Annotated in this window: 46 protein-coding genes, 4 tRNA genes and 1 riboswitch (1 of these 51 running past the window's edge); of the genes, 34 read left to right on the top strand and 16 right to left on the bottom strand. The window is 46.7% G+C overall.

The genetic code is table 11. The features are described from left to right. Positions 1 to 79: 79 nt before the first annotated feature. Positions 80 to 820 (top strand): DUF2461 domain-containing protein, encoded by a 741-nt coding sequence (locus PCO85_21715; protein WJV56171.1) that lies wholly within the window; start codon positions 80 to 82, stop codon positions 818 to 820. 105 nt (positions 821 to 925) lie between these two features. Here the strand turns inward: PCO85_21715 and ilvY are convergent, their stop codons facing one another. Next, positions 926 to 1,813 carry an HTH-type transcriptional activator IlvY gene (gene ilvY, locus PCO85_21710; GenBank protein WJV53718.1) on the bottom strand — a complete coding sequence of 296 codons (888 nt, stop codon included), beginning with the start codon at positions 1,811 to 1,813 and terminating at the stop codon, positions 926 to 928. A gap of 167 nt (positions 1,814 to 1,980) precedes the next feature. Between ilvY and ilvC the strand changes: the two genes are divergently transcribed. Next, a complete protein-coding gene (gene ilvC, locus PCO85_21705) occupies positions 1,981 to 3,459 on the top strand; it encodes a ketol-acid reductoisomerase (GenBank protein ID WJV53717.1) in 1,479 nt (492 codons plus the stop codon). A 74-nt stretch (positions 3,460 to 3,533) separates the two neighbouring features. On the opposite strand, the gene putP is transcribed toward ilvC, so the two are convergent. Continuing rightward, a complete protein-coding gene (putP, locus tag PCO85_21700) occupies positions 3,534 to 5,018 on the bottom strand; it encodes a sodium/proline symporter PutP (GenBank protein ID WJV53716.1) in 1,485 nt (494 codons plus the stop codon). 463 nt (positions 5,019 to 5,481) lie between these two features. Between putP and putA the strand changes: the two genes are divergently transcribed. Continuing rightward, positions 5,482 to 9,456 carry a trifunctional transcriptional regulator/proline dehydrogenase/L-glutamate gamma-semialdehyde dehydrogenase gene (gene putA / locus PCO85_21695; protein WJV56170.1) on the top strand — a complete coding sequence of 1,325 codons (3,975 nt, stop codon included), beginning with the start codon at positions 5,482 to 5,484 and terminating at the stop codon, positions 9,454 to 9,456. Between the two features lie 55 nt (positions 9,457 to 9,511). Here putA and ppiC read toward each other — a convergent pair whose 3' ends face one another. Beyond that, on the bottom strand, positions 9,512 to 9,793 hold the full coding sequence (gene ppiC / locus PCO85_21690; GenBank protein WJV53715.1) for a peptidylprolyl isomerase PpiC: 282 nt from the start codon (positions 9,791 to 9,793) through the stop codon (positions 9,512 to 9,514). Positions 9,794 to 9,951: 158 nt separating this feature from the next. Between ppiC and rep the strand changes: the two genes are divergently transcribed. Next, the gene (rep, locus tag PCO85_21685) at positions 9,952 to 11,976 is read left to right on the top strand and encodes a DNA helicase Rep (protein WJV53714.1); all 2,025 of its coding nucleotides are present in this window, start codon (positions 9,952 to 9,954) and stop codon (positions 11,974 to 11,976) included. Positions 11,977 to 12,071: 95 nt separating this feature from the next. On the opposite strand, the gene PCO85_21680 is transcribed toward rep, so the two are convergent. The 3 genes from PCO85_21680 to rhlB form a co-directional block, all read right to left on the bottom strand. Further along, a complete protein-coding gene (locus tag PCO85_21680; GenBank protein ID WJV53713.1) occupies positions 12,072 to 13,832 on the bottom strand; it encodes a glycoside hydrolase family 28 protein in 1,761 nt (586 codons plus the stop codon). 537 nt (positions 13,833 to 14,369) lie between these two features. Next, on the bottom strand, positions 14,370 to 15,866 hold the full coding sequence (gppA, locus tag PCO85_21675; GenBank protein WJV53712.1) for a guanosine-5'-triphosphate,3'-diphosphate diphosphatase: 1,497 nt from the start codon (positions 15,864 to 15,866) through the stop codon (positions 14,370 to 14,372). A 7-nt stretch (positions 15,867 to 15,873) separates the two neighbouring features. Further along, a complete protein-coding gene (rhlB, locus tag PCO85_21670) occupies positions 15,874 to 17,166 on the bottom strand; it encodes an ATP-dependent RNA helicase RhlB (protein ID WJV53711.1) in 1,293 nt (430 codons plus the stop codon). A gap of 119 nt (positions 17,167 to 17,285) precedes the next feature. Between rhlB and trxA the strand changes: the two genes are divergently transcribed. The 20 genes from trxA (at position 17,286) to PCO85_21570 (ending at position 35,708) form a co-directional block, all read left to right on the top strand. Beyond that, positions 17,286 to 17,612, top strand: coding sequence for a thioredoxin TrxA (trxA, locus tag PCO85_21665; protein ID WJV53710.1), 327 nt, complete (start codon positions 17,286 to 17,288; stop codon positions 17,610 to 17,612). A gap of 422 nt (positions 17,613 to 18,034) precedes the next feature. After that, positions 18,035 to 19,294 carry a transcription termination factor Rho gene (gene rho / locus PCO85_21660; GenBank protein ID WJV53709.1) on the top strand — a complete coding sequence of 420 codons (1,260 nt, stop codon included), beginning with the start codon at positions 18,035 to 18,037 and terminating at the stop codon, positions 19,292 to 19,294. A 239-nt stretch (positions 19,295 to 19,533) separates the two neighbouring features. After that, positions 19,534 to 20,625, top strand: a complete 1,092-nt coding sequence (gene wecA, locus PCO85_21655) for a UDP-N-acetylglucosamine--undecaprenyl-phosphate N-acetylglucosaminephosphotransferase (protein ID WJV53708.1) — start codon at positions 19,534 to 19,536, stop codon at positions 20,623 to 20,625. A 21-nt stretch (positions 20,626 to 20,646) separates the two neighbouring features. After that, positions 20,647 to 21,693, top strand: a complete 1,047-nt coding sequence (gene wzzE, locus PCO85_21650; protein ID WJV53707.1) for an ECA polysaccharide chain length modulation protein — start codon at positions 20,647 to 20,649, stop codon at positions 21,691 to 21,693. 70 nt (positions 21,694 to 21,763) lie between these two features. Beyond that, positions 21,764 to 22,894, top strand: coding sequence for a UDP-N-acetylglucosamine 2-epimerase (non-hydrolyzing) (gene wecB, locus PCO85_21645; GenBank protein ID WJV53706.1), 1,131 nt, complete (start codon positions 21,764 to 21,766; stop codon positions 22,892 to 22,894). Continuing rightward, a complete protein-coding gene (wecC, locus tag PCO85_21640) occupies positions 22,891 to 24,153 on the top strand; it encodes a UDP-N-acetyl-D-mannosamine dehydrogenase (protein ID WJV53705.1) in 1,263 nt (420 codons plus the stop codon). The genes wecB and wecC overlap by 4 nt, the downstream gene beginning before the upstream one ends. A 65-nt stretch (positions 24,154 to 24,218) precedes the next feature. Further along, complete coding sequence (gene rffC / locus PCO85_21635; GenBank protein ID WJV53704.1) at positions 24,219 to 24,920, top strand: dTDP-4-amino-4,6-dideoxy-D-galactose acyltransferase; 702 nt, start codon at positions 24,219 to 24,221, stop codon at positions 24,918 to 24,920. A gap of 4 nt (positions 24,921 to 24,924) precedes the next feature. Further along, the gene (rffA, locus tag PCO85_21630) at positions 24,925 to 26,055 is read left to right on the top strand and encodes a dTDP-4-amino-4,6-dideoxygalactose transaminase (protein ID WJV53703.1); all 1,131 of its coding nucleotides are present in this window, start codon (positions 24,925 to 24,927) and stop codon (positions 26,053 to 26,055) included. 1 nt (position 26,056) lies between these two features. Next, the gene (gene wzxE / locus PCO85_21625) at positions 26,057 to 27,307 is read left to right on the top strand and encodes a lipid III flippase WzxE (GenBank protein WJV53702.1); all 1,251 of its coding nucleotides are present in this window, start codon (positions 26,057 to 26,059) and stop codon (positions 27,305 to 27,307) included. Then, positions 27,304 to 28,389, top strand: a complete 1,086-nt coding sequence (locus PCO85_21620; protein WJV53701.1) for a TDP-N-acetylfucosamine:lipid II N-acetylfucosaminyltransferase — start codon at positions 27,304 to 27,306, stop codon at positions 28,387 to 28,389. The genes wzxE and PCO85_21620 overlap by 4 nt, the downstream gene beginning before the upstream one ends. Then, a complete protein-coding gene (gene wzyE, locus PCO85_21615; GenBank protein WJV53700.1) occupies positions 28,386 to 29,759 on the top strand; it encodes an ECA oligosaccharide polymerase in 1,374 nt (457 codons plus the stop codon). The genes PCO85_21620 and wzyE overlap by 4 nt, the downstream gene beginning before the upstream one ends. After that, positions 29,756 to 30,508, top strand: coding sequence for a lipopolysaccharide N-acetylmannosaminouronosyltransferase (wecG, locus tag PCO85_21610; GenBank protein WJV53699.1), 753 nt, complete (start codon positions 29,756 to 29,758; stop codon positions 30,506 to 30,508). The genes wzyE and wecG overlap by 4 nt, the downstream gene beginning before the upstream one ends. Before the next feature lie 166 nt (positions 30,509 to 30,674). Next, positions 30,675 to 30,751, top strand: a tRNA-Arg gene (locus PCO85_21605). 81 nt (positions 30,752 to 30,832) lie between these two features. Then, a tRNA-His gene (locus tag PCO85_21600) sits at positions 30,833 to 30,908 on the top strand. Between the two features lie 21 nt (positions 30,909 to 30,929). Further along, a tRNA-Leu gene (locus tag PCO85_21595) sits at positions 30,930 to 31,016 on the top strand. A 41-nt stretch (positions 31,017 to 31,057) separates the two neighbouring features. Continuing rightward, positions 31,058 to 31,134, top strand: a tRNA-Pro gene (locus PCO85_21590). A 468-nt stretch (positions 31,135 to 31,602) separates the two neighbouring features. Further along, entirely contained in the window at positions 31,603 to 32,931 is a 1,329-nt protein-coding gene (locus tag PCO85_21585; GenBank protein ID WJV53698.1) for an amidohydrolase, read from the top strand. A 239-nt stretch (positions 32,932 to 33,170) separates the two neighbouring features. Continuing rightward, the gene (locus PCO85_21580) at positions 33,171 to 33,950 is read left to right on the top strand and encodes an ABC transporter ATP-binding protein (GenBank protein WJV53697.1); all 780 of its coding nucleotides are present in this window, start codon (positions 33,171 to 33,173) and stop codon (positions 33,948 to 33,950) included. Continuing rightward, complete coding sequence (locus tag PCO85_21575) at positions 33,947 to 34,750, top strand: ABC transporter permease (protein WJV53696.1); 804 nt, start codon at positions 33,947 to 33,949, stop codon at positions 34,748 to 34,750. Before PCO85_21580 ends, PCO85_21575 begins: the two co-directional genes overlap by 4 nt. Before the next feature lie 19 nt (positions 34,751 to 34,769). Beyond that, positions 34,770 to 35,708, top strand: a complete 939-nt coding sequence (locus PCO85_21570) for an ABC transporter substrate-binding protein (protein WJV53695.1) — start codon at positions 34,770 to 34,772, stop codon at positions 35,706 to 35,708. Positions 35,709 to 35,915: 207 nt separating this feature from the next. Here the strand turns inward: PCO85_21570 and PCO85_21565 are convergent, their stop codons facing one another. The 5 genes from PCO85_21565 to PCO85_21545 all read right to left on the bottom strand — a co-directional run bounded on the left by PCO85_21565 (position 35,916) and on the right by PCO85_21545 (position 39,830). Continuing rightward, positions 35,916 to 36,797, bottom strand: coding sequence for an EamA family transporter (locus tag PCO85_21565; GenBank protein WJV53694.1), 882 nt, complete (start codon positions 36,795 to 36,797; stop codon positions 35,916 to 35,918). 323 nt (positions 36,798 to 37,120) lie between these two features. Continuing rightward, entirely contained in the window at positions 37,121 to 37,858 is a 738-nt protein-coding gene (locus PCO85_21560; GenBank protein WJV53693.1) for a class I SAM-dependent methyltransferase, read from the bottom strand. 19 nt (positions 37,859 to 37,877) lie between these two features. Beyond that, positions 37,878 to 38,861 carry a thymidylate synthase gene (locus PCO85_21555; GenBank protein ID WJV53692.1) on the bottom strand — a complete coding sequence of 328 codons (984 nt, stop codon included), beginning with the start codon at positions 38,859 to 38,861 and terminating at the stop codon, positions 37,878 to 37,880. Between the two features lie 2 nt (positions 38,862 to 38,863). Then, positions 38,864 to 39,319, bottom strand: a complete 456-nt coding sequence (locus PCO85_21550) for a nucleoside 2-deoxyribosyltransferase (GenBank protein ID WJV53691.1) — start codon at positions 39,317 to 39,319, stop codon at positions 38,864 to 38,866. After that, positions 39,288 to 39,830 carry an NUDIX hydrolase gene (locus PCO85_21545; protein ID WJV53690.1) on the bottom strand — a complete coding sequence of 181 codons (543 nt, stop codon included), beginning with the start codon at positions 39,828 to 39,830 and terminating at the stop codon, positions 39,288 to 39,290. The genes PCO85_21550 and PCO85_21545 overlap by 32 nt, the downstream gene beginning before the upstream one ends. A 90-nt stretch (positions 39,831 to 39,920) precedes the next feature. Further along, a riboswitch (TPP riboswitch) is annotated at positions 39,921 to 40,025 on the bottom strand. 643 nt (positions 40,026 to 40,668) lie between these two features. Between PCO85_21545 and PCO85_21540 the strand changes: the two genes are divergently transcribed. Continuing rightward, positions 40,669 to 41,820, top strand: a complete 1,152-nt coding sequence (locus tag PCO85_21540) for an MFS transporter (GenBank protein WJV56169.1) — start codon at positions 40,669 to 40,671, stop codon at positions 41,818 to 41,820. Positions 41,821 to 41,836: 16 nt separating this feature from the next. Beyond that, positions 41,837 to 42,121: a hypothetical protein gene (locus PCO85_21535; GenBank protein ID WJV53689.1), complete on the top strand. Its 285-nt coding sequence runs from the start codon at positions 41,837 to 41,839 to the stop codon at positions 42,119 to 42,121. A gap of 51 nt (positions 42,122 to 42,172) precedes the next feature. Here PCO85_21535 and otsA read toward each other — a convergent pair whose 3' ends face one another. Beyond that, a complete protein-coding gene (otsA, locus tag PCO85_21530) occupies positions 42,173 to 43,597 on the bottom strand; it encodes an alpha,alpha-trehalose-phosphate synthase (GenBank protein WJV53688.1) in 1,425 nt (474 codons plus the stop codon). After that, the gene (otsB, locus tag PCO85_21525) at positions 43,594 to 44,364 is read right to left on the bottom strand and encodes a trehalose-phosphatase (protein WJV53687.1); all 771 of its coding nucleotides are present in this window, start codon (positions 44,362 to 44,364) and stop codon (positions 43,594 to 43,596) included. Before otsB ends, otsA begins: the two co-directional genes overlap by 4 nt. Before the next feature lie 1,003 nt (positions 44,365 to 45,367). Here otsB and PCO85_21520 point away from each other — a divergent pair. Together PCO85_21520 and rdgB are read left to right on the top strand one after the other, a co-directional pair. Continuing rightward, positions 45,368 to 47,281: an HAD-IIB family hydrolase gene (locus PCO85_21520; protein ID WJV53686.1), complete on the top strand. Its 1,914-nt coding sequence runs from the start codon at positions 45,368 to 45,370 to the stop codon at positions 47,279 to 47,281. Beyond that, complete coding sequence (gene rdgB, locus PCO85_21515; protein WJV53685.1) at positions 47,274 to 47,876, top strand: RdgB/HAM1 family non-canonical purine NTP pyrophosphatase; 603 nt, start codon at positions 47,274 to 47,276, stop codon at positions 47,874 to 47,876. The genes PCO85_21520 and rdgB overlap by 8 nt, the downstream gene beginning before the upstream one ends. Before the next feature lie 468 nt (positions 47,877 to 48,344). Here the strand turns inward: rdgB and PCO85_21510 are convergent, their stop codons facing one another. Beyond that, complete coding sequence (locus PCO85_21510) at positions 48,345 to 49,094, bottom strand: zinc-binding dehydrogenase (protein WJV53684.1); 750 nt, start codon at positions 49,092 to 49,094, stop codon at positions 48,345 to 48,347. 276 nt (positions 49,095 to 49,370) lie between these two features. Further along, complete coding sequence (locus tag PCO85_21505) at positions 49,371 to 50,048, bottom strand: type 1 glutamine amidotransferase domain-containing protein (GenBank protein ID WJV53683.1); 678 nt, start codon at positions 50,046 to 50,048, stop codon at positions 49,371 to 49,373. Positions 50,049 to 50,740: 692 nt separating this feature from the next. Here PCO85_21505 and idnD point away from each other — a divergent pair. The 6 genes from idnD to edd all read left to right on the top strand — a co-directional run bounded on the left by idnD (position 50,741) and on the right by edd (position 57,417). Continuing rightward, positions 50,741 to 51,772, top strand: coding sequence for an L-idonate 5-dehydrogenase (gene idnD, locus PCO85_21500; GenBank protein ID WJV53682.1), 1,032 nt, complete (start codon positions 50,741 to 50,743; stop codon positions 51,770 to 51,772). Positions 51,773 to 51,789: 17 nt separating this feature from the next. Next, the gene (idnO, locus tag PCO85_21495) at positions 51,790 to 52,554 is read left to right on the top strand and encodes a gluconate 5-dehydrogenase (GenBank protein WJV53681.1); all 765 of its coding nucleotides are present in this window, start codon (positions 51,790 to 51,792) and stop codon (positions 52,552 to 52,554) included. A gap of 75 nt (positions 52,555 to 52,629) precedes the next feature. Continuing rightward, positions 52,630 to 53,952 carry a gluconate:H+ symporter gene (locus PCO85_21490; protein WJV53680.1) on the top strand — a complete coding sequence of 441 codons (1,323 nt, stop codon included), beginning with the start codon at positions 52,630 to 52,632 and terminating at the stop codon, positions 53,950 to 53,952. Positions 53,953 to 54,008: 56 nt separating this feature from the next. Then, positions 54,009 to 55,007, top strand: a complete 999-nt coding sequence (locus PCO85_21485) for a substrate-binding domain-containing protein (protein WJV53679.1) — start codon at positions 54,009 to 54,011, stop codon at positions 55,005 to 55,007. A gap of 65 nt (positions 55,008 to 55,072) precedes the next feature. Continuing rightward, complete coding sequence (locus tag PCO85_21480; protein WJV53678.1) at positions 55,073 to 55,600, top strand: gluconokinase; 528 nt, start codon at positions 55,073 to 55,075, stop codon at positions 55,598 to 55,600. Between the two features lie 20 nt (positions 55,601 to 55,620). Next, positions 55,621 to 57,417 carry a phosphogluconate dehydratase gene (edd, locus tag PCO85_21475; protein WJV53677.1) on the top strand — a complete coding sequence of 599 codons (1,797 nt, stop codon included), beginning with the start codon at positions 55,621 to 55,623 and terminating at the stop codon, positions 57,415 to 57,417. Between the two features lie 178 nt (positions 57,418 to 57,595). Here the strand turns inward: edd and hemY are convergent, their stop codons facing one another. Continuing rightward, positions 57,596 to 57,671: the 3' end of a protoheme IX biogenesis protein HemY gene (hemY, locus tag PCO85_21470; GenBank protein WJV53676.1), read on the bottom strand. 1,118 nt of this gene lie beyond the right edge of the window; the window shows 76 of its 1,194 coding nt (coding positions 1,119-1,194); its start codon lies beyond the right edge, outside the window; its stop codon occupies positions 57,596 to 57,598.

Raw genomic sequence — 57,671 nt, 5'->3', positions numbered from 1 at the left:
GTCCGGTGGAGTTTATCCGCCGGGCGCGCTATCGTTTAGCGTGTTCTTTTACTCCTCCCGGTTTATGGATGATGACATCATGACGATACGCTTTGGCGGTTTTTCTCCGCAGGGGTTGATCTTTCTGCAACAGGTACGGCAGAAAAACAGCAAGGAATGGTTTGAGGAATATCGTTCGCTCTATGAGGAGACGCTGCTGACGCCGTTCCGTGCGCTGGTGGAATCACTGAGCATTACCATGCTACAGATTGACGATCATTTTGAAACTCGCCCGACGATAGGTAAAACCCTGTCCCGTATTCATCGCGATACCCGTTTTTCTCATGATAAATCCCGTTATCGAGACCGGATGTGGCTGACCTTTAAGCGTACCCAGAAAGACTGGACGGATGCGCCGGTCTATTTCTTTGAGATCACGCCGGACAGTTGGCGCTATGGTTTGGGTTACTACAGCGCCAGCCGTACCACCATGGAGTTGTTTCGCCAGACATTACGGGATAATCCGCAGGGATTTTTGGATATAGCGGCCTGTTTGGGTGATGAGTTTGTGCTGGAAGGGGAAAGCTATAAACGCCCGTTGATTAAAGATCAGCCCGCTGAGCTGGCCTGCTGGTATAACCGTAAGTCGTTTGCCGCCATGGTAACACGACAGGATATGGAGCCTCTTTTTGACGGAGAGCTGGCATCGGTGCTGGCAAGAGAATTTACCCGGCTGGAGCCGCTGTATCATTATCTGATGAAGATTGAAATCATGAAGAAGGCGGCTGAACCAGCAAATGTCAGCCCCGCCTTTCTGGATGACAAATGGTTCAGTCGTTGAGATTACTTGGTTTTAGCCATCAGATAATTAAATAGATAACTTTCGCTTTAGCTGACGGCCTAAAAATGGCCAACGGCAAAAGTAGCATGATAAGCGATAGTCCCATTATTTTTTCTGTAAGGTTTCCCAGAAGGCGGCAATAAGTGGTTCGCTCAGCCGTTTTTTCTGTACGCAAACGCCTAGTTCAAACGGTTCCATCGCCTGTCCTGGTAATACTGACACTCGATTACGTACCGGCTCCGGACTATTTTCAAGTACGACATCAGGGATTAGCGCAATACCGCACCCTAATGCGACCATCGACACCATTGCCTCATGGCCTGATACTGTGGCATAGATTGGTGGATTGGCAATATGCTGACGGCGAAACCAGACATCGATCCGTTTTCTCACTGGCCCATGCTCTGGCAGGATAAACGGAATCTGTGACCAGTCTGGTTCAGGTTGGCGTGCCTGCGTCTGTACCGCGCAAGGTAGTGCCGGAATAATCAATACCAGCGGGATCTTGCCGATAGGCATGAATTCTACGCTGGCAGGCAGCGTTTCCGGATGACCGGCAATACCGAGGTCGGCTTCGTTTGACTGTACTTTTTCCACTGCATCGGCAGCATCACCGGTGGTGAGTTTTATTTCCACCAGTGGATGTGCGGCTCGAAAATGGTCAAGAATGGGCGGTAGATGGCTGTAGGCGGCGGTTACTGAACAAAACAGCCGCAGTTCACCGCTCAGTGACTGGCCGCGTTGGCCCAGCACCAACTGTAATTGTTGATACTGTAACAGTGTTTGCTGAGCGAAGGTTTTCAGGTGTTCACCGGCATCGGTGAGCTGAACGGTACGGTTATCCCGCAGAAACAGCGACTGACCGATGTCCTCTTCCAATCGCTGAATTTGCCGCGATAATGTCGATGGGCTGATGTGCATCGCCTTGGCGGTACGACCAAAATGGCGACTTTCCACCAAATGCAGAAACAATTTGAGATCTCGTAAGTCCATGCGATGCCAGCCTCATTTTTACGTTGCATATCTTGCAATATCACGTTGTTAATATATCAATTTAAGCAACACGTTTCCTGTCATATGATGGAGACATCCTAGGCGCTGTGAAAACGGCTAACCTTACTGAACATTAGCAAATAACACACGATATGGAGCACCACCACATGGCTAATTATTTCAACACATTAAACCTGCGTCAGCAGCTGGCTCAATTGGGTAAATGTCGGTTTATGGGCCGCGACGAATTCGCCGATGAAGCCAGCTATCTGAAAGGTAAAAAAGTGGTGATCGTCGGCTGTGGCGCTCAGGGTCTGAATCAGGGCCTGAACATGCGTGATTCCGGCCTGGATATATCTTACGCCCTGCGTCAGGCGGCGATCACCGAGAAGCGCGCATCATGGCGTAAAGCCACCGAAAACGGTTTTAAAGTCGGTACTTATGAAGAACTGATCCCGCAGGCAGATCTGGTGGTCAACCTGACGCCGGACAAACAGCACACCTCCGTTGTGCAGGCGGTGCAGCCGTTGATGAAGCAAGGTGCTGCATTGGGTTACTCCCATGGTTTCAACATCGTTGAAGTGGGTGAACAAGTGCGCAAAGACATCACTGTGGTGATGGTGGCACCGAAATGTCCGGGTACAGAAGTACGTGAAGAATACAAACGTGGTTTTGGTGTGCCGACCCTGATTGCGGTGCATCCGGAAAACGACCCGAAAGGTGAAGGTATGGCGATTGCCAAAGCCTGGGCCGCAGCAACCGGCGGTCATCGTGCCGGCGTGCTGGAGTCCTCTTTCGTGGCGGAAGTAAAATCCGACCTGATGGGTGAGCAGACTATTCTGTGCGGCATGTTGCAGGCGGGTTCGTTGTTGAGTTTCGACAAGCTGGTGTCTGATGGTGTTAACGCGACTTATGCGGAAAAACTGGTTCAGTTCGGTTGGGAAACCATTACCGAAGCGTTGAAACAAGGCGGGATTACCCTGATGATGGATCGTCTGTCGAATCCGGCCAAGCTGCGAGCTTTCGCGTTGTCTGAGCAACTGAAAACCATCATGGAACCGTTATTCCAGAAGCATATGGACGATATCATTTCTGGCGCATTTTCCAGTGGGATGATGGCGGACTGGGCAAATGATGATGTTAAATTGCTGACCTGGCGTGAAGAAACCGGTAAAACCGCTTTTGAAAATGCGGCACAGTACGAAGGTAAAATTGCCGAGCAGGAATATTTCGATCATGGCGTATTGATGATTGCAATGGCCAAGGCCGGGGTAGAACTGGCATTTGAAACTATGGTGAGTGCCGGCATTATTGAAGAATCCGCTTACTATGAATCACTGCATGAACTGCCGTTGATTGCCAACACCATTGCCCGTAAGCGTTTGTATGAAATGAACGTAGTGATTTCCGATACGGCAGAATACGGCAACTACCTGTTTGCCAACGCGGCCGTACCATTGCTGAAAGAGAAATTCATGGGCTCTCTGCAACCGGGTGATATCGGCAGATCAGTGGCTGCGACTAATGTGGATAACGCCCAGTTGCGTGATGTGAATGAAGCTATCCGCAATCATCCAATCGAAACCATCGGTAAGAAGCTGCGTGGCTATATGACTGATATGAAACGCGTCGCTGTTGCAGGTTAATTCATTACATTATTCCGAATGGCATAGCAAAAAGGGCACAACGCAGGTTGTGCCCTTTTTTTATTGAGAGTTGATTAGTGGGCTCTGAATTCTGCCTCTGCTGTATGGAATCGTTCGGTAATATCAGTCGATGGAGCCAGCCCCATCAGGCTGACCAGGAAAATAGCCACAGAGCTGAAAAGGAAGCCGGGAATGATTTCATACAGGCCCAGCCAGTCGTACTGTTTCCAGAGGATCACCGTAGCCGCGCCGATCAACATGCCGGCCAGCGCGCCATTGCGGGTCATCCGCGGCCAAATCAGAGAAATCAGAATGACAGGTCCAAATGCCGCACCGAAGCCAGCCCAGGCATAGCTCACCAGTCCCAACACCCTATTATCCGGGTTGGTTGCCAGCATAATGGCGACCACCGCAACCAGTAGCACCATCGAACGGCCTACCCATACCAACTCTTTCTGGCTGGCGTTTTTACGCAGGAATGGTTTGTATAAATCTTCCGTAATTGCGCTGGAACATACCAGTAATTGGCAGCTCAGCGTGCTCATCACTGCTGCCAGAATGGCCGCCAGAAGGATGCCTGCTATCCATGGGTTAAACAATAACATAGCCAGATCGATAAATACCCGTTCACTGTTTTGAGAAACGTTACCTGCTTGTCCGGGGTTCTCAGCGAAATAGGCAATACCGAAGAAGCCGACAGTGACCGCACCCACCAGACACAGGATCATCCAGGTCATGCTGATACGGCGGGCTTGATGGATGGTATGGTGTGAGTCAGCGGCCATAAAACGGGCCAGAATGTGGGGTTGACCGAAGTAGCCCAAGCCCCAACCCATCAGCGAGATGATGGCTACGGTGTTTAATCCTTTGAACATATCTATATTGGATATGCTTTTGGCTTCGATCATCGCCAGTGATGTATCAATACCGCCAACGGACAGAATGACCATCACAGGCGTCAGAATTAGCGCAAAAATCATCAGGCTGGCTTGAATCGTGTCTGTCCAGCTCACTGCCAGATAACCACCAATGAAAGTGTAGGCAATCGTCGCTATCGCACCTAGCCATAGCGCGGTACCGTAACTCATGCCAAAAGTGCTTTCAAACAGGCGGGCGCCCGCCACAATACCAGAGGCGCAGTAAACGGTGAAAAAAATCAGAATTACCAGTGCTGAAATCACTCGCAGTAGTTTGCTTTTGTCTTCAAAACGATGGGTAAAGTAGTCGGGCAATGTCAGCGAGTTATGGTTAATCTCGGTATGTACGCGTAAGCGTCCGGCAACCCACTTCCAGTTCAGGTAGGCACCGATGGTCAGGCCGATGGCGATCCAGCTTTCTGATATACCGGAAAGAAAAACGGCTCCCGGTAACCCCATCAACAGCCAGCCACTCATGTCGGAAGCGCCGGCAGACAGCGCTGTCACCAGACTCCCCATACGACGGCCACCCAAAATATAGTCACCGAAGTTGTTGGTTGCCCGGTATGCGATGAATCCAATCAGAACCATCCCGAAGATATACACCAGAAAGGTCACCAGCATCGGTGTGCTTATCGTCATTTATCTCTCCATTGTCATTATTATTTACTCGCACGCCCTATGCGCTTGCGATTGGCTATTCCGTTACTCTGTCCGGAACGGGGACAGATTCGGAAGGGGATTGGTTGCAATAAGTTGTACCTCCTGTCGGGGCTGAACGATTTTTATCCTAATTGAGATGCATTGACGTTAACAATACATTTAACATATGGATTACATAAAGTTCACGCGGTGTCACATTTATCTGTCAGGTTGCACCATAAAATTACAGGCAGCATGCCAGGATTATGAAAAAAATCCGACAATCTACGGTGTTACAGCTAATCCCATCATCGGTTGTGTATATCAGTGTCAGCAAAAACCAGCCAGATTAACAGGTTGATAAAATGAGCAAGATTGTTTTATTAACAAGGTTGCACAAAGTTGCAACATGTATAATAGTGACAATCTTTCCGGCATCTATTTCTTCACCACAGGAGTGGATATGGGTTCTACCACGATGGGCGTAAAACTCGATGAGTCAACGCGTGATCGACTTAAAGCGGCGGCACAGCGTATTGATCGCACGCCGCACTGGCTTATTAAGCAGGCCATTTTTACCTATCTCGAACGCCTCGAAAGCGGCGCTGACATGCCCGAAATCCCGTTACTAGCCCTGTCCAGTCATGCTGAAACGCAAGAGATTATGCCGAAATCTCAGGAAGAAGAAACCCATCCGCCATTTTTGGATTTTGCCGAGCAGGTCTTACCTCAATCGGTAGCTCGCGCTGCTATTACTTCCGTGTACCGTCGCCCTGAAGGTGAAATGGTGTCGATGCTACTGGAACAGGCGAGATTAACTGCTGATCTCGCGCAATCTACGTATCAAATGGCATATCGGATTGCCGAAAAATTACGGACACAAAAACGTACGAATGGGCGTTCCGGTATGATCCAGAGCCTGTTACAGGAATTCTCCCTCTCTTCGCAAGAAGGTGTGGCGTTGATGTGTTTGGCGGAAGCGCTGCTGCGAATTCCCGATAAGCCGACCCGTGACGCACTGATCCGCGACAAAATCAGTACCGGTAACTGGCAATCTCATGTAGGGCACAGTTCGTCACTGTTCGTGAATGCAGCTACCTGGGGATTACTGTTCACCGGCAAGCTGGTGGCAACACATAATGAAACCAGATTATCCGGCTCTCTGAATCGGATTATCAGTAAAAGCGGTGAACCACTGGTTCGCAAAGGCGTTGATATGGCCATGCGACTGATGGGTGAGCAGTTCGTGACGGGTGAAACCATCGCCGAAGCGTTGGCTAACGCCAGAAAACTGGAAGAGCAAGGTTTCCGCTATTCTTACGATATGCTCGGTGAAGCCGCTCTGACGGCGGAAGACGCTGAGGCGTATCTGTTGTCCTATCAGCAGGCGATTCATGCGATTGGTAAAGCTTCCAATGGGCGCGGGATTTATGAAGGGCCCGGCATTTCCATCAAACTGTCTGCTCTGCATCCTCGTTATTGCCGGGCGCAGCATGAACGAGTGATGGAGGAGTTGTATCCTCGACTGCTATCGTTAACATTGCTGGCTCGTCAGTACGACATCGGCATTAATATTGACGCGGAAGAGGCAGACCGGCTGGAAATATCCCTCGATTTGCTGGAGCGCCTCTGTTTTGAACCTCAGCTCGCCGGTTGGAATGGCATCGGTTTTGTGATTCAGGCTTATCAGAAACGTTGTCCGTTGGTGATTGATGCGCTGGTGGATCTGGCGCAACGCAGCCGCCGCCGTCTGATGGTTCGTCTGGTCAAAGGCGCCTACTGGGACAGTGAAATCAAACTCGCCCAGATGGACGGTCTGGAAGGCTATCCGGTCTATACCCGTAAGGTGTATACCGATGTTTCCTATCTGGCTTGCGCCCGTAAACTGCTTGCTGTACCGAATCTGATTTATCCACAGTTCGCGACGCATAATGCGCACACATTGAGTGCCATTTATCATCTGGCGGGTAATAACTACTATCCAGGGCAGTATGAGTTCCAGTGTCTGCATGGCATGGGGGAACCGCTGTATGAGCAGGTGGTAGGTAAGGTCGCCGATGGCAAACTGAATCGACCATGCAGGATTTACGCGCCAGTAGGGACGCATGAAACCTTGCTGGCGTATCTGGTGCGACGTCTGTTGGAGAATGGCGCTAATACCTCATTTGTGAACCGTATCGCGGACAATACACTGCCGTTGGAACGATTGGTCGCCGATCCGGTCAGCGAGGTCGACGCGTTGGCGGTGAAGGAGGGCTGCGTCGGCGTTCCACATCCGCGTATTCCGTTGCCCCGCTCGCTTTATGGTGATCAACGTATCAACTCTAGTGGACTGGACCTTTCCAATGAGCATCGTCTTGCATCGTTGTCCAGTGCCTTACTGACCAGCGCTACTCAGTTATGGCATGCCGATCCTGTGATTGACGGTGAAATCGAAACCGGAGAGGCGCAGGCGGTATTGAATCCGGCGGAACCGCGAGACATTGTGGGCTATGTGCGGGAAGCGCAGAGTGTGGAAATTGAACAAGCGCTGAGCGCTGCCGTTAATGCCGGGGCTATCTGGTTTGCCACCCCGTCCGTTGAGCGGGCCGCGATTCTGGCGCGTGCCGCTGATATTATGGAGAGTCAGCTCCAGCATTTGTTGGGATTACTGGTACGTGAAGCTGGTAAAACCTTTGCCAATGCGATTGCCGAAGTGCGTGAAGCGGTGGATTTCCTGCGTTATTACGCCGGGCAGGTAAAAACTGACTTTGCCAATGATACACACCGTCCATTGGGACCGGTAGTGTGTATCAGCCCGTGGAACTTCCCCCTGGCAATCTTTACCGGACAGGTGTCTGCCGCGCTGGCGGCAGGTAACAGTGTGCTGGCAAAACCGGCGGAGCAAACACCGCTGATTGCGGCACAAGCAGTACGAATACTGCTGGAGGCGGGTATCCCGACTGGCGTCCTGCAACTGCTTCCGGGGGCGGGAGAGACGGTTGGTGCGGCGTTGGTCAACGACAGCCGGGTACGTGGTGTGATGTTTACCGGTTCAACCGAAGTGGCGGCAATCTTACAGCGCAGCCTTGCTGGTCGTCTTGACCCACAGGGAAGGCCAACACCATTGATTGCTGAAACCGGCGGACTGAACGCGATGATTGTTGACTCTTCCGCGTTGACGGAGCAGGTAGTCACCGATGTTATCGCCTCTGCGTTTGATAGTGCCGGGCAGCGTTGTTCCGCGCTCAGGATCTTGTGTGTGCAGGAGGATGTGGCGGAACACACATTACAGATGCTGCGTGGCGCAATGGCGCAATGCCGGATGGGTAACACGGAACGCCTGTCGACTGACATTGGGCCGTTGATTGACGCGGACGCGAAACAGGGTATTGAGCGCCATATTCAGGCGATGCGCGCCAAGGGGCGTAAAGTCTTTCAGGCGGCATACTCCCACTCCCAGGATGAACATGAATGGGCCCGAGGACATTTTATCCCACCGACGCTGATTGAACTGGACAGTTTTGATGAGCTGAAAAAAGAAGTGTTTGGTCCGGTTTTGCATGTTGTACGTTATCAACGCCAGGATCTGGACCAGCTTATCAACCAGATAAATGCGGCCGGTTACGGCCTGACGTTGGGGTTGCATACCCGTATTGATGAAACTATTGCTCGGGTAACGGCCACAGCAAAAGTCGGTAATCTCTACGTTAACCGCAATATGGTGGGCGCGGTGGTTGGTGTACAACCGTTTGGTGGCGAGGGACTTTCCGGTACGGGACCAAAGGCCGGGGGGCCGTTGTATCTATACCGGCTGCTGTCACAACGCCCTGATGACGCGGTGATGCAAGGACTGATGCGACAGGATAGCGAACAACCGATTGACGCCACTCATCGAGACGCCTTATTAACAGCACATCAGGCGCTGGAAGCCTGGGCGATAGCGGAAAATTATCGTCATTTGGCGCAGTGTTGTCAGCGTTATGCCGAATTGGGATTGGGCGGAACCGTGCGGTTGTTGTCCGGGCCGACGGGCGAACGTAATACTTATGCGTTACAGCCCCGTGAGCGGGTGCTGTGTCTGGCAGATAATGATGACGATGTACTGTTGCAACTGGCCGCCGTACTGGCGGTAGGAAGTCAGGTTCTGTGGCCCGACACACCATCATTGCGCGAACTGTATCGCCGTTTACCCGTGGTAGTGCAGGAACGTATTCAACAGAGTGTTGACTGGCAGGCTGGAGATATTGCCTTCGACGCCGTGATCTATCACGGCGATGCGGATCAACTGCGGGTATTGAGCGAGCAGATTGCTCAGCGGGAAGGGGCAATTGTTTCGGTGCAGGGGCTGGCCCAGGGTGAAACCAACATTCTGCTGGAACGGCTTGTGTATGAACGTGCCTTGAGTGTGAATACAGCGGCAGCGGGTGGGAATGCCAGCCTGATGACAATTGGATAACACGGGTTTATCGGCTGTCTTCCCGGTAACAGGGGCGACAGCCGGTTATTTCCCTTTAATTCCGATACAACACTTTGATGATGTGATAGCCGAACTGGGTTTTCACCGGGCCGAATGGCTTGAGTAGTTCACCGGAAAATACGGCTTTATCAAATGCCGGAACCATGTCGCCTTGGCGGAACTCGCCCAGATCTCCGCCGCTACGTTTGGATGGGCAAGTTGAGAATTTCTGTGCCATCTGCTGAAAATCTGCTCCTTTTTCCAACTGATCCAGAATGTCGTTTGCCTGTTGTTCCGTATCGACCAGAATATGCAACGCTGCTGCTGTATTTGCCATGTTGAGTACCTTTTGATAGAAAAACTGGCGCGCAATGTAACATTGCACGGTCATAAAATGGAAATGCAGAGCGCATTCCAACACCAGAATCAGCCGAACAAGACTGCCCTGACTTTTGCTACAATCGCCTTTCGTTTGATCAGTGAGCAAGATGAACCATGCGTTTAAACCCCAGCCAACAACATGCTGTTGAATTCGTTACCGGCCCTTGTTTGGTGCTGGCCGGGGCGGGTTCTGGCAAAACGCGCGTTATTACTCAAAAGATAGCGCATTTGATACGGGTGTGCGGCTATCAAGCGCGACATATCGCTGCTGTGACCTTTACCAACAAAGCGGCTCGGGAAATGAAAGCGCGTGTCGCGCAGACATTGGGACGTAAAGAAGCCCGTGGTCTGATGATCTCCACATTCCATACCCTGGGGCTGGAAATCATCAAACGGGAATATACTGCGCTGGAAATGAAGTCCAATTTTTCGTTATTTGACGATCAGGACCAGATGGCGTTGCTGAAAGAGCTGACGGAAACCTGGCTGGAGAATGATAAGACGCTGTTACAGCAGTTGATTTCCACCATTTCCAACTGGAAAAACGATCTTGTTGACCCTGCTCTGGCGATGGCGCGGGCCAGTTCTGAGCGGGATAAGCTATTTGCCCATTGCTACCGGTTGTATACCGAGCATCTGCGTGCTTGTAACGTCCTGGATTTTGACGACTTGATCCTGTTACCTACCTTGTTGTTCAAGCGTAATGAAGACGTCCGTGAGCGTTGGCAGAACCGCCTGCGTTACCTGCTGGTGGATGAATATCAGGACACCAATACCAGCCAGTATGAGTTGGTGAAATTGCTGGTGGGAAGCCGGGCGCGGTTTACCGTGGTGGGGGATGATGACCAGTCGATTTACTCATGGCGCGGGGCGCGGCCACAGAATCTGGTGTTGTTACAGACGGATTTTCCGCAATTACAGGTTATCAAGCTGGAGCAGAATTACCGTTCATCCGGTCGTATTCTGAAAGCGGCAAATATTCTTATCGCCAATAATCCTCATGTGTTTGATAAACGACTGTATTCCGAGCTGGGCTACGGCAGCGAACTGAAAATCATCACGGCCAATAACGAGGATCATGAAGCAGAGCGGGTCGTTGGGGAGTTGATTGCCCATCATTTTATCAACAAAACCCAGTACGGCGATTATGCGGTTTTGTATCGCGGCAACCATCAGTCACGTCTGTTCGAGAAGATGCTGATGCAAAACCGCATTCCTTACAAGATTTCTGGTGGAACGTCCTTTTTCTCTCGTCCGGAAATCAAGGATCTGCTGGCCTATCTGCGAGTATTGACCAATCCGGATGATGACAGCGCCTTTTTACGCATTGTAAATACGCCGAAGCGGGAAATAGGGCCGGCGACGCTGCAAAAGTTGGGCGAGTGGGCGAATCAGCGTAATCGCAGTCTGTTCAGCGCCAGCTTTGATTTCGGGCTGAGCCAAGTGTTGACCGGTCGTGGTTTGGAATCGTTACAGCGTTTTACTCAGTGGATGGCGGAGATCGCCCGTTTGGCAGAACAAGAGCCTGTAATGGCAGTGCGTGACCTGATTCATGGCCTGGGTTACGAGAGTTGGTTGCATGAAACCTCTCCCAGCCCGAAAGCCGCTGAAATGCGCATGAAAAACGTTAACCAATTATTTAGCTGGATGACGGAAATGCTGAAAGGCGACGATCTGGATGAGCCGATGACGTTAACTCAGGTTGTTACCCGTTTTACGTTACGGGATATGATGGAACGCGCTGAAAATGAGGAAGATCTGGATCAGGTTCAGTTGATGACATTGCACGCGTCAAAAGGATTGGAGTTCCCTTATGTGTTTTTGGTCGGTATGGAAGAAGGATTGTTACCGCATCAGACCAGTATCGATGAAGACAATGTGGATGAGGAGCGGCGCCTCGCTTATGTCGGTATCACCCGTGCTCAACGGGAACTGACATTTACCTTGTGTCGGGAGCGTCGGCAGTACGGCGAGCTGGTTCGTCCGGATCCAAGTCGTTTCCTACTAGAACTTCCACAGGATGATGTTATCTGGGAAACGGAACGCAAAGTGGTAAGCCCGCAGGAGAGGATGCAGAAAGGGCAGAATCATCTGGAAAATTTGCGAGCACAGTTGGCGAAAGCCAGGGAAAAAAGCTGATCCTGACGGGCATGTGCATCCATAAATATCTCTCCTGGACGTGAAACCGGGCAGCACTAACTGCCACCCGGGTTTTTTCTTGCGACGAAGCACTATCAGTGTGTAACGATTTTGCCGTCTACGCTGACATTTTTTACCGTTCCGAACTTCCACGGTGTGCTGCCGCTCAACAGGTTGGTGAAGACCAGATGATTGAAGTGGCTATCTTTAAGATCACTAATGGACGTCGGCATCACTTTGTCCAGTTTCATATCACTGAAATTCAACTGGCTGTGCCAAACGCCGTGTTTACTGTCACCGGCAATTTCAATGGCTGGCTTGTTACCGGTGGAGTTCTGAACAGTCACGTTTTTCACCGTAAAATTGTAAAAATGTGCCGGCGTGGCCGCTGGTTCATAGTCAATGGAGCCATTTGTGTCACTGTAATTCAGTGTCACTATCACAGCCTGTTTGGAGAGGTTTTTCATGGCGTTATTGCGGAATGTCACGTTACGGGCACCGCCGCCGATGGCTGTGGCGCTTTTCGCACGCAAACCAATATCTGTCATGTTCATGATATTGTTTTCCGCCAGAATATCTTCAATCCAGGCGCCAGTATGGCTCCCCATCACCACCGCGCCATGCCCATGACGGAAGTAGTTGTTGAATATCCAGGCATGTTGGGTTGGTTCTTGATGTTGCGCTTTTGCTCCCATACCCGCCGCGAAGTTAATGCTGTCATCCCCGGTATCAAACACACTGTTAAACACCATCATGTTCTGACTATTGCCAAATTCGATACCGTCGCCGTTGTTAATGTTGTATGTCTGGTGTGTGACGCCATTAACCACTACGTTACGATTTTCCATGAACATGATGCCGTGGAACGCCGGGTTGCGGATGGTAATACCTGACAAATAGACGTTTTCTACGCCTCTCAGGGTTATCAGGCTGGAACGATACTGGCTATACGCGATTTTGGCGCTGATACCGCTTCCTATCGCTCTCTTCACTTGATTCATGGCCAGAATACCATCCTGTTCGACGGTGATGTTGTTGCCTTTCATATACTGCGGCAACATATTCCCTGCTTCATCTTTGATTTCCCCGGTGGTAGCGAATTTCCAGCCATTTCCGTCGATTACGCCCTGACCGACAATTCTGATGTTTTTGAAGGTGCCGGGTTTGGCGCTGTTCTTGTCAATTGCGTTGATCAGTGATGCCGGACGTTTCTGAGATGAATAACTGTAAAGCTGGTAGGCGTCAGGGTAGTCGGATGGGTTATCCGAGCCTAACAGTGTGGCTCCGGCCATCAGATTCAGCGTCATGTCGCTTTTCAGCCATAGTGCGCCAGTTTTAAATACCCCAGCGGGAACATCAAGCCGGCAGCCAGGCGGACAGGCATTAATGGCTTTCTGGATAGCCGTAGTATTAATGGTTTCCCCGTCTGCTTTGGCACCATATTGGGTGATATTAACTATCGGCGGCACAGTGGTCGTCTTGGCAATGACTACGTTACTATCGCTTGATGTAGAGCCATTATTATAGACAGCTCGAACGGTAAACCGGTATTGGGTGTCAGCCTTCAGACCCTCAATCTTTGCGTTTTGTATTACAATTTTATGATGAAAATTGGTTTTATCGTTGGCGTAAAATGCATTGATATAGGGTTTGGAAGGCGAGTGTTCATCGCTATTCTGGCTGGCCAGCCCAATCAATCGGCCATTCTGGTAAATCTGGTAGTCGACAATCGCCGATGTATCTTCGGGGGTATCCCAAACCAGTACGATACTGTGGTCGTCATAAGCTAGCGTGGGTACCTTCAGTTGCTGTGGCGCTTGCGGGGAGGGAACGGCCGCGAATGATGTTGTAGCCATGATGGTTGCCGCTAGCAGAAGCGACATGACGGATATTCTGCAAGTTCCAGGAAGGGAGAAAAGATGCTTGTTCATTCTCGTTCGTTCCTTATCATTAATCAGCTAAAGTGGTTTTTTTCATCCGGTTATTTTTATATATCCAATAGATCTTAAATTACGGAAAGATGGCAAGCAGAAACATCTTGATGAGTTGACTCAGGTAAGTGATTCGGGTGAGTCAGTATGGCCAACGCATCTGCAACTTGAAATATGATAGGTGTGAAACATAATTTTACTTTAATAAGAATGACGTTTTGTAAAATACATCTAGTGCTTTTGCTCTTACTCGGTGCGGGATCACAAATCGGTGTGTATAAATCAAAAAAACGGTAATGATTCTTGAGAATGTTGACAAACCAGGATCATGATAATGAGCGACGATGCGGTGTGACCGCACCAGAAATAGTGCGGTGTGGGCTTATGGGGAGATCTTTATCGGTTCGAATATTATCACCGAGTGTTATCAGCAGAGATAGCATATCGCTATCTGTGGTTATCTCAGGCGGGATTTTCTTCCACGATCAACGTCCAGTGGACATAGCTTTGCCATAACCGTTCCTGCTCCAATGTTTCTGCCCGCAACGGGTGTTGGGATAGCCATCCCGCCGGTAGAGTAACCCGCAGTGTCTCTCCTTCCACTCGCAGACTGACGTTCGGTAATGTATCGTCACGGCGTCGACTGGCGAAAATAATTGCCAATCGTAACAGACGGCAAAGCCGTTGTGCCTGTAACACTGGCAATGCATTCTGTTGGGTTAACGGTATGGGATCCAGTGGGTTACTTTGATTATTCAGTAAAGTGGCCAGTAACTTCTTTTGGGCCGGGGTGAAGCCGGGCAAATCACTATGGCTAACCAGATAAGCGGCGTGTTGTGGAGCCTGGCGAAAGTCGATACTAAGTCCAATTTCATGTACCAGGCAGGCGCTTTGCAGTAACTCCCGACATCGATTATCCAGCTGCCAGTCAAGCGCCACCTGTTGTGCGAAACTATCTGCCAGCAGACTGACGCGCTTAGCCTGTTCGGCATCCAGCAAATAACGGCGTTGCAGATTATGCAAGGTCCGGTGGCGAATGTCCTGATCGACGGGGAAATGCAGCATACCGTAGACTAGTCCTTCGCGCAGTGCACCTCCGGCCAGCGTCATGGTACTGATTTCTAGTTCCTGAAAAATGGCCAACAAGATGGAAAGACCGCTGGGGAAAACCAAGGCACGTTCCAGCGTCAGCCCTTCAATTTCCAGTTCTTCAAGTTTGTTGCATTGAATAGCGCGCTGTTTCAACTGTTGGAGCTTGTCCAGGGTAATGTACTCATCCATACCCTGGGCCACCATGATTTCCTGTAGCGCCTGAACCGTGCCTGAAGCGCCGACACAGATTTGCCAGCCTTGTTGTCGTAAGGCATCTTTTATCGGATGCAGCATCACTCTTGCTGCCTGTTCGGCATGTGCAAAATTATCTGAACCGAGATTACGATCGCCGAAGTAGCGTTCAAGCCAGGTAACGCAACCCATCGGCAAACTGAATAGCTGAGTGGTGCGAGAACCCGTGCCGGTCGCCAGTTCGGTACTACCACCGCCGATATCAACAACCAGCCGCTGTTCCGGTCCGCCAGTCGTGTGGGCAACACCTTGATAAATCAGCCTGGCTTCTTCTTCACCACTGATAACCTGAATAGGTAGTCCCAGGATATGTCGGGCCTGCTGCAAAAACTCGTCAGCGTTGACGGCAAGCCTTAAGGTCGCTGTAGCCACTACCCGCACCTGTTCGGGCGGAATATCCTGCAGGCGTTCTGAGAACAGTTTCAAACATGCCCAGCCACGTTGCATTGCTTCCAGTGAGAGGCAGTTTTGTGCGTCCAGTCCTGTTGCCAGCCTAACTTTACGTTTAATGCGAGACATTGTCTGCACACTGCCAGCGACTTCACGCACCACCAACATGTGAAAGCTGTTGGAACCTAAATCAATAGCCGCATAAAGCGAAGAAGAACTTGGCATCGGCGAATCAGCTCGCTCGTTTACGGTTGTTACGTGGTGCTCCGGCTCCGCTACGACGCGGTGAATTGTGCCGACGAGGGCCGCTATTGGAACGCGGACGAGTCAGCCGCTTCGGTGCGGGTAAGTCGGTCAATAATGCATCGCTGTCATACTTGCTGACAGGAATATGGTGTCCAATATAGCTTTCAATAGCAGTAAGATTCAGTGCGTATTCTTCGCAAGCCAGGCTTATTGAGTAACCACTGGCACCAGCGCGACCTGTACGACCAATGCGGTGGACATAGTCTTCACAGTCATCCGGCAGATCATAGTTGAATACGTGGGTAACGGCGGGGATATGCAGGCCACGGGCAGCAACATCGGTGGCGACCAGAATATCCAAATTGCCATGGGTGAAATCATCCAAGATACGCAGTCGTTTTTTCTGTGCCACATCCCCGGTTAGCAACCCGACACGATGCCCGTCGGCAGCGAGGTGACCCCAGATGTCTTCACAACGGTGTTTGGTATTGGAAAAAATAATACAGCGATCAGGCCACTCTTCCTCAATCAGTGTCTGTAACAACCGCATTTTTTCTTCGTTAGAAGGATAAAATAGCTCTTCTGTAATGCGATAACCGGTTTTTTGCTCCGGTTCGATTTCTATGTATTCCGCATTGTTCATCTGCTCGAACGCTAATTCGCGCACGCGATAGGATAGCGTGGCGGAGAACAGCATGTTTAAACGCTGATTTACCGGTGGCATCCGGCGGAACAGCCAGCGGATATCTTTGATGAAACCCAGATCGTACATACGATCGGCCTCATCCAGTACGATAACCTGAATCGCGCCCAGACTGATATGGTTCTGCTTGGCATAATCGATCAGGCGGCCCGTAGTGCCGACCAGGATATCTACCCCGCTTTCTAGCACTTTCAGTTGTTTGTCATAACCATCGCCACCATAGGCCAGGCCTAATTTCAATCCGGTAATGCGCGCAAGTGCTTCCGCATCGGAATGGATTTGTACTGCCAGTTCACGTGTGGGGGCCATAATCAAGGCCCGTGGTTGGTTGGTCTGACGTTCAGCTGAGGCGGGGTGAGAAAGCAGATAATGGAAAGTAGACGCTAAAAAAGCCAGCGTCTTGCCCGTACCGGTTTGCGCTTGTCCCGCTACATCACGCCCTGACAAGGTCAATGGCAGAGCCAAAGCCTGGATGGGTGTGCAGTTATGAAACCCTTTACTTTCAAGTGCTTCGATAACTTTCGGGTGCAGTGCGAAGTCGGAAAACTTCTGTTCAGTTAAGTATGTTTTGCTCATAGTGTGGTAGAATATCAGTTAACTATTGCTTTACGAAAGCGTATCCAGTGAAATAAAGTCAACCTCATGGTTGGTTAATGCTACACCAACTAGGTAGACATAATCCTGCGGAGTAAAACATGAGTGATAAAATTGTTCACCTGACTGATGGTAGTTTCGATACGGAAGTATTGCAGGCTGAGGGCGTAACACTGGTTGATTTCTGGGCTGAGTGGTGTGGTCCGTGTAAAATGATTGCCCCTATACTGGATGAAATTGCTGAAGAGTACGTGGGTAAATTAACGGTCACTAAACTGAACATTGATGAAAATCCAGCTACTGCGCCGAAATATGGCATTCGTGGTATTCCCACCTTACTGTTGTTCAAGAACGGTGAAGTGGCAGCAACAAAAGTAGGGGCTTTGTCTAAGGGCCAGTTAAAAGAGTTCCTGAACGCTAATTTGTAATTTGTTATATCTGCAATACCCTGGGCGACAGTGGACAGTAAGAATTTCTCATATTGACCGCTGGACGCCCACGGGGAAGCGTGCTAGATTCGTCAATACTGCATATCGTACTTACCTATGTTTGAGCCTCTAGGCTTAAACCTGAGAGTTAAAATCTAAAGCATTATTCTGTGTCAAAATCGGAAAGTCATTGATTAACGAATGTCTGTTTATCTGATTTGGGCAATCTAACAGTTTTAAATTAATTGGTTTTAAGGTGTCTTCGATCTCTTGCCGTGTGTATGTGCAAAGTCCGCGTGACTTCAGCTCGAAAAGATGCTGGCATTCGGCGATTGAAGGCTGTTTATAGAGGCACGGATGATCCTGCCATACCATTCACATTAATAGTTCGAGATTTACCCCGAGTTAAAGAACCCACCATTATGAATCTTACCGAATTAAAGAACACGCCAGTTTCTGAGTTAATTACACTTGGCGAAAATATGGGGCTGGAAAATCTGGCTCGTATGCGTAAACAGGATATTATTTTCGCCATACTTAAGCAGCATGCCAAAAGTGGCGAAGATATTTTTGGCGACGGTGTGCTGGAAATATTGCAGGATGGTTTTGGTTTCCTCCGCTCTGCTGACAGCTCCTACCTCGCCGGTCCTGATGATATCTATGTTTCTCCCAGTCAAATCCGCCGGTTTAACCTTCGTACCGGTGATACTATCTCTGGTAAAATTCGCCCGCCGAAAGAGGGAGAACGTTATTTTGCCTTGTTGAAAGTTAACGAAGTTAACTATGACAAACCTGAAAATGCGCGCAGTAAGATTCTGTTTGAGAACCTGACTCCGCTGCATGCTAATTCGCGCCTGCGTATGGAACGTGGTAACGGTTCTACTGAAGATTTGACTGCCCGTGTGCTGGATCTGGCTGCGCCGATTGGCCGTGGTCAGCGTGGACTGATTGTGGCTCCGCCGAAAGCCGGGAAGACCATGTTGTTGCAGAATATTGCGCAGAATATTGCGTATAACCATCCTGATTGCGTGCTGATGGTGTTGCTGATTGACGAACGTCCGGAAGAAGTCACAGAGATGCAGCGTTTGGTTAAAGGAGAGGTGATAGCTTCTACCTTTGATGAACCGGCTTCCCGCCATGTGCAAGTTGCTGAGATGGTGATCGAGAAAGCCAAGCGTCTTGTTGAGCACAAAAAAGATGTCATTATTCTGCTGGACTCCATTACTCGTCTGGCGCGCGCCTATAACACCGTCGTACCATCGTCGGGTAAAGTATTAACCGGCGGTGTGGATGCTAACGCTTTACATCGCCCTAAACGTTTCTTTGGCGCTGCACGTAACGTTGAAGAAGGTGGCAGTCTGACGATTATTGCCACGGCGTTAATCGACACCGGCTCCAAAATGGATGAAGTGATCTACGAAGAGTTTAAAGGTACTGGCAACATGGAACTGCATCTCTCTCGTAAGATCGCAGAAAAACGTGTGTTCCCCGCGATTGACTACAACCGTTCCGGTACACGTAAGGAAGAGTTGTTAACCACATCTGAAGAGCTACAGAAAATGTGGATTCTGCGCAAAATCATTCATCCTATGGGTGAAACTGATGCGATGGAGTTCCTGATTAATAAGCTGGCAATGACGAAAACCAATGATGAGTTCTTCGACATGATGAAACGTTCGTAAAAATGCTTTGGTATGAGAAAACGCCACGCGGGTCGTGGCGTTTTTTATTTCTATTCACCTATAATGGTAGAGAATAGATAAATTTTATAAACTACGTATCTTTATACTACGAGCGCCTACCCGGATGAGTAATGGTGGCAATCCATTGTTGACCCAGTATTATTCATCGAGATGGTAACAAGTTAGGCATAACAAGGCATACAATAGAACAGCCGTAGTCTCATTAACTGCTGTGAACGGTGAATTTACTCATTATGAGTACCGAATTAGTATTTATCTTTTTGTTTTCTTTTGCCTTTCTGTTTTTTTCTCGCAAGGTGGCAAAAAAAATAGGGCTGGTTGATCGTCCGGATTTTCGTAAACGCCATCAGGGGCTGATCCCATTAGTAGGCGGAATCTCAGTTTATGCGGGTATCTGTTTTACATCGGTAATCACTAATTATCACATCCCGAATTTCCAGTTGTACCTGATTTGTTCAGGTGCGTTGGTGTTTGTTGGTGCACTGGATGATCGCTTTGATATCAGTGCCTGGATTCGTGCCGCTATGCAAGCTGTTGTCGCCATGTTGATGATGGTGCATGCCAATCTATACTTACAGCACTTTGGGCGTATCCTGGGGTCTTGGGATCTTGGCGCCGGGCCATTCGGTCATGTACTGACACTACTTGCAGTTTGGGCCGCGATCAATGCGTTTAATATGGTTGACGGTATTGATGGGTTGCTTGGCGGCCTTTCTTGTGTGTCATTTGGCGCCTTGGGGTTCTTGCTGTACGAAAGTGGCAATACCAGCCTGGCATTGTGGTGTTTTGCCATGATTGCAGCCACCCTTCCTTATATCTTGTTGAACCTTGGTGTACTCGGGAAACGGTATAAAGTTTTTATGGGTGATGCGGGAAGTACCATGATTGGGTTCACTGCAATATGGCTATTGTTGCAGAGTACTCAGGGACCCAATCATGTTATACATCCGGTAACTGCGTTGTGGATTATCGCCATACCGCTGATGGATATGGTTGCCACCATGTACCGTCGGTTACGTAAAGGAATGAGTCCATTTTCACCGGATCGGCAGCATATCCATCATTTGATCATGCGGGCAGGATTTACTTCACGCCAGGCGTTTGTACTGATTACATTGGCGGCGCTAGTGCTAGCCGCCGTGGGTATTTTGGGTGAATATCTGTTGTTCATTCCCGAATGGTTCATGCTGGTATTATTTTTGCTCGCATTCTTCTTGTATGGTTACTGTCTCAAACGAGCCTGGCGTGTTGCACGGTTGATTAAACGTGTAAAACGGCGTATGCGTCGGCCAAGTAGTCAGTCATATTAACCAGATCAGTTTGGGGAAGTAATGAGAACGAATAATATTTCTGTCTCGGATGAGCAGTTAGAGAATGCGCTGGATCTTCGTAGCGTATTTTGTGCGCTTTGGTGTGGAAAAGTATGGGTGCTGGGTATCACTGCGCTGTTTGTGCTCTTTGCCCTGATTTATTCTTATCTTGCCCCACAGAAATGGGGTGCTATAGCAGTAACCGATAAACCGACAGTGGATATGCTGAACGGATTCTACTCCCAACAGCAGTTGCTGCGTAATCTTGACACTAAGGCATTTCCGGTCTCTGGACCTGAGTCACCATCTGTCGCTGCGGATGTTTACGCTGAATTTATCATGCAACTGGCTGCTTACGATACCCAGCGTGATTTTTGGTTACAGTCTGAATACTACCTATCGCGCAAGGAAGGTAATAGGAAAGCGGATGCTATTTTGCTGGATAAGTTGATAAATAATATTCAGTTTACTTCGCATAACGATGTCAAAAAGACTAATGATAGTGTGAAGTTGACGGCAGAGACGGCCACCGATGCGGACATGTTATTACGCCAGTACATCAACTTTTCAAATCAACGGGCTATCACTCACCTCAATGATGAACTGAAGGGGCTTTGGGTTGCCAAAACAACCTTTATTCGTTCACAAATCAAGCAGCAGGAAGCTGTCTCCCAAGCCATTTATAACCGTGAATTGCACAATGTTGAACAAGGATTGACGATTGCCAGACAGCAAGGAATCAACCATAACCAAACCAGTAAGCTTCCTGATGCGTTGCCCGTATCGGAAATGTTTTTATTGGGAACACCAGTGCTGATGGCTCGATTGGCTTCACTGAAAGCCAACGGCCCACAATACGACATAGATTATGATCAAAACCGGGCGATATTGACCATCCTTGATGCTGGCCCGACATTGAATAAAAACATTCAGACTTACCGATATCTGCGTACACCCGAAGAGCCTGTTAAGCGAGATAGTCCCCGCCGCCTTTTTTTGCTGGCAATGTGGGGCGCTATCGGTCTGTTAATCGGGGCAGGTGTTGCATTGGTACGCCATCCCCGTTAACCGGTAATATCCAGGCACATCATTCCTGATGGGCAGAAGGCTACATCTAACCTGATTAAAGAGAGTCATTGTGAAAGTGTTGACTGTTTTTGGTACTCGTCCCGAGGCCATAAAAATGGCTCCGCTGGTTCATGCTCTAGCTCAGGATGAATTTTTTGAATCAAGAATTTGTGTGACCGCGCAGCATCGAGAGATGTTGGATCAGGTGCTGCGTCTGTTTGATATCACGCCAGATCATGACCTGAATGTCATGCAGCCGGGGCAAAACCTCAGTGATATATCCTGCCGGATTCTGGAAGGCTTACAGCCGGTCATGGAAAGCTTCAAACCTGATTTGGTACTGGTTCATGGTGATACCACCACTACGTTGATCACCAGTTTGGCGGCATTCTACCAGCGTATTCCTGTTGGACATGTAGAAGCGGGATTGCGCACGGGTAATCTTTATTCCCCCTGGCCGGAAGAAGCAAACCGTAAGCTAACCGGGCATCTGGCAATGTTCCATTTTGCACCAACACAAAGCGCTCGCCAGAATCTGTTAAAAGAGAATCTTCCTGACTCGCATATTTTCGTTACGGGAAATACGGTCATTGATTCGTTGCTCTGGGTAAAAAAACATATTATCAGCAACGCGGCGTTGTGCCGCAGTCTGGATAAACAGTATCGTTTTCTTGATGAGCACAAAAGAATGCTGCTGGTGACCGGGCATCGGCGTGAGAGTTTCGGTGATGGATTTGAGCGCATATGTAGCGCGCTGGCAGATATCGCCCGTCATCATCCTGATGTCCAGATTGTTTATCCGGTACATCTCAACCCGAATGTCAGCGAGCCGGTTAACCGAATTCTCAACGGTATTGATAATATTTTTTTGATTGGTCCGCAGGATTATTTGCCGTTTGTCTACCTGATGAACCGTGCTTATCTGATCTTGACGGACTCTGGTGGCATCCAGGAAGAAGCGCCTTCACTGGGTAAACCGGTACTGGTGATGAGGGAAACTACGGAAAGGCCGGAGGCGCTGGTTGCTGGCACGGTCAGGTTGGTTGGCACTGATGCTGCTAAAATTCTGGCTAATGTCTCGGAATTGCTTACGGATGACGACGCTTATCAGACTATGACTCATGCGCATAATCCCTATGGTGACGGACATGCCAGTCAACGCATTATCGACGTTTTAAAACAACATCAGGTAACGGTATGAGTTTCGAAATAATTTCAGTCATTGGCTTGGGGTATATCGGCCTGCCGACGGCAGCGGCTTTCGCTTCTCGCAGAAAAAAAGTTATTGGCATTGATGTCAATAAGCATGTGGTGGAAACCATCAATCGAGGTGAGATTCATGTCGTCGAGCCGGAGTTGGCGGTGCAGGTGAAAGTTATCGTGGAGAATGGTTTCCTGCGGGCGTTCAGTCAGCCGGTTCCGGCCGATGCTTTCCTGATTGCAGTGCCGACACCATTTAAACATGCCCATGAGCCGGATCTTTCAGCTGTGCAGGCTGCGGCTGAATCTATCGCGCCGGTTCTGAAACGGGGTGATTTGGTTATTCTGGAATCGACGTCCCCGGTGGGAACAACCGAATGGCTGGCTGAACATCTGGCGACGATACGGCCTGATTTAACTTTTCCTCAGCAGGTCGGCGATGCGGCGGATATTAATATCGCCTATTGTCCTGAGCGGGTATTACCCGGGCAGATAATGACGGAACTGATAAATAATGACCGGGTTATTGGTGGTATGACACCACGTTGTTCTGAACGTGCCTGCGAGCTATATAACATTTTTCTGGAAGGTGATTGTGTAGTTACTCATTCCCGTACGGCAGAAATGTGCAAGTTGACAGAAAATAGTTTCCGAGACGTTAACATCGCCTTCGCCAATGAATTATCGCTGATTTGCGCGGAGCAGAATATTAACGTATGGGAACTTATCCGATTGGCAAACCGTCATCCCCGGGTCAATATTCTTCAGCCGGGACCTGGCGTCGGTGGCCATTGTATCGCGGTGGATCCCTGGTTTATCGTGTCACAGAATCCACAATTGGCCCGGTTGATTTATACGGCCCGGTTGGTAAATGACGATAAGCCACTCTGGGTGGTGGACCGTGTTAAGCGCGCATTGGCAGACTGTGTAACACAAAGTGATAAGCGTGCCAGTGAAGTGAAGATTGCCTGCTTTGGCCTGGCGTTTAAACCCGATATTGATGATCTGCGGGAAAGTCCGGCCATGATGATTACCGAAATGATTGCCCGTTGGCATTCTGGTGAAACATGGGTTGTAGAGCCACATATCGACCAACTTCCGGCGGATTTGAGTGGGCAGGCTACATTAGTAGATATGACCCGTGCATTGCGTGACGCCGATATTATCGTGATGTTAGTCGATCACCGTCAGTTTCGTGCTATCAGCCCGGACCATGTAACCCAATCCTGGGTTATTGATGCGAAAGGCATCTGGCGTTGAAGCCGATTTTCATTAACTGATGACACAGGCTTTACTGGTACTTAACGAAGTAACAGGAATCATGTATGCCCGTTTATGCCAATATTGAGCCATTACGCTGGGAGAGCGATTTTTTTCAACTTCTCAGTGGTCGGTTGATGTTCGATGCTGAAGCTCCGAAACTGACGGCCACACAACTGGATCATTATGCGGTGACACATGCGAAGGTAGCCGCTGATCAGTTGGTATTAGCCGACGCGCTGGCGAATCTGGGATTCCGGCTGGTGGAAGGAGAAATCGACTTCAGTCTGAATGTTGCGTCGAATCTTCTTATCAAGGCAAGTGGCCTGCGTGTGGCTAATGAGCGTGATATTCCTCTGTTGCGTGAGGTCGCTGCCCATACTTTTGGGTTGAGCCGCTTTCGTCCTCCCTGGTATCAGCCAAATGACAGTGGTCGTTTTTATGCCTGCTGGGTGGAAAATGCGGTGCGCGGTACGTTTGATGATGTTTGTCTGCTGCTTGAAGATAACGCCAGACAACCTCTGGGATGGGTGACATTGCGCAGGTTGCCCGATCATGAGGCCCGTATTGGGTTGTTATCGGTCTGGCCGGGGCGATCTGGCCAAGGGATTGGGTTGCAGCTGATCCAGTCGGCTGAAAGATGGTGCCAACAAGCTGGTATCAAGCGTCTATGGATCGCGACACAAATCAGTAATGTGGCGGCGATACGTCTTTATCTGCGCAGCGGTGCCAGCGTAGAAAGCACTGCTTACTGGTTATATAGGTGATGAGATGATTCCTTTTAACGCGCCAGCCATTGTGGGTTCTGAGCTGGAGTATATGCAGGCGGCGATGCGCAGTGGGAAACTTTGTGGCGATGGTGGTTTTACCCGCCGTTGTCAGCAATGGCTGGAGCAGTATTCCGGCAGCCAGAAAGTGCTGCTGACGCCTTCCTGTACTGCATCGCTGGAAATGGCTGCCATTATGCTAAATATTCAGCCCGGTGATGAAGTGATCATGCCAAGCTACACATTTGTTTCTACTGCCAACGCGTTTGTCCTGCGCGGTGCCAGCATTGTGTTTGTGGATATTCGCCCGGATACGATGAACATCGACGAAAGCAAAATCGAAGCGGCTATCACTGAAAAGACCAGAGTTATTGTTCCGGTGCATTATGCCGGCGTGGGTTGTGACATGGATGTCATTATGGCGCTGGCGGAGAAATATCACCTGCATGTAGTTGAGGATGCGGCGCAGGGGATGATGTCGCGCTATAAAGGTCGTCCGCTGGGATCCATCGGGCATGTGGGGTGTTTCAGCTTTCATGAAACCAAGAATTATACTGCGGGTGGTGAAGGCGGGGCGACGCTGATTAATGAGCCGACGCTGATTGAGCGGGCGGAAATCATTCGTGAAAAAGGTACCAATCGCAGCCAGTTTTTCCGGGGACAAGTCGATAAATATACCTGGCGGGATATCGGCTCCAGCTATTTGATGGCGGATATACAGGCAGCCTATCTGTGGGGACAACTGGAGACTGTGAAGCGCATTAATGATCGCCGCCTGCAGCTATGGCAAAACTATGAGCAAGCGTTTAAGCCGCTGGCGGCGGCGGGCCGGCTCGAACTGCCTTATATCCCCGCCGACTGTGATCACAATGCGCATATGTTTTATATCAAGCTACGGGATACGGCGGAACGCGCGGCGTTTATCAATCATATGAAGGAAGCGGAAATTCTGACCGTGTTCCACTACATCCCACTGCACAATTGCCCTGCGGGTCAGCGATTCGGACGCTTTGTAGGGGAAGATCACTATACGACTCGTGAGAGCGATCGTTTAGTGCGGCTACCCCTGTTTTACAATCTGAAAAATATAAATCAGCGTACTGTGATCAATACTGTTTTGAGTTTCTTTTCCTGATATGTCATTAGCCAGAGCATCAATGTGGACGGCGGTTTCGACACTGATAAAAATTGGTGTGGGGCTGGTGGTGATCAAACTGTTGGCAGTGACATTCGGCCCGGAAGGTGTTGGTCAGGCAGGAAACTTCCGTCAGTTGATTACTGTTTTAGGCGTATTGGCGGGTGCCGGTATTTTTAACGGTGTGACCAAATACGTTGCCGAGTATCAGCAACGACCAGAACAGCTAAACGCCTTACTGGGGACATCAGTGGTAGTGGTCCTGGGCTGTTCGGCGCTGCTGGCGGTGCTGTTTTTGTTGGCTGCGGCCCCTATTTCCCAACTGTTGTTCGGGAATGAGCATTACCGGTCCGTCATTCGTGCATTGGCATTCATCCAATTGGGGATCGCCTGTGCCAACCTGTTTCTGTCCATCCTGAAAGGGTATCGGGATGTCCGGGGAACGGCACTGACCATTATTGCTGGTAGTCTGATTGGATTGATCGCTTATTACCTCTGTTTTCAATCTGATGGTTATACCGGAGCGCTGGTCGGGTTGGCGCTAGTCCCGGCATTGGTCGTGTTACCTGCTGGCTGGTGGTTGAGGCGCCGAGCGCATATCGGGCTGAGGGCGTTAATGCCGTGCTGGGATAATGTGCAGGCTGGCAATCTCGCCAAGTTTACACTGATGGCCTTGATGACAGCGGTGACCATGCCGGTGGTCTACATTATGATGCGTAACCAACTGGCTGCGCATTACAACTGGGAAGCAGTGGGCGTCTGGCAAGGTGTCAGCACCATTTCGGATGCCTATCTGCAATTTATTACCGCCTCTTTTAGTGTTTACTTGCTGCCAACGTTATCTCGTCTGGTTGATAGACGCGCTATTGCCCAAGAGGTTGTGAAATCTCTCAAATTTGTACTACCTGCGGTGATGGCGGCCAGCTTCTGCATATGGCTGCTGCGGGATGTGGTCATCTGGCTGCTTTTTTCCCGGCAGTTTATTGCCATGCGGGATTTATTTCCGTGGCAGCTCACTGGAGATGTGTTGAAAGTGGGATCCTATCTTTTCGGTTATGTTGTCATTGCCAGGGCGGCACTGCGTTTTTATTTGCTGACGGAAGTGAGCCAGTTTTTGCTGTTGGCCGGGTTCTCACACTGGCTGATTCCCCTTCATGGGGCCCTGGGCGCGGTTCAAGCGTATATGGCGACTTATCTGATCTATTTTTTGCTGTGTTGCAGTGTATTCATTATCTATTGTAGGCGTGCATGACAACTCTCATTCATGTTTTAGGGGCGGATATTCCACACCATAATCACACTGTGTTGCGTTTTTTTAACGACACGCTGTTGCCGCAATTACCGTCCCGGCAAGTACAGCGTTTTATGGTGGTTGCCCGTGATACGGTGCCGTTGAATGATTTTCCGGCGTTAACCATTGCGTTTTATCCTGATAAAAACACGCTGGCAAAGGCCGTTGTTGCGTTGGCTAAAGCCGACAGGGATACGCGTTTCTTTTTCCACGGTCAGTTTAATCCGTTGATTTGGTTTGCGTTGATATCTGGGGGAATTAAGCCATCACAGGCTTACTGGCACATATGGGGAGCAGATTTGTATGAAGAGGCTACCAGCTGGAAGTATCGCTTGTTCTATCTGATGCGCCGTATTGCCCAACGGCGTGTCGGCCATGTTTTTGCCACTCGCGGTGATTTATTTCATTACCAACAGCGAACAGCCCAGGTTGGTGCCTCACTACTTTATTTCCCGACCCGCATGACTCCGGGATTTGACAACACGGAGCATGAAAAGGACCCAACCGCGCCACTGACTATACTGGTCGGGAATTCTGGCGATCGTACCAATCGACATATCGAAGCTTTACACGCCATTCATGAACAGTTTGGCTGTCGGGTCCGGGTGCTTGTCCCCATGGGCTATCCGGCCAATAATGATGTCTATATTTCACAGGTTCAGGAAGTGGGTAACTCGTTGTTTGGCGTGAAGTATTTCCAATTGCTTCGTCTGCCAATGTCTTTTGATGATTATCTGGCGATGCTGCGTACTTGTGATTTGGGTTATTTTATTTTTAACCGCCAGCAGGGAATCGGGACACTGTGTCTGCTCATTCAGTGTGGCATACCGTTTGTTATCAGCCGAAAAAACCCTTTCAGGCAGGATTTGACGGCACAAAATCTGCCAGTATTGTTTTATGGTGATGTGCTTGATGAGACTGTAGTGCGCAGAGCCCAGCGTGAATTGGCATTGGTGAATAAGCAGCAGATAGCGTTCTTTTACCCTAATTATCTGTATGGCTGGCGACAAGCGCTGGCGCAGGCAGCAGGAGAATCGTCATGACGCAAGCGCAGTTCAGTGGCCTGCTGGCGGTTTATCTGATCTCCGTGGTGTTCATCCTATTCCTGACCTGGCAGGAGTTCCGACGGGTGCGTTTTAATTTTAACGTGCTGTTTTCCCTACTTTACCTCTTAACGTTTTATTTTGGTTTTCCGCTCACCTGTATCCTGGTTTTCAGGTTTGATGTTGAAGTCGCTCCAGCGGAATATTTGCTGCAGGCCATGCTTTCTGCCACGGCTTTTTATGCTATCTACTTCGTCGTCTATAAAACCCGGCTGCGACCCAAAAACCGCGTAACCCGTCCCCCTGTATTTACCATGACCCGGGTGGAAGCTCATATTACCTGGCTACTGCTGGCGTTGGTTGCCGTGTGTACCGCCGGCGTGTTTTTCCTGAATAATGGTTTTCTGTTGTTCAAGCTAGATTCTTATAGCCAGATTTTTTCCAGTGCAGTCTCTGATGTGGCGCTAAAACGCTTCTTCTATTTTTTTATCCCCGCCATGTTGGTGATCTATTTCCTGCATCAGACCCGGGTTGCCTGGTGCTTGTTCCTGCTCGCTACCGTCTCTTTTGGCATCCTGACTTACCTCATCATCGGGGGAACCCGCGCCAACATTATTATTGCATTTGCCCTGTTCCTGTTTATCGGTATCCGACGCGGCTGGATTACATTATGGATGCTGGCGGTGGCCGGTACAGTGGGGGTGGTTGGTATGTTCGGGTTGGCGTTGGCTCGCTATAACCTGGATGTCAGTGGCGCAGAAGCGTTCTACACCTTTCTCTACCTGACGCGCGATACGTTTTCTCCCTGGGAGAATCTGGCATTGTTGTGGCAGCATTACGACAGTATCACGTTTCAGGGGTTGGCTCCGGTGGTGAGGGATTTCTACGTATTTATACCTGGCTGGCTGTGGCCGTCCCGCCCTGCGTTGATACTGAACAGTGCCAACTACTTTACCTGGGATGTACTGAATTACCACGCTGGGCTGGCCATTTCTCCGACGTTATTGGGGTCGTTGCTGATCATGGGTGGAGTAGCCTTTATTCCTCTGGGGGCGGTGGTAGTTGGGCTGATCATTAAATGGTTTGACTGGTTATATGATGCCGGATTACGTGACAGTAACCGTTATAAGGCGGCAATTCTACAAAGCTTCTGCTTTGGTGCGGTATTCAATATTATCGTTCTGGCGCGTGAAGGTGTAGATGCCTTTGTTTCCCGGATCGTCTTTTTCTGTTTTATTTTCGGCAGTTGCCTATTAATGGCCAAATTATTGTATTGGTTGTTGGACAGTGCAGGGGTTATCCGACAACGACGCTGTTCTCTAGCCTTGACACATTCAACGTCAGCCACACCAACAGACACTATGCGATGAAAAGAGAAATAGAAGAACATGACGTGATTCCCCGCTACACCATTCGGGGGATAACGCTACATGGATTTTGTCATATGGCACAGTGTGTGGATTATCTTTTCGAGGGTGTGAGGGTAAAAACCGGGGCATTGATTGCCATGAATGCGGAAAAGTTGCTGGCTACAGAGAACGACCCAGTGTTACGTACCCTGATAGACGAGGCAGAGTATAAATACGCCGACGGTATCAGCATCGTGCGGTCTATCAGGCGAAAATATCCACAGGCGGAGGTCGTGCGGATTGCTGGCGCTGATTTATGGGAGGCGATAATGCAGCGCGCCGGTCGAGAAGGGACCCCGGTTTTTCTGATTGGAGGTAAACCGGATGTGCTGGCGCAAACGGTAGATAAGCTTCGTGCACAGTGGAAGGTCAATATCGTTGGTAGCCATACCGGTTACTTTGTGCCGGAACAGCGCCAGGCACTCTTTCAGCAGGTGAGCAATAGCAGTGCGCAGATTGTCACAGTAGCGATGGGTACGCCGAGACAGGAAATACTGATGCGAGACTGTCGGCAGTCTTACCCGCATGCGCTTTATATGGGTGTGGGTGGAACATATGATGTTTTTACCGGACGGGTAAAACGTGCACCGCTGGTCTGGCAAAATCTGGGACTGGAATGGTTTTATCGGTTACTAACCGAACCCAGCCGAATCAGGCGACAAATTAAGTTGCTGCGTTACCTGGCCTATCATTTCAGCGGTCGTTTGTAACGGTTAACCCTGCGTGGAGATGTGTATAAAAAACAGACCAGTGAGTCGATGTGGAGGGCAATGTGCCAGTAAATGAACAAAGCATAAGCAAACGCATCGTTTCTGAAAAAAAGCACTAGACAGCTACTCATTAAATCCGTACTATCCCCACCCGCAACGGCGCTATGCGCCCGTAGCTCAGCTGGATAGAGCGCTGCCCTCCGGAGGCAGAGGTCTCAGGTTCGAATCCTGTCGGGCGCACCATTATTATGAGTGCGAGAGCTGCGGAGGTATTTTACCCCGTAACAGAAGTACCGAATGCAGGTAGTAATGTAGTGGTATATGGTGGCTATAGCTCAGTTGGTAGAGCCCTGGATTGTGATTCCAGTTGTCGTGGGTTCGAGTCCCATTAGCCACCCCAGATTTTAAAGTTTGTGAATATGCGAAGGTGGCGGAATTGGTAGACGCGCTAGCTTCAGGTGTTAGTGTCTTAACGGACGTGAGGGTTCAAGTCCCTCTCTTCGCACCACACAAATGATGATGCCAGTGGCATCAAAGCAGTAAATTTATCGGCGAGTAGCGCAGCTTGGTAGCGCAACTGGTTTGGGACCAGTGGGTCGGAGGTTCGAATCCTCTCTCGCCGACCATCTTCTCTAAAGGTTTTGTCCATTAATGTTCGGACGAGGCCAGTAATAAATAAAGAAAAACAGTAAGTTGTCATGACTTACTGTTTTTTTATTTGTTATGTTTCCCCTCGATATAGTGAAATCCCCCTTTTTATGCATGCGTTTGGGCAAAAAATAGCGGCACATGTGATGCGCTATGCCTGACAGGCATGCGCTCTTCTGAGTAAATATATTGATCCGCAAGCACATCAACAGACTAAACCGTTACGGCAGAAATGGACCGGAGAATGACTACAGATGCACGGTTTGTTAAAACTTTTTTTCTGTCTATAGTCATATAGTGAAAATGTCGTGCTATCTGTTTTGGTAACTTTCTATTTACGCTATATTTTGTTCGTTTTTTATCGGTGTGATTGTCTGCGATACCGATACAGTCTTCTCTTCTGGCGACACAGATCCAAATTATTTTTGTATGGGAAACGTGGAGGAATGATGGGGCGAATCATTATCAAAAATGGCATGGTACTCACGTTGGATGAGGCGGGTACTTATTACGAAAGTGGTACTGTTATTGTCAACGGAGATCGACTCGCCGCTATTCTGCCTGCAAGCCAGTCTTTCGAATGTTTCCCGACAGACGAAGTAATTGATGCCTCGAATAAAATCGTGATGCCGGGATTAATCGATCTGCATTATCACACCGCTATAGGTAAAGGTTTCAATGACCATATGCCTTTGTGGGAATATCTGGATGAGTGTTGGTATCCATTGGTGAGAGCATTGGATCCAGAAGCGGCTTACTGGGCTGCGCTTGCCAGCTATACGGAGTCCATTAAAGCAGGTACAACGACGGTTAACGACATGTACCGTCAGCTCGATTCTCTGACCATGGCTGCTGAAGAAATTGGCATACGAGCGGTGCTGTGCAACGATGTTGCACTCAAGGAGCATCATTTAGACTGTCTCCAGGATAACTACGATGCTTATCAGCGTAATCACGGCAAGGCCAATGGTCGTATCGAGGTACGCGTAGGCATTGAATGGCTTCCCTTGGCTTCACCTGATTTATTACGCGAGGCGCGAGCCATGGCGGATACATTGGGAAGTGGCATTCATGTGCACCTAAATGAATCGCAAACTGAAGTCGATTTCTGTCTGGAAAAGTTTGGGCGTCGGCCAACGGAGCTGGCATATGATATGGGTCTGCTTGGCCCTGACACTATCGCTGCCCACTGTGTTTGGCTCAGTGATGGTGAAATCGCCATGATGGCCGAAACCGGAACCCACATCTCTCATAACCCAAACTCCAATGCAAAATTGGGTAACGGTATTGCGCGTGTCCCCGAGATGTTGGCTGCCGGTATTAATGTTGGGCTCGGACATGACGCAGTAGAATGCAATAATAGTGCAGACATGTTTGAAGTCATGAAATACGCTTCTTTATTGCAACGTGCAAGCCGTGTCGATGCCAGCTTGATGCCAGCCAGAGAAGTCCTGCATATGGCTACTCATCATGGAGCAAAAGCATTGGGGCATGAAACTGGTCAACTGGCAGTGGGCAAAAAAGCAGACATCATTCTCGTTGAAACTAATAACGCAATCTTTACACCACTTTTGCGCGATACACCGGTTCATCTAACCAGCCATCTTGTTTTTGCTGCTAATGGCAGTACCGTTGATACGGTCATTATTAATGGTGAAATTGTGATGCGTGGCAGGGTTCTTACGCACGTTGATGAGCAACTGATCGTCCGTGAGGCTAATGCAGCTTTCCGTCGCCTTAAGGACAATATAGTGGTGATGAAAGGTAATGATTGAGTTTATCCGTGGTAATTAACCACCAGATGATGAAGGCTCTACATTATAAATCAACATGTTGCTATGCAAACTTGCTAATGGCATTGAATTAAGTTAGCCATCATTACAAACAATTAGCTCAGTTATTTAAGTATTTCCTTGCCATATGACAACATATTGACTCTTGGCGGATAGGGCGGCTCCTCTGCGATGAAATGACTACCCTCTATTATATGAACTTTTTAAAAAGGTAGCGTGTAATGGGAAAAACGTCTGGCTCCCATCAGTCCGTATCCTCAGCTACGGGAAATAGTGGGATTCCGGGAATCCGCGTAGATAACCTTACCTTACGTTTTGGTAATCATACTGTTTTCAATAAGCTGACTTTCGAGATTAAAGGCGGCGAGTTTGCGGTATTACTCGGTGAGAGTGGTGTTGGTAAAAGTAGTTTACTAAAGATTATTGCCGGGCTTTCCAACGCGACATCCGGAAATGTATGCGGTACGGATGGACAACCACTCAATAATCGCATTGCTTATATGGGCCAGCAGGATCTGCTATATCCGTGGCTTAACCTTTTTGAAAATGTAACGCTTGGTGCAAGATTAAGACGAGAAAAGGTTGATAAACGCTGGGCGGAACATCTACTTGAACGCGTAGGGCTGGCAAACCGACGCACTGCATTGCCCGCTGAATTGTCAGGGGGAATGCGGCAACGAGCGGCTATTGCCAGAACGCTCTACGAACAGCGGCCTATTGTCCTGATGGATGAACCTTTCTCGGCATTAGATGCTATTACCCGCGTTAAAGTACAAGATCTGGCTGCTGAGTTACTAGAAGGGTGTACCGCGTTGTTCATTACGCATGATCCGATGGAAGCATGTCGACTCGGTCATTGCTTGATGGTGTTATCAGGATTGCCCGCCGGAATTGGGAAGCCTATTACTATCGCGGGTAATCCTCCTCGCTCCCTGGATGATCCTGAATTGCAAAGAAGCCAAGGTGAACTATTGCGTCTTTTTGTGGAGCAAGCGCAATGAATAATAAATTTTTGGCTCGTTATGCCCTTATTAGTCGGGGGATAGTGATTTTTCTCGGTCTAATTGCACTCTGGTGGGGAGGGACTTGGTTATTTAGCTTACCAACCTACATGTTACCAACGCCGCCTAAAGTTGTAGAGGCGCTGTGGAACGGCAGAAGCTATCTTTGGGAACATACATTGATCACGACGGTTGAAATTTGTCTCGGTCTTTTCTTTGGTCTGTTGTTCGGTGCGCTTTTTGCGTTGGCGATGATGTTTTCACCCATATTACAGCGCTGGTTGATGCCTGTGCTCGTTATTAGTCAAGCTATACCGGTATTTGCACTAGCCCCATTGCTTGTGCTCTGGTTAGGTTTTGGTCTTTGGTCCAAGGTTGTTGCCACCACTTTGGTCATTTTTTTCCCGATAACGGCTTCTTTTTTTGATGGATTACGGCGAACCGAAACAGGTTGGTTAGAACTGGCCCAAACCATGGGGGCCTCTCCCTATTCACAATTACGCCATGTCCGGCTGATTGCGGCGTTACCCGCCTTCGGTTCTGGGTTGAGGGTAGCCGCAGTTATTGCACCGATTGGGGCAATTATTGGCGAATGGGTAGGCGCTGCGGGTGGACTTGGCTATGTTATGTTGAACGCAAATGCCCGAACACAGACCGCAGTCTGTTTTGCCGCACTTTTTATTCTGTCGATCATGGCTGTCGTGCTATGGCAACTGGTCGATGTATTTCTAAAGCATGTTCTCTATTGGGTTCCTGATTCAGAACGAAAAAATCAGATCCCGGAGAATAACCGTTCATGATGTCAAATAGGGGATAAGAATGCTCAAGAAAACGGTTATCAGCTCGTTATTTGGTCTACTAATGGCAACGTCGGTACACGCGCAGGAAAAAGTTACTGTTCTGTTAGATTGGTTTATCAATGCTGACCATGCCTCTCTCTTTGTCGCTGACCAGATAGGTGCTTTTAAGGCGGAAGGGTTGGACGTCGAATTCGTGCCGCCAGCAGATCCCAGCACACCTTCCCGTTTAGTGGCGGCAAAACAGGGAGATATAGCCATTAGCTATCAACCACAACTTTATATGTATGCAGATCAAGGATTACCGCTGGTTCGGGTCGGTACTATCATCAACACACCATTGAATACATTGGCCGTTTTAGCATCGTCAGGTATTCACTCGATGGCTGACCTGAAGGGTAAAAAGATCGGCTATTCCGTTAGTGGCATTGAGGAAGCCACGTTGAACAGCATGCTTAAACAGGGAAAACTTACATTAAAAGATGTCACCCTGATCAACGTCAACTTCCAATTGGTGAGTGCTTTGATGTCAAAAAATGTCGACGCCGTGCTGGGTGGTTTTCGTAATATTGAGGCACCCGAAATCCGGGAACTTGGCGTCGAACCAATCCTATTCAATGTCGAGGATTATGGTGTGCCTGCATATGATGAATTGATTGTGCTGGTTAACAAAGATAGTGTCGGTGACCCGAAGATCAAAAAGTTTATGATAGCTTTGAAGAAAGGCACAGAATACCTAAGGATGCATCCGCAGGAAACATGGGCAGTCTTTGCTAAGCTTCATCCTGATTTGAACAACAAACTCAATAAGATTGCCTGGATGGCGACTTTACCTTATTTTGCTAAAGATCCCATGAAGTTGGATGTTGAACGCTACCGTAATTATGGGCATTTCCTGTTCGAAAATAAGCTAATCAATAAGGAACTTCCTGTCGGTGATTATGCTGTTGAATTAAAGTAATAAGATTTGATAGCACAGCATTATGATAGGTTTGTTTTTCCCGGTTAACTGGTAGCAAGTGGATGATTGAGCAACCAAAAATTAATCACATGATGTCTTCAACAAACTCGATCATTTGCAAATTAGACACTTGTTCTCGTGACGGGGCACACATTATGTCATTTGGGCTATTCAGCACAAAGTAAATAGAACCAAGATAACGTTAACTTAAGCTGAAGATGAATTACTTGGGGCCTTGTTGGTTAAGGTTAATACCAACAAGGCTCCGGTCATAGCTAACGCGCCAATTACATTTATAGCAGTAAGTGGCATTGGGAAAAAAGGTAACGCTATCAGTGCGACAATATATGGATTTATAGCACGCAACGTATTGGATTCAAAGAAAGATAAATGGCAAACACTTTTTATATAGAAAAAGAGAGACAGGCTGGCAGAAACTGCACTTGTAAAAGCAAATATAAATGAAAAAGGGATTGTAATGAGTGAGTCCAATAAATCAATTTTTACCTGTACAGCAAGGAATGGTATTAATACTACATTGTAGCAAAATATAATCGTGGCGGGGCTTGCTGATATAGATACAAGTTTCAAAATGGCAAAGTTAAGGGCGAAAAGAAAAGCTGAGAATGAGGTAATTAATACCGCATCCCAAGGCCAGGGTGTGTTTGGTGCTGGCCAAGTTGAAATCAGTGAACTAAATATACAAACAATCGCAATTCCGATTCTCATTGGATTAAATTTTTCATTGAAAATCCAATGTGAGAGTAAAAAACCAAATGCTATTTGGGTTCGAGATAAAAATGCATGGCTCCCAGGATCAAGCCCTTTTAAGCCTTGATAGAACATAAACATTGCCACTAGATTAGTTGCAATGGCAAGCATTCCGTACCAGGAAGTAAAAAAGCGATGGAAAGATTTGAATGTGATATAAGGAAAACTAATTAAAGCAGATATAATCGCAAATACCAGTAAAAAGGCAGATGTTGATATTTGCTGCAATGCAACTTTCGCGAGTACAGCAGAGACCGCACTGGTTATAATTGAAATACACTGATAAGCGAGTGGGCGTGCTCTCTGCAAGTGAGTCATGGTAAGGTTTCCTTTCTGTGAGCCTGTAAATAATTCTGTGTAACTGCTTACCTATTAACAGTGATCGTTCAGTCACACATGGCTCTCCCTGGTCGTTATCGCTAACAATAGTGACTATCTATATCCCCTTCGCCTTTCAAGATGCAGGTGTGTTGGCTGCATTCCTCCACTCGAGTCACTTATCTGGATTCACTCATTTACCGCTGTCCTGCATCTTGAAATTTATTGGGTATATACATTTAACATAAATAGTCTGTCCTTTATCTTTTCCGTAAATAATGCTGATTTTTGATAAAAAGTTTATGGTTTTATGAAGTAAACTATCAACCCGATGCCTTAACCGTCTTAAACATAATGAAAGGTTTGGTATCTTGAAGTTCATTGAAATTTTGGCGATCAGGATTGTCAAAATTATTAACGTATTTTAATTCCTTTTCTTCAATAAGTGTCAGTCCAGCCTGGGCGAAAGTTTGATGGTATGTTTGTACATCCCAGTTTTTATCAACAAGTTTTAGTGATTGTTGCCCTGGAATATTGAGATAAACGGGGCGATCTTCTCCGTCATGATAGGTCACACCATATTCACCATTACGGTAAGTGGGATATTGTATCCCTGTAGTCCGCGGATTAGTATCTAAGACATAGTATATACCCCCGGGCTTAAGTAGACGTGCGACTTCTGAGGTTACGCGCGATAGTTCAAGTCGTTCTGGTATGTTGATAAACAGAAAACAACTAATGGCCGCGTCAAAACTACCATCAGAAAAGGGCAGCATTGGGCCGGGAATATGTACATACTGCAATTTATCGCCACCTGCCGCTTTTGCCTTATCTATCATGGTGGGTGCAATATCCACTCCGGTAACATGATCGATACCCGCGGTTTCTAATCGTCTCGATACTTTTCCACCACCACATCCATAATCAAGTACATTTATTTCTTTACCACATGAGTTGGTTAAGTCAGCGATCATCGGTTGATAGCCAAAGTGATCTTCAACCCAATCATCATATGCGTCGAAAAGTTCAGATGTCTGTTTTTCAGTCCAGTTTGTATTCATTGAGATTCCTACCTTTATGTTAATAGTCAGTAGTGCTGTCCCAGCGGTTGATAATAAAAGGACGATAGTATTGATTTATTGACTCCATTGCTTTCCTGGGCAGTTGTTCACCCATCTTGATTTGGCGATAGATCCAGAAGAGCAACAGTATATCCCGCCAGTATGGGGACAGCGGAATATTTAATAAATCATCAAGCGATACTTGACCTTTTCGAATTTGTGCCTCGAAGTTCAGTACAGAACTTATTGTTTCACTCGATGTTCCCAATGGTATCGTTGGAATCGATATGTTTTGTCTAAGGGTTTCTTGATTATTGAGCACTGTCAAGGCACGTTTCAACGTATCATCGTAGACATGAAGAGAGCCAACTTGATGAGTATAATGACCAATTTCACACCCAATTCTTGATGCAATATATTCTTGTAAGAATGTAAATGAAAAAATATCATTTAGCAGACCAATATAGGCATCATTTGCTCGCATGAAACCCACCATATTGAGTTTCCCTTCACGTAATAATAATTGCAAACCTAACGTACATGATACATCTATATTTCGCCTAAAAAGATCTTCTTCGGCGCTAAAAATCTGGAGAACCACGCGCTTACTGTCTGCATCATCATTTTTCAGAATATCGATTGCTCGTTCAATCTGATCCAAAGCATTCGTACCATAATATCTTAATCTGGCACCATAGCCTGTTCCGGGCAGGGACTTTCCATCAGGGCTATAACGTTTCATTGAAGGAGCATAATAAGCAATGAAGTCTACGTCATTTTTACCAGATAAATACCACAATGCCTCTGCGTAGTTGAAAACGATATTTTGTTTTCGTTCTGTATTAAGACAGAAACGGGCGGTTGGATTATTTAACCGTACATTATAACCAATTATTTCGTATTCTGAATGCCCGCGAGGGGAGTTGTAGTATTCATATTTAAAACAGACTTGACGAAGAGTTGCCTCATACAATTGAGTCAAATCATTAAAACTTTCTGGCATACTTATCCCCTCTTTTCAAGACGTTTGATGGCTTGTTCAATAATCTCTGGATTTATTGAGTTATTTTCATATTCTATATATTCGACGCGGGTGATTTGATTTAATCCTTGTACAAGGTATGCATATGTCTTTTGTGTTTCCAGCAACATGATTATGGGCTTACCTAAGGCGGAAGCCCAGCCAAGTTCTATATGAGTACCAGGTGACACCGGTGAACCCGGAAAAGCGACGAAGCAGTCGCAGCGAGAAATTTCCTCATAATCCTTTTTTGTACAAGCATCAGGTGTCATGAAATCTTTCCCCCAATTCTCTCTCCGATGAGCGGAGTGAACATTCCATCCAATATTTTCAAAAAAAATAATTATTCTGCTAAATAATGTAATGCTTTCATCTGACATAATACCGCTACGGCTATTAACCAGTGATTTAAAAGGTCCGGCCAGAAACATTCGTCTCATTTTTTTCTCCTTCTTTAACTGAGCAATGTAAATTATAGGCTTTAAAAGCAACCTCTCTCACTTGATCTGCCAATAACCCATCAAAATTAAAAATTCCATCCGATATATGCACCCATTGGCAGTCAGTCGCGTCATCGCCAGGCCTTAGTTCACCATCAATATATTTGCACCGCATTGCAATTAACACATAATGATGATGTTTTCCCGTTAAGTCATAGCCGATAACTTCCACAATATCTACCAGCGCTTCAATTTCAGCAGTGATTCCAGTTTCTTCCATGAGTTCGCGTAAAACCGCGGTATGCAAACTTTCTCCAGGTTCAACTGAGCCTCCCGGATAACCCCAGGTGTCTTTCTGTGGTTCTTTACTGCGCTTAACAAGGATCAATTCATCGTTGCGGAAAGTTACAGCAATGACCGCAAGGCGAGGCGCGGATAGTGAAGATGGATGGGGGTGTTTTCCTGGCTTATTGGACAACCTTGTTAAGGTTTCTAACTCTCTTGGTGACATAGACCCTCCAGTAATTAATTACAGGAGATCCGGGTGCGGAGTGAAAGGGTAAGAGTGAAAAGACACTTGCCTTACTGATGTTTTATGAAGTGACTGATACTTGTCCTATCCCTACGCCGGTATTACCCGGATCAGGTTCAAAGAGTTTGGATGACTCCATCTCAGCCTTTATATAAGGCACCCCTTGGATAATTAACCATTACATCTTCAAAGACATTAAGTCAACTTGCTCTGCGTATATTCATATAGTGACAGAGGTTAAGTATATATACCAGTTACCCTTCTCATTACAGATGTGCTGGCTTTCTTCGCTCATCACAGTCACTACTTGAGTGAGCTATCAGGGGTTCGCTGCATTGCCGTCTTCCTGTAACTCGAATTATTTAAAATATATTTTATATTTAATTAGTTACGGGCTATGTTAACTTTTTACCGGCTGCTGATTCAGACACGTTGCCTGATAAAGAGGCGACGATAGAAAACGGAAAACTATTTAGCTTGTAGTTTTTTTGTGTATCGATCTCTGCTCTTTCCTATTCATCACCGGTTATTAGGACGGTTTTTTTATCTTATATATATGGAGTGTATTCTATTATCTAGTTGAATAAACAACCTATTTTTAGACTGCTTGTGTTGATGTTCGGCGTGAGTAGCGGTGTTGTTAACACAATTATCATAAGTTAAAAAAATGTTGACTTTGACACCGCTGTAAAGGTTTAGATAGCAAAAAATGTGAATCTCAGCACAAAAATGGATTGAAAATGGTATGAAATATTTCAGTCACACTGACGTCAGCTTATTTATTCCTGGTTCTTTTTCCAGATGGATATCGATCTTGATGCTGTCACTGGCTGCTATTGTTTTTGTAACTGCGGAGTTACTCCCGATTGGTGTACTTACTGAGATTGGTGAAACTTATAATGAATCTGCTGGCTCAATAGGTTTAATCGTTACTGGATATGCTTGGGTAGTAGCGATATCGGCGGTTTTTATTACGTCTTTATTAATTGGCGTAGAAAGAAAAAGACTATTATTAATTCTTTTGTTGGCTTTCTCTATTTCGAATCTCATCGTTTCTCAAACATCTGATCTATTTGTTCTTTATTTTGGAAGAATTATTGGTGCGTTTGCACATGGCGTGTTTTGGTCCATAGTGGGCCCTATGGCGGTAAAAATCGTACCTCAGGGTGGGAAATCAAGGGCAATGGCTATTGTGTTTGGTGGAATTGCGATTGCCAGCGTTATCGCCGTACCACTAGGAACATTTATTTCGCAGAAAGTAGGATGGCAACTGGCTTTTCTATGGCTTGCTATCAGTAGCCTGATGATTATGCTTGTTATCATTTATACGATGCCGACAATGCAATTAGAAAAAAATGATAAAGATACCTCACTTCTGGGTTTATTAACCAGACCTTATTTACGAAGGCTGTTCCCCGTCACTGCGCTTGCTATTTGTGGACATTTTTGTGCATTTACTTATATTGGACCAATTCTTGAAGATGCTGTTTATATATCACATGACCATTTACCTTTGTTTTTGCTCTCTTTCGGTATTTTTGGCGTTATTGGTAATGTTTCGTCTGGGCTTATTCCTGATAAAAAGTTGGTTTTTTTTACGCTTTTTTCATTTGTCTTAATGGTGATATCGATAGTTTTACTTACTTATTTTTCCAAGAATAGAGTCATCTTATCTTATTTATTTTTCGGCCTGTGGGGTATGGGTATTTGTCTCATCACTGTTACACTTCAGTCCATCGTACTTAATCTAGCGCCTGATGCTGGAGCGCGTGCTTCATCTATACATGTCGCTATGTTTAACACCGGCATTGGTTCTGGGGCATTTATAGGTGGAGTGATTATTAATTATTGGGGAGCGGGTATTACTGCTATTGCCGGAAGCGTGCTGTTTCTTGTCGCTTTCTTTATTTTGCTACCATTACTACGTATTTATTCGACGTCATCAATAACCGAAACCAGCAAGTTTTAAATTGAGGAAAATAAATATGACTATTCAGAAATACAGTGGAAATATACCATTTCGTGTTGGGATGGTGGGAGCAGGATTCATGGCTAAGCTACATGGTTGTAGTGATCAGCAATTTGTCATTTTTTTGTGTCGTGACGTGACATTTGTCGGGCTGAATGATGAACAGGATGAAGTGATCGAAGCCCGGTGGTTTTCTGCGGGAGAAATTATGGCGTTAATTACATCAGGTGAAATGATTGATGGGCTGTCGCTGACGCCATTACTGTTCTATTTTGCAACTGAAACGGTATTACTGAAATAAAAAACCCGCAAAGATACCTCCAATGCGGGCTCTTTTTCAGAGCGGTTGTTGTCAGGCATGACGTGGCAAGGTGATTAACTCTGAGTTCATGCCATATTGTTTGTGATCAATGGCTGTGGCCTGTAGGTCGGCAATAAATGATGTGCGCCAGTGCTGAATATCGTTTTGCTCCAGGACAGACATCATCTCGCTGTGACGTGATATTCGCTCCGCCAGCGACATGGTTAATGCCCGGTTCAATGCATCGGCGACCTCATTCTTATCGTAAGGATTAACGATCAATGCTGACGTCAGTTCATTGGCTGCACCGGCAAATTTCGACAACACCAGTACGCCGGGATTCGCTGGATCCTGGGCGGCCACATACTCTTTCGCGACCAGATTCATCCCATCCCGCAATGGTGTTACCAATCCGACGTCGGTTTGACGGAATGTTTTTATCAGTAGCCGACGGTCAAAATGCTGATTGAGGTAATAAAGTGGTGTCCAGCCCATCGTCCCGTATCGGCCATTAATCCTGCCAGCTTCAGTTTCCAACAGGTGACGAATATCTTGATAAGCCTGCACTTCTCCCCGGGACGTCGGGGCTATCTGGGTGTAGCGGATGTTGCCGTGATGCTGTGGATAATTTTCCAGTAGCGCCTCAAAAGCCAGAAAACGTTCCGGTAGGCCTTTGGAGTAATCTAGTCGTTCTACCGCGATAATGTTTTTCATATGGCGCAGGTCGCGTTTGGCCTCCTCCAATCTGGCAGGAAGTGGACCTTCAGCCATTTTGCGGATACTTTCCGTTTCAATACCGATAGGATAAACCCCGGTAGTGAATACTTTTCCAAATGCAGTGTAGGTGTTTGCGCCGAGCGCTTGCACGCGGGTCAGCATCGATAGACATTCAATAAATGCCTGACGGTCATTTTCCGTCTGGAATCCCAGCAGATCGAAATCACAGAGTTTTTCCAACAATTCCTCATGCGGTGGCAACGCGTTAAAAATTTCTGGCGTTGGGAAAGGGATATGCAGGAAAAAACCGATCTGGTTCTTCATACCCAAATCACGGCAAGCTGCACCAAACGGCAACAGATGATAGTCGTGAATCCACAACATATCATCGTCCTTCACCCAGGTATTCAAACAGTTGGCCATCATCTCGTTGACACGACGATAACCTTCCCATGCGTTACGGTCATAAGAAACCAGATCGAGACGATAGTGAAAAGCGGGCCACAGCACTGCATTTGAGAACTGACAATAATACTGATCATAGTCCTGCTGACTCAGACTGAATGAAGCAAATGTGATGCCTTCTTTTTTCTGCACTTGCGGCGGTTTTTCTTCATCGCTGATCTCGCCATTCCATCCGAACCATATACCACCACTACTGCTCAGCGCGTCCAGAATACCGACGGCAAGGCCGCCAGCGCTTTTTTTCTTGCCATCAGGGATAGCAATCCGATTAGATACGATGACTAAACGGCTCATAATCCTTTCTCCTTACCGATATTGTTTGTGCATCGGTGTTGTTGTTTGAGCCAATGGTGTACTGCTGCAACATTATTGAGCCGAAAATGTGCTGCAGTTTCTCCCGGTCCTACTTTGATGGATAGACCGTTCAGCATGTTGACCTGGTAGAAACCGGCTTCATCTGTCAGATCATCACCAATAAATACCGGGATACGGCCAGAAAAAGGGTGTTCCTGCATGAAGGCACCAATGGCCGTACCTTTATCTACCCCATGTGGCTTGAGTTCCACCACGCATTTCCCAGGTTGCAACATCAGTTGCGGATAGGCGTGGCAGAGAGATTCCGCCAGTATCAGAATGTCCTGTTGGTATTCAGGAACCTGGCGATAGTGCAATGCAAACGCGATACCTTTGCTTTCCAGCTTACTGCCAGGGAAAGCGGACATCGCTATAGTGAGTCGCTCCTTTAGGACCTGTAGCATTCCTGTCGGTAGGGTAATTCGATGTACCTGGCCCAGACTGTCACGTCGCTCTGCACCGTGCACTCCTGCCAGCGGTAACGTCAGAGGTGCAAGCAGATTATCCAGTTCTGACACAGCGCGGCCTGATACCAGGGCCAGAGCACCATTACTGTATTCAGAGAGGGCATGTAGCGTGTGGAGAACCGAAGAGGGAATGACAACCTGCTCTGGTGTGGGTTTTATCTCCGCCAGGGTACCATCCAAATCAAAGAAAAAAGCGTAATTATCTTGATGTAGTGGGCTAACTGGCATGTCGTCAGTCATGTTCCCGTTCCTCCTTCATGATATTTTTCAATGCGTTAAACATGGGCGCGCCGAATTGCCGTCAGCCCCATATATTCTTATTTCTCCTGGTGACTAATCATTACTGTGTTAAGTATAGACCTTGAGCCAGGTTATGCGATACGAAGCCGGCCGCTGTAACGTCAGGCCAGGGCGGGTGTGGGTGAGATCCTGACCGTTAGAATAGTAGAAAAATGATACCACAAGCGGTGCGTAAGAACCGCTGGGTGTAGTTTTCTGGCGACAACTTACTGTTTACACGTCTCAAAAAGGAGACGGATAATTCATTGAAATATAATAAATAATTTATTTTTGAATTAAAGTGTCTTTTATCTGCGACATATCGGGTGATCTCCCGTTCATCCCTAAGGTGGGTAGGTTGAACAGTAAATAGTGATGTAATAAAAAATTCTTTATTTATCAACCGATAATTCAAGATTACTCCTTTCGTTCGACTATTTTTTGAAATTTTGGCATAATATGTGCTTAATTTAACGCGTAGATGCTCATTCCGCCTTCTATGTTTGCTTCGGCTTCATAAACCTGGGAATGACGCAGAGCCGTTTACGGTGCTTATCGTCCAACACTATATGAAAGATATCTTCATTGGATTTTTTGGACATAACGTTGAGTGAGGCACCACAAATTGTCTTATAGACCTGATTTTATTTAACGCTTGTCGTTTATCGGCAAGCGTTTTTTTTCGTGTCAGGGAAAGCCATTAACCGCGTAGCCGTATTTTGCCCTGGCAGCTCAGCCGCTGTTCACTGGCCGTCGCTTGAACCGTATCAGAAAGATCGAATAGCGTAATATCAGATCAACGCTGATGAAGCTTGTACCACGTTATGCGACTTACCGTAGTAAAACGGTAGAACGGGCATTTCACCAAGTTAAATCAGAGGCAATTTATCCCCTTTCGTATTTGTGAAGCTCATGTTAAAATACGTTATATATTTTAATATATAACGAGAAGAGAAAGGTACGCGTGAGAACTTATATCTTTGATTTAGATGGGACTATAGTTACAAACGGCAAAGTTATACATGATGTTATTGCTAACAAAATTTCATCATTAGCTGATAAGTATACTGTGATATTCGCTTCTGCAAGGCCAATCAGGGATATGTTGCCGCTGATACCAGAAAATCTCCGAAATTGCCTGATGGTTGGATGCAATGGAGGTATGGCATGGGAGAAAAACGCGTTTATCTTTTCACATACTTTTGCCGATGAAAAAGCAAAGAGAATAGTTAGTTTCCTCAAGGCAAATAAGATCCCTTATGTCTTGGACGGCAACTGGAAATTTTCAGTATCAGACATAAGCCATGACTTCCATGCATATATAAGATCACTATCAGAGGATGAAACGAGTGAAGAATCTATTTTTGATAGTGGTATCACTAAAATATTAGTTTTGGATGGATGCTCAAGAGAGAAAATAAACACATTCTTCTATAACGAAAATTTTAATTTTAATATTCATCATCATAGGAATGAAAACATTTTTGATATTACACCTCAAGTGGAGAATAAGTACTTATCTTTGTCTAAACTGGGTGTGAGTTTTGAAGAGGCGATTGTTTTTGGGAATGATGAAAATGATTTTGCTATGTTGGATAATGCCCGGGTTTCTGTTTTCGTCGGTGCTATGTCTGACTATCCGAAAGCGACATTTTACTGTCGGACTGAATATATCCCAACAATTTTAAATGAAGTCTCTGATACATTTGATCGAGGGATTAATAAGCATTATGTAAATAAACAACAAATAGCAATTGAAAGTATCGATGATTTAATCCGTTTACAGAAAACCATCAGTAGTTGGGTACCTTGTGAACCTGATATTCTGTTGAAACTACAAATTGCAAAAATATCATCCTGGATTGGATATTCATTGTATGAATTGTATAGTATTGCTTTGGAAAGAAGTATTTTTCATAAAAAAAGAGGCATTACCTCTCCAAAGGAAGATGGTGGAGGAAAGAAGAGTTATTCATTATATAAGATGAAGGAATCAATGATTGTAGCACTCAATAAAGAATTGTTGAGAATTAAAAACAATCTTGAGTTTTCTTCTTCCTTACACAATGAGGTTAGATATAAAAGAATCAATGAGAGATTAAATAATTCAGCCTTGATTATAGAAAAAATACTCACTATGACAAACACTCTTCTTTCTGAAATAAACATTCAAAATGATGATTCAACTGAAATTGTTAATATCTATCATGAATGTTTTATTTCTCCATCTTTACCGGTTCGAGAATATGAAGGTGAGGTTTCGCATTCCATAACGAAAAAAATGCGAATGATGTATTCTAATTATATTAATCTGGAAGTTCCAACCGTAGAGTGTTGTTGTGCGATTCTTAATGATTTTGAATTTGACTGGTCTAATACTCCATTTATTCATGATCTCAGTCGGCAAATAGAAGACGAAGTTTATCATGCAATTATATTACGAGAAGAGTATGAAAAACACGGAGGAGGTGGGCCCGCATTAAATTCTCATTTTAGATTTTGGCAGATGGCGAGAGGAGAAGACCTCCCTACACGCCTTTATATCCACCAGAAAATGGGTGAATGGATAGGTATCGATGCCGCTATTATGCAAGTATTGACTTGCAATGATAGTGATGTAACAGAAATTTATACGTCTATTGTCAGTGATGAAATAAACCATACTCGTTTGGGAACATATTGGATCGATCAATATTGTGATGACTATGAAAAGGTTAAAGAAAAGGCATTAAATAAAAGAAAACAGTTCGATGAAACTGACGAAGGGCCAGTAAAATTTCCGGTTAATGAGTATGTATGCGAGCTATGTGAATTCAAACGTGATGAAATTATTCAGCTTTTAGAACGTGAGTCTACATTTGGACGGTTAAATGGATAATAATATGCGGATTATATTGGCAACTCAGAATAGTGGGAAGTTGAAGGAGTTCTCATCTATTGCAAAACTCGCTTGTGCAAGTGTTAATTTTGAGATCAAACCTATCGCTAATGATATCGGTGATATTCATGAGACTGGCGATAATTATCTAGACAATGCATTGATAAAAGCTGAAACCGTTTATGCTTTCTACCATAGCCCCGTGCTTTCTGATGATTCGGGTCTTGAACTCATTGATTTTAACAATATCCCGGGTGTTTATTCTGCACGATTCGCTGGTATTTCTGCTAACGATGGGGAAAACAGGAGTAAACTTTGTGAATTTATGACATCGAATTCTGTTTCTTCTACCCCGGCGCGATACCGTTGTTTACTTATTTATAAACCAGATGTAGCATCTTATTTCAAATTTGAAGCAATCTGGGATGGTGTGATCACAACCGATTTAAGAGGACACTCCGGCTTTGGCTATGACCCTATGTTCATCCCAAATGGTTTCAGATGCACAGCAGCAGAATTAGATAATGAAGTTAAAAATAACGTTTCTCATAGAGCAAAAGCGTTATTTGAATTTTTCAACTTTTTGGGAGCGTAGATAATGTCGTTTCTTGATGTGTTTGGTTACATAGGGACGGTAGTCGTTGCGCTATCATTTATCTGCAAGAGTATTCTACGGTTAAGACTACTAAACATGATAGGTGCCACAATAATAACATTATATGCATTAACAATACGAGCATATCCAGTTGCCGTTCTCGATGGTCTTATAGTAATAATTAATGGATATCAACTGTATCTGATTTATAAAAGCAAAAGAAGAATCAGGATAAATGCTTTATAATTAGGTGCTTTTAGATCTCGGTAAAATGGGCAGTTGTCCAAGCTATAGTAAATAATAATATAATTAAAATTAATTGCATGCCTGTTGTATTTCACGTTACATGTGTGTAATCCAGCATGTAGACCCCCATTCCATCTTCTATATTTGCTCTGGTTTTATCAATCTGATTTTATTTAACGCTTACCGTTTATCGGCAAGCGTTTTTTGTGTCAGGAAAAGCCATTAACCGCGTAACAGTATTTTGCCCTGACGCCCAGGCCGTTCGCTGGCCGTTACCGCCTGAGCCGCGTCGGAAAGATCGAATAGCGAGTCTACCGGCAGTATCAGATCACCGCTGGCAGCCAGATGTATCAATTCTCCGATCATTCGCTGCTTATCTTGGGCTGACGCTGTGCTGGCTACTTTACTGGCCCAAAATCCCTTCATTGTCACCTGCTTGAAAATCATGTCACCGGAACTGACTTGCATAGGTTGACCGCTCATGGCACCAAACGAAACCAGCATTCCTCCTTCACTTAGCAGATGTAACAAATCGCCACTGCTTTTACCGCCTACAGAGTCAACTGCACGTACCAGTGGTTTTCCGTCCAACAGGGCAGCAATCTGTTCTTGCCAGTCGGGATGATCGGTCGAAATCGTATTTCTCAATCCTAGTGCGGCCATCTCTTTGATGGTTCCATGACGACGAACCAGATTAATGACATGAATTCCCCGTGATTTAGCCAGCATGGCTACGGTTTTCCCAACTGTGCCGTTGGCGGCGTTCTGAATCATCCATTGCCCGGGTTTGATATCAAGGTATTCCAGCAGCATTAATGCGCTTATCGGCATAGCAATCAGTTGGCAACCAACCTTGTCATTAATCTCATCCGGTAATGGTACCGCCGTTGTAGCTGTGGTCAGAAAATATTCCGCCCAGGTGCCATGTACGCCAGCGGTTACCACGCGCTGACCGATTTTCAGGTGCTGCACGTTACTACCGAGAGCCTCGATCACTACCACCGATTTCGGGTAACACCGGTTTATGGCCGTACATTCCCCTTATTGTCCAAAGATCGTGGTTATGAATGGGAGAATAGGTCATGCGAACAAGGATTTGTTCAGGACCTGGTTGGGGTTGAGGTACTTCGGTCAGAGTAAGGACTTCGGCCGGATTGCCAAATGAAGCGTGGGTGACACTGCGCATTCTGGTTTCCTTATCATATTTGCGCCGGAAAAACCGTGCTGCCTTTGTCAGCGTGCACAAGGTTAAGCCAGCAGTTTCAGCATTTCAGAGGCAACTGGCGCAGAGCTGGCCGGATTTTGCCCGGTGACCAGCAGTCCATCAGTGACTACATGTGGATGCCAGTCGGCGATTTTTTCGTAAATACCACCTTGCCGTTTCAGTTCATCTTCTACCAGAAAAGGTACGACATTGATGAGTTGTACGGCTTCTTCTTCACTATTGGTGAAACCAGTGACTTTGCGGCCTTTAACCAGTGGGGCGCCATCACTGTTTTTCACATGGCGTAATACTCCAGGGGCATGACAAACCGCGCCAACCGGTTTTCCAGCCCTGGCAAATGCTTCAATTAAGGCGATGGAATACGGATCTTGTGCCAGATCCCATAGCGGACCGTGGCCACCGGGATAAAATACAGCGTCGAAATCGGCTTCATGTACATCCGACAAGCGTTGTGTCGAGGCCAGCATCTGTTGGGCTTCCGGGTCTTGTCTGAAACGTTCCGTATATTCGGTTTGTGCATCGGGCGCATCACTTTTCGGATCAAGCGGTGGGTGCCCCCCTTTTGGTGAAGCAAGTGTCAGTGAAGCTCCGGCATCTTTGAAAACATAATAGGGGGCGGCGAATTCCTCCAGCCAGAACCCGGTTTTTTTCCCAGTGTTACCCAACTGATCGTGTGATGTCAGTATCATCAAAATTTTCATGATTATCAGTCCTATGGTGTAAAAACGTTAAGTGCATAAGTCCATGAGTCGGGTTATCAAAACATAGGGTGTATTTCCGTTTGTCACCCTAGTCAATGAGTTTGGTGTAATAGCGTTCGATATGCAGAGAAGGATAGCAGATGCGGAGAGATAAAAGGGTTGAGGCGGAATCGGTAAGTGTCAGGATTGATGTACTTCTGTTATATTCCTGACCATCAGGGCCAGCATCAAACTGATAGTGGCTGAGGGCGCGCAGTGATGTGATCAACTCTGATAGCGTTTCTCACGGCTTTTTCATAAGCGTGCTTAATACGGCCTTTGGTGGGCATACCTCTGTAATTATTGATCGAATATTTTTCATCTCCTTACTTCTTATAAATTTAATTTCATTAAACTTTAATATTAATACTTTCATGGTGTCAGGTGCTTAAATTGAAATTATCGGTATTTCCAAAATACACGGGTTTTCCTCAATACTGATTAACCTGTCGTTTCTTTTATTCACGCCATAAGAACGTTTATGTTTTCTCAGTCACGTTATTTGTAACATGGATTTTGTAACAACAGGGTGACGACTTCACGTTATGCGTAACATACGTTACGTAACATGAATTATAGTGACACACTTCAAATTTTTAAGGGGAATGTTCCTGTTTTATAGCGACATCTCTTAATGAGTAACGAGGTGTAGAATGATCGATGAAACAAAATCCTGCGTTGTGTCGGGAAAAAATAAAGTCAGTGTTATTCAGCAGGAAGTCAATTATCAGGGAATAGGGACATTGGTAAGAATTACTCGTGGTGGGATCTGTGGTTCTGATCTGCATTATTATCATGAGGGTAAGGTCGGGACCTATCAGGTTAAACAACCGATGATACTGGGTCATGAAGTTATCGGGGTTGTTGTTGAGAGTGATAGCGATAAGATTATTAAAAACCAGAAAGTCGCTATTAATCCAAGTAAGCCTTGTGGTCACTGTGAATATTGTAAGTCGCATGAAGAAAATCAATGTATCAATATGCGATTTTTTGGCAGTGCTATGTATTTCCCCCATGTGGATGGTGGGTTTACGCAATATAAAATAGTAGATACAAGTCAGTGTATTCCTTTTGATGATCAAGCCAGTGAGCAGGTTATGGCATTTGCCGAGCCATTGGCTGTCGCAATCCATGCTGTTAATCAGTCTGGTGATATTAACGGGAAAAAAGTTTTCATATCCGGTGTCGGCCCTATCGGCTGCCTGGTGGTTGCCGCAGCAAAAGCGATGGGGGCAAAAGAGATTGTTTGCGCCGATGTAAGTGAGCGGTCACTGACTATGGCGAGTGCCATGGGGGCGACAACCGTACTTAATGCCGTATCGGCTGATTTCTCTCCCTATTTGAAAGACAAAGGTTACTTTGATGTTTCGTTCGAGGTGTCTGGTCATCCGCAATCGATCTCGCGTTGTTTAGAGGTCACCCGAGCGAAAGGAACGGTGGTTCAGGTGGGTATGGGTGGCGCGGTGCCCGATTTCCCGATCATGATGCTTATTGCCAAAGAAATAACGTTGACCGGAACATTCAGGTTTAAAGAGGAATTTAATACATCAGTGGAGTGGTTAAATAACAATACTGTTAATCCATTGCCATTGCTAAGCGCTGAGTTTTGTTACGACGAATTGGAAAAGGCGCTTTTATTCGCATCAGATAAAACAAAAGCAGCAAAAGTACAGTTAACGTTTTAATTTTAATTGAGGTTGTTATGAAAAATCTATTTTCATTAGAGAATAAAAAAATACTTATTACTGGCGCGGCACAGGGCATCGGTTTTTTACTCGCCAAAGGGTTGGCTGAGTATGGAGCAGAAATTATTGTAAATGATGTGACCGCCGAGCGTTCAGAGAATGCGGTCTCGGAATTAAAAAAAATGGGTTATGTGGCTTATTCAATGCCATTTGATGTGACAAATAATCATAGTGTGAATGAGTCTGTCGATTACATAGAAGACAATATCGGTGAAATTGACGTTTTGATCAATAATGCTGGTATTCAACGGCGGCACCCTTTTACTGAATTCCCTGAGAATGAGTGGAACGATGTTATTGCTGTTAACCAGACAGCCGTATTTTTTGTTTCTCAAGCCGTGGCCCGTAAAATGATGGTTCGCAGGAGCGGGAAGATTATTAATATTTGTTCAATGCAAAGCGAACTGGGTAGAGATACGATTACACCGTATGCCGCATCGAAAGGCGCTGTAAAAATGTTAACACGTGGCATGTGTGTAGAGCTCGCTCGTTATAATATTCAGATAAATGGTATTGCCCCTGGATATTTTAAAACTGAAATGACGAAAGCGCTGGTTGAAAATGAAGAGTTCACTTCATGGTTGACGAAACGTACTCCTGCTGCGCGTTGGGGTGATCCGAAAGAGCTTATTGGTTCTGCTGTCTTTTTATCATCACAAGCATCAGATTTTGTTAATGGACATTTATTATTCGTCGATGGTGGAATGCTGGTCGCCGTATAAATCTGATATTGAGACTAAATATATATTGTTTCCATTGGCGGCGGATTATCGCTGCCTTTATTCCAGGAGTATTGTATGCCGTTAATAATAATAGCGATTGGTGTCGTTCTCTTACTTATTCTTATGATTGGCTTCAAAATAAATGGATTTATCGCACTAGTGCTGGTTGCTGCGCTGGTAGGAATTGCCGAAGGAATGACACCACTTAAAACGATTGCCTCTATTCAGTCTGGTATAGGCAATACCCTTGGCGGGTTAGCACTTATTCTTGGGTTTGGTGCGATGCTTGGCCGATTGATTTCTGATACCGGGGCGGCACAACGCATTGCGTCTACCCTGATTCATCGATTTGGCAGAAATAATATTCAATGGGCCTTGTTAATTACCGGATTAATTGTTGGCTTGGCCATGTTCTATGAAGTGGGTTTTGTATTATTGCTGCCACTGGTTTTTACTATTGTTGCCTCTGCCGGATTACCGTTGCTTTACGTTGGGGTTCCCATGGTGGCCGCGCTTTCTGTGACCCACTGTTTTCTGCCGCCTCATCCTGGTCCGACAGCGATTGCCACCATTTTTAATGCAAACCTGGGCACAACATTGCTCTATGGCCTTATTATTGCGATTCCTACGGTTATCATCGCCGGTCCTTTATTTTCAAAGTTGCTTAAAAAATACGAAAAAGAGCCCCCTAAGGGACTGTTTAATCCCCATGTATTTGCTGAAGAAGAGATGCCGGGTTTTGGCGTCAGCCTGTTATCCGCTATTATTCCGGTTATTTTAATGGCTTCTGCTGCAATTTGTGAAATGTTGTTGCCAAAAGGTAATACGGTACGATTGCTTTTTGAATTTATCGGACACCCTGCCGTTGCTCTTTTTATTGCTATCGTATTGGCTATATTTACGTTGGGTCTGCGTAATGGACGAAATATAGAGTCTGTCATGGCGATTGCGAGTGACTCTATCGGTGCCATAGCCATGATCATGTTTATTATTGCTGGTGGCGGCGCATTTAAACAGGTCCTGGTTGATAGTGGGGTGGGCAATTATATTGCGATGCTGATGAAGGGGTCCTCTCTATCTCCATTGCTAATGTGCTGGACAGTAGCCGCCTTGCTGAGAGTTGCCCTGGGATCGGCAACGGTCGCGGCGATTACTACCGCGGGTATTGTATTACCTTTAATTGCGATTACACATGTTGATCCCGCGTTAATGGTGTTGGCCGTGGGGGCCGGCAGTGTGATTGCGTCACATGTGAATGATCCTGGTTTCTGGTTGTTTAAAGGGTATTTCAATCTTAGTGTGGTAGAAACATTAAAGGTGTGGACGGTGATGGAAACACTGATATCCATATTGGGACTTATTGGTGTCCTCATGCTTAATAGTGTTATCCACGCGTAGGCGTTCAATCATCAGGGCAGGAAGCGCGCCTGCCCTGAAGTAATGGCAGAGAGAGCATGAAAAACCATAGAGTAACGTTGCAGGATATAGCGAATCTAGCGAATGTGACCAAGATGACGGTGAGTCGGTATCTGAGGACACCTAACCAGGTTGCACCTGAAACAGGGAAAAAAATTGCTCAGATTATGGAGGAGGTTAATTACATCCCCAACCGGGCACCAGAAATGTTGCTTAATACAAAGAGTTACACGATTGGTGTTTTGATCCCTTCGTTCAAAAATCAAATCTTTGCCGATATGCTCGCAGGTATTGAGTCGGTTACTTCCGGGAAGCAATATCAAATATTGATTGCTAATTACAATTACAAACAGAAATCGGAAGAAGAACAAATCATCAATTTGCTCGCTTATAATATTGATGGAATTATTTTGTCTGAAAAATCGCACACGGTGCGAGCAGTGAAATATTTACGCTCAGCTAAAATCCCTATTGTGGAAGTTATGGATATTGAAGGACCATGCCTGGATATGGAAGTTGGTTACTCTAACAGTAAAGCCGCATTCGACATGGTTTCAACGATGCTGGAAAACCGTAATAAGAAAAAGATTATTTATCTTGGCTCTCAGGACGATCTGCGTGATGAATTACGGTTTCAAGGGTATTGTGAGGCTATGAGAAAAAAAGGATTACCTACTCACCATATTAACCCTAAATCCATTTCATCCATTCAGCTTGGCACACAATTATTGGCATTGGCATTAAAGGAACATCCGGATCTCGATGGTATTTTCTGTACTAATGATGATATCGCCGTTGGTGCGTTGATTAGCTGTTTTAAACAAGGGATCAACGTTCCTGATGATATATCGATTGCAGGATTCCATGGGCTTGAAATCGGGAAGGAAATGGTTCCCAGTCTCGCCAGTGTTATCACTCCCCGGTTTATGGTCGGTCAAAAAGCAGCAAGTATTCTGTTAAATAAAATCAACGATACTCATTATTCAACGTATTCAATGGATTTGGGATATCAAATTTATCTCGGGGAAACATTGTGAATTTTTTGCCTCAAATGGGCGTGATGACTTGTCTGTGTGAAATTATTTTTAGATAAGGTTTATAAATGAAACGAGAAAAAGGCGGGAAAAGTTTTGTGCTGATGGGCGTGGCAAGTACAGGGAAGTCAACAATAGGTGCAGCATTGGCAAGAACGCTTGGCGCCAAATTTATTGATGGAGATGATCTGCATCCTCGACATAATATTTTAAAGATGGCGAGCGGACATCCTTTAAACGATGATGACCGATTACCCTGGCTTGAACGTATTCGTGATGCCGCATTCAGTATGGAAAAGAAAAATGAAACCGGCATTATTGTTTGTTCGGCGCTGAAGAAGAAGTACCGCGATATGATTCGAGATGGTAATGAGCATGTGGCCTTTATTCATTTATACGGTTCCTTTGAACTGGTATTAGCACGTATGCAGGCTCGTACCGGTCATTTCATGCCGGTTGAACTACTGAAGAGTCAGTTTGAGGCGCTGGAAATGCCAGGCGATGATGAACCTGATGTTCTCCATGTGGATATCGACGGTGATTTTGATGATGTCGTGACGCGTTGTGTTGACGCGGTCCGCTGTTACTGTCTTTAAAATATCGTGGAGGTGGGTGTATGAATAACATCATTGAACAGATCAGCCGTAATATCGCCGGGCGGAGCCAGGAAACACGCCGTCGTTATCTGGACAAAATTGATGCACAGGCCGTGAAGTGGAAACGCCGTGCACACTTATCCTGCGGTAATCTGGCCCATACGGTTGCTGCCTGTTCCGCCATGCAGAAAAAATCTATTCTGGATTTTACCCGGGTCAACGTGGGGATTATTACCGCATACAGCGATATGTTAAGTGCTCATCAGCCCTACGCGTTTTACCCTGACCTGATTAAACGGGCACTAGCGCAACTGGGGCACAGCGCCCAGGTTGCCGGCGGCGTACCTGCCATGTGTGACGGTATAACACAGGGACAGGACGGTATGTCATTGTCTCTGTTTTCCCGGGATTTGATTGCACAGGCGACGGCCATATCACTGAGCCACAATACATTTGATGCCTCACTGCTGCTGGGCGTGTGCGATAAAATTGCTCCTGGTCAGTTGATTGGTGCGCTGTCTTTTGGTCACTTACCAACCGCGTTTGTACCATCAGGGCCGATGCCAACCGGGATCAGCAATAATTATAAAGTGAAAATACGCCAGCAATATGCGGCGGGTGAGGTTGGTAAAGATGCGTTGCTGCATATGGAATGCGATGCTTACCATGCCCCGGGAACCTGCACTTTTTTCGGTACTGCCAATACCAATCAACTGGTATTTGAAGCTATGGGGCTGATGTTGCCCGGCTCGGCATTTGTTCCCCCGGCCGATCCTCTGCGTGAGGCTCTGACGATAAAAATAGCAGAGCATATTGCTGCTATCAGCCATAACAATGCGCAATACCGCCCTTTGTCTAGCGTGCTGGATGAAAAGGCTCTGGTGAATGGATTGGTTGCGTTACTGGCATCGGGAGGAAGCACTAACCATTCCATTCATATGGTTGCAGTGGCTGCCGCGGCTGGTTACATCCTGAACTGGGATGACATCGATGCTCTGTCGCAAGTCGTCCCCTTATTAGTGAAGATGTATCCGAATGGGCCAGCTGATATCAATGAATTTCAGCGGGCTGGCGGGGTGCCTACCTTGATGAAAGCGTTGGCAGAACGTGATTTGCTGCATCTGGATGCCACTCCGGTCTTTGGTAGCCTGTCCGACTATATGAAAGTGCCCCGGCTGGATGGCGGACAGATAACCTATCATCCGGCTACAGACTCTATGAATTCTGATGTCATTGCGCTTCCTGGTGAGCATTTCAGTGCACACGGCGGACTCAAGGTGGTGGGAGGTAATCTGGGCCGTGGGATCATTAAAGTCAGTGCGGTTGCCCCGGAGTGCCGTTTTATCGAAGCGCCGGCCCGGGTGTTTGAATCACAACATGATGTCGAGAGCGCTTATCACGCCAATGAGTTCACGCAAGATGTCGTGATTGTGGTCCGGCACAATGGGCCCGCGGCCAATGGAATGCCTGAGCTGCATAAGTTAATGCCGATACTGGGTAATCTGATGAAGGATGGGTTGAAGGTCTTTCTTGTCACGGACGGACGGTTATCCGGTGCGTCGGGTAAGGTTCCGGCGGTACTTCATCTCTGCCCGGAAGCAAAAAAAGACGGGCCATTATGCCGCCTCATTGATGGCGATATCATTCGGATTGATGCAGACAGCGGGCAAATTGATGTCTTGGCCGATCTATCTGACCGTGTAGCATATCATCCAGATTGGACGGCAGAGCAGGTAGGCTCGGGCCAGGAATTGTTCTCGGTGTTTCGTCAAGCCGTTTCCAATGCGGAACAGGGCGCGACAATTTTCCGTTTTTAGTAAAAGCCGATAGTGATTCACCGGTCGGGTGAATACGGCTATGCCGGGAAAGAGAAGCGCGTGTCGGGGATTATGGCAGAGGCTATCTGAGGACGAGGATACTCAACGGCTTGTTGCGTGTCCTGACATCTTTATACGTTCAGGGCATTTCCCCTGAACGTATAAAAGCATAGCGGGATTACTGCGGGTTTGATTGCAGTGTCAACAGCAACCCTTCTCGTCGCATCCGGGTCGCTTCATCCGGCAGATGCAGG

The organism is Prodigiosinella aquatilis (assembly GCA_030388725.1).
Classification (GTDB): domain Bacteria; phylum Pseudomonadota; class Gammaproteobacteria; order Enterobacterales; family Enterobacteriaceae; genus Prodigiosinella; species Prodigiosinella aquatilis.
Note: the sequence above shows the minus strand (reverse complement) of the source record. Positions and strands in the feature narration are given on the sequence as shown.

Coding starts and splice junctions, on each gene's coding strand:
- PCO85_21715 (WJV56171.1), top strand. CDS start 80: ATGACGATACGCTTTGGCGGTTTTTCTCCGCAGGGGTTGATCTTTCTG.
- ilvY (WJV53718.1), bottom strand. CDS start 1,813: ATGGACTTACGAGATCTCAAATTGTTTCTGCATTTGGTGGAAAGTCGC.
- ilvC (WJV53717.1), top strand. CDS start 1,981: ATGGCTAATTATTTCAACACATTAAACCTGCGTCAGCAGCTGGCTCAA.
- putP (WJV53716.1), bottom strand. CDS start 5,018: ATGACGATAAGCACACCGATGCTGGTGACCTTTCTGGTGTATATCTTC.
- putA (WJV56170.1), top strand. CDS start 5,482: ATGGGTTCTACCACGATGGGCGTAAAACTCGATGAGTCAACGCGTGAT.
- ppiC (WJV53715.1), bottom strand. CDS start 9,793: ATGGCAAATACAGCAGCAGCGTTGCATATTCTGGTCGATACGGAACAA.
- rep (WJV53714.1), top strand. CDS start 9,952: ATGCGTTTAAACCCCAGCCAACAACATGCTGTTGAATTCGTTACCGGC.
- PCO85_21680 (WJV53713.1), bottom strand. CDS start 13,832: ATGGCTACAACATCATTCGCGGCCGTTCCCTCCCCGCAAGCGCCACAG.
- gppA (WJV53712.1), bottom strand. CDS start 15,866: ATGCCAAGTTCTTCTTCGCTTTATGCGGCTATTGATTTAGGTTCCAAC.
- rhlB (WJV53711.1), bottom strand. CDS start 17,166: ATGAGCAAAACATACTTAACTGAACAGAAGTTTTCCGACTTCGCACTG.
- trxA (WJV53710.1), top strand. CDS start 17,286: ATGAGTGATAAAATTGTTCACCTGACTGATGGTAGTTTCGATACGGAA.
- rho (WJV53709.1), top strand. CDS start 18,035: ATGAATCTTACCGAATTAAAGAACACGCCAGTTTCTGAGTTAATTACA.
- wzzE (WJV53707.1), top strand. CDS start 20,647: ATGAGAACGAATAATATTTCTGTCTCGGATGAGCAGTTAGAGAATGCG.
- wecC (WJV53705.1), top strand. CDS start 22,891: ATGAGTTTCGAAATAATTTCAGTCATTGGCTTGGGGTATATCGGCCTG.
- rffC (WJV53704.1), top strand. CDS start 24,219: ATGCCCGTTTATGCCAATATTGAGCCATTACGCTGGGAGAGCGATTTT.
- rffA (WJV53703.1), top strand. CDS start 24,925: ATGATTCCTTTTAACGCGCCAGCCATTGTGGGTTCTGAGCTGGAGTAT.
- wzxE (WJV53702.1), top strand. CDS start 26,057: ATGTCATTAGCCAGAGCATCAATGTGGACGGCGGTTTCGACACTGATA.
- PCO85_21620 (WJV53701.1), top strand. CDS start 27,304: ATGACAACTCTCATTCATGTTTTAGGGGCGGATATTCCACACCATAAT.
- wzyE (WJV53700.1), top strand. CDS start 28,386: ATGACGCAAGCGCAGTTCAGTGGCCTGCTGGCGGTTTATCTGATCTCC.
- wecG (WJV53699.1), top strand. CDS start 29,756: ATGAAAAGAGAAATAGAAGAACATGACGTGATTCCCCGCTACACCATT.
- PCO85_21585 (WJV53698.1), top strand. CDS start 31,603: ATGATGGGGCGAATCATTATCAAAAATGGCATGGTACTCACGTTGGAT.
- PCO85_21580 (WJV53697.1), top strand. CDS start 33,171: ATGGGAAAAACGTCTGGCTCCCATCAGTCCGTATCCTCAGCTACGGGA.
- PCO85_21575 (WJV53696.1), top strand. CDS start 33,947: ATGAATAATAAATTTTTGGCTCGTTATGCCCTTATTAGTCGGGGGATA.
- PCO85_21570 (WJV53695.1), top strand. CDS start 34,770: ATGCTCAAGAAAACGGTTATCAGCTCGTTATTTGGTCTACTAATGGCA.
- PCO85_21565 (WJV53694.1), bottom strand. CDS start 36,797: ATGACTCACTTGCAGAGAGCACGCCCACTCGCTTATCAGTGTATTTCA.
- PCO85_21560 (WJV53693.1), bottom strand. CDS start 37,858: ATGAATACAAACTGGACTGAAAAACAGACATCTGAACTTTTCGACGCA.
- PCO85_21555 (WJV53692.1), bottom strand. CDS start 38,861: ATGCCAGAAAGTTTTAATGATTTGACTCAATTGTATGAGGCAACTCTT.
- PCO85_21550 (WJV53691.1), bottom strand. CDS start 39,319: ATGAGACGAATGTTTCTGGCCGGACCTTTTAAATCACTGGTTAATAGC.
- PCO85_21545 (WJV53690.1), bottom strand. CDS start 39,830: ATGTCACCAAGAGAGTTAGAAACCTTAACAAGGTTGTCCAATAAGCCA.
- PCO85_21540 (WJV56169.1), top strand. CDS start 40,669: ATGCTGTCACTGGCTGCTATTGTTTTTGTAACTGCGGAGTTACTCCCG.
- PCO85_21535 (WJV53689.1), top strand. CDS start 41,837: ATGACTATTCAGAAATACAGTGGAAATATACCATTTCGTGTTGGGATG.
- otsA (WJV53688.1), bottom strand. CDS start 43,597: ATGAGCCGTTTAGTCATCGTATCTAATCGGATTGCTATCCCTGATGGC.
- otsB (WJV53687.1), bottom strand. CDS start 44,364: ATGACTGACGACATGCCAGTTAGCCCACTACATCAAGATAATTACGCT.
- rdgB (WJV53685.1), top strand. CDS start 47,274: ATGGATAATAATATGCGGATTATATTGGCAACTCAGAATAGTGGGAAG.
- PCO85_21505 (WJV53683.1), bottom strand. CDS start 50,048: ATGAAAATTTTGATGATACTGACATCACACGATCAGTTGGGTAACACT.
- idnD (WJV53682.1), top strand. CDS start 50,741: ATGATCGATGAAACAAAATCCTGCGTTGTGTCGGGAAAAAATAAAGTC.
- idnO (WJV53681.1), top strand. CDS start 51,790: ATGAAAAATCTATTTTCATTAGAGAATAAAAAAATACTTATTACTGGC.
- PCO85_21490 (WJV53680.1), top strand. CDS start 52,630: ATGCCGTTAATAATAATAGCGATTGGTGTCGTTCTCTTACTTATTCTT.
- PCO85_21485 (WJV53679.1), top strand. CDS start 54,009: ATGAAAAACCATAGAGTAACGTTGCAGGATATAGCGAATCTAGCGAAT.
- PCO85_21480 (WJV53678.1), top strand. CDS start 55,073: ATGAAACGAGAAAAAGGCGGGAAAAGTTTTGTGCTGATGGGCGTGGCA.
- edd (WJV53677.1), top strand. CDS start 55,621: ATGAATAACATCATTGAACAGATCAGCCGTAATATCGCCGGGCGGAGC.